This is a genomic window from Shewanella sp. SR43-8 (assembly GCF_014163775.1).
Taxonomy (GTDB): Bacteria; Pseudomonadota; Gammaproteobacteria; order Enterobacterales; family Shewanellaceae; genus Shewanella; species Shewanella vesiculosa.
Genome location: NZ_JACJDX010000003.1, coordinates 173,015 through 230,685, shown reverse-complemented (window position 1 = coordinate 230,685; position 57,671 = coordinate 173,015). Strand labels below are relative to the sequence as shown.

Sequence of the window (57,671 nt, the reverse complement as noted above, 5' to 3'; positions counted from 1 at the left end):
GAACCGCAAGGTTGGCCCCATTGACCTCATTAGCATCAATAATCACATCGAGTCCTAAGCGATTGAGCTCTTTGCTGCCAGCGGAGACAATTAATACTTCTAATTGCACTTGCGGATAAGCATGAATGAAACGAGCGATATATTTATCCATAAGCTTGTCGACAAACGGCAGTAAGCCAATGCGCAACTTGCCTTGCACTTCATCATGACGATGTTTGAACACATAACCAGCATGATTTAATTGATTCACTAAAGGTTCGATTTGAGCAAGGTATTGCTGACCCGCGGTGGTTAAAGTCATTACTCTTGTGGTGCGGGTAAATAAAGGTGCCCCGAGCTGTTTTTCTATTTCCCCAATACGACGACTGACTAATGCTCTGCGAGTATCAAATGATTTTGCAGCTTTAGAAAAACTGCCTAACTTTGCTACCGCAATGAATAACTCTAAATCTTTGATATCCAATATGACAACCTATACAGCGCATGCTGTGGGTAATAAATGCATTTTTAATCGGCTTGAGTATTAACAAGGATAGTAAACAGGTTACTTAAAATAAATGGTCCTAAACAAGCACAATTACCCAGCTTATTTACCACAAGTATAAAAAATCAATCTACTGTTTTTAGTCATCTATTTAGTGCGTTTTAGCAACTATCAGAGCTATTGGCTAATACTAAAATTAATTAACACCTTTATTTGTATAGTAATTTTCGCTTACGACTTTGTCAATTTAGGCCTCATTGTCGCAGTTAAACATCACAACCCGATGATTTTAGTGGCTTTGATATTACTCCGCTGACTAGATTATCTCAGCCAGCGCAGTGAATTGTTGTTATAAAATAGCTGAAGTATTGCACGCCATTAAGCCGCTATTTAAGATATAATGTCCCGCAGATTTCTGGGAGGAAGAATGGACGTATCATCATTATTAGACGGCCTAAACGATAAGCAGCGTGAGGCAGTCGGCGCGCCACTTTCAAATATGTTGGTGTTAGCGGGTGCCGGTAGCGGTAAAACCCGTGTATTAACTCATCGTATTGCGTGGTTAATGCAAGTAGAACAACAAAGTCCATATTCTATTTTGGCAGTGACCTTTACCAATAAAGCCGCGGCAGAAATGCGTGAACGGGTTGAAAAGGTTGTGGGCACAAACATGGGGCGCATGTGGATAGGTACATTCCACGGTTTAGCTCACCGCTTACTTCGCACTCACTATCAAGATGCCAATTTACCGCAAAGCTTTCAGATTATCGATTCAGACGATCAATTGCGTTTATTAAAACGTATTCTTAAAAGCCTTAATTTAGACGAGAAGCAATATCCTCCTCGTCAGGCCCAAGGCTATATTAACGGTAAAAAAGACCAAGGTTTACGCCCTAAGCATATTGATGCGGGTGGTTTTCCGATTGAGCAAAATTTACTGAATATTTATAAGGTTTACCAAGAGTCTTGCGATCGCGCGGGCTTGGTCGACTTTGCTGAAATTTTATTGCGTGCTCACGAGTTATGGCTCAATAAGCCACACTTACTGGCCCATTACCAAGAGCGCTTCCGTCATATTTTAGTCGATGAGTTTCAAGATACTAACGCGATTCAATATGCGTGGATCCGGGTGTTAGCCGGTAATACTGCCAATGTGATGATAGTTGGTGATGACGATCAGTCTATTTACGGCTGGCGTGGTGCGCAAATAGAAAACTTACATCGTTTCTTAAAAGATTTTTCCGGTGCGACTACCATTCGTTTAGAGCAAAATTATCGTTCAACCGCGAATATTTTGAATGCTTCTAACGCGGTTATCTCTAATAACCCTGACCGTCTGGGCAAAGAGTTATGGACCGAAGATAAAGATGGTGAGCCGATTTCAGTTTATTGCGCCTTTAATGAGATGGATGAAGCCAAGTTTATTGTCGGTCGCATTAGCGACTGGCATGACAAAGGCGGTAGTTTGAGCGAATGTGCTATTTTATATCGTTCAAATGCGCAATCACGGGTATTAGAAGAGGCTTTTTTACACAAAGGGTTAGCGTACCGTATTTACGGTGGTTTACGCTTTTTCGAGCGCCAAGAAATTAAAGATGCGATGGGCTATATGCGTCTGATTAATAACCAAAATGATGATGCGGCATTTGAGCGTGTGGTGAATACCCCAGCTCGTGGTATCGGCGATCGTACTTTGGATATTATCCGCTCAACCGCAAGACAGCATGAGCTGACTCTGTGGCAAGCTTGTGTGAGTTTAATTGCAGAAAAGGTCCTTGCTGGACGTGCGGCTAATGCCATCAATGGCTTTATGGAACTGATTATTGCAATGCGTACGGATACGGCAGATATGTTGCTGTACCGCATGGCAGATAGCGTGATTGATCGTTCTGGCTTGCGTACCATGTACGAGGCTGAAAAAGGCGAGAAAGCCCAAGCGCGAATTGAAAACTTAAATGAATTAGTCACAGCCGCGCGCAGTTTCGAAATGCCTGAAGAGCTTGAAGACATGGGCGAGTTAAATGCCTTTTTGTCTCATGCTGCATTAGAAGCTGGCGAAGGTCAGGCTGACGCCTTTACCGATGCCGTTCAGTTGATGACTTTGCATTCTGCTAAAGGACTTGAGTTTCCAATGGTGTTTATGGCGGGCGTTGAAGAAGGATTATTCCCGAGCAAGATGGCATTAGACGAAGGCGATCGTTTAGATGAAGAACGCCGTTTGTGTTATGTCGGAATGACCCGTGCCATGAAAAAACTGTATATCAGTTATGCTGAATCTCGTCGTATTTACGGTCGTGAAGATTATGCCAGCCCATCGCGGTTCATTAATGAGATTCCTGAGAAATTTGTTGAGCAAATTCGCATTCGTGCGCAGGTCACGCCATCAATTAGTCAGCGTTTCCCTGCTCGTGCAGCAGCGGTTACTGTGACTAAAAAACCTCATGGTTTTAATGATACAGGCCATAAAGTGGGTTCTAAAGTGAAGCACTTTAAGTTTGGCGAAGGGGTTGTGACTAGCTTTGAAGGTTCTGGTGAAAAAGGCCGTGTACAAGTTAATTTTGTCGATTTTGGCAGTAAATGGCTGTTAGTGTCATTAGCAAAATTAGAGCGTTGTTAAGGTGTTTCGCTGGCAAAATCAGGGAGAGATGAAACCAATGTTATTGCAAGACAAGCTGCATGCTTATGCGCGACTGATGCGGATTGATAGACCTATTGGCACCTTACTTCTGCTTTGGCCATGTTTAATGGCCTTAGTGTTAGCTGCTCAAGGGTTACCAGATATTAAGGTACTGGTGATTTTTGTGGTTGGCGTAGTCATTATGCGTGCTAATGGCTGCATTATTAATGATTTTGCTGATCGCAATTTAGATGCTCATGTTGAGCGCACCAGTATGCGTCCTTTAGTATCGGGCGAAGTGTCTGTTAAAGAGGCGCTGAGCTTATTTACTGTCTTAGGTTTGGTTGCGTTTAGCTTAGTGTTATTACTCAATCCATTAGTCGTGCAGTTATCTGTGGTCGGGATTGTGCTAACAGTGATGTATCCGTTTATGAAACGGGTGACCAACATGCCACAGATGTTTTTAGGTATTGTGTGGAGTTGGTCTATTCCGATGGCCTATGCCGCTCAACTTGGTGAAGTGCCAGTGGAAGCTTGGTGGTTATTTATGGCGAATTGGTGTTGGACGGTAGCGTACGACACTATGTATGCCATAGTCGATCGTGACGATGACTTAAAAGTCGGCATTAAATCAACCGCCATCTTGTTTGGTCGCTTTGATCGACAGATTATCGGCATATTTCAACTTGCTGCCCTAGGGTGTTTTGTTATGGCTGGGCTGGTGGCCGATCGTGGGGTTATTTATGGCTTGGGCATTATCAGCTTCATTGGGTTTGGTGTGTACCAGCAACGATTAATCTTTGGTCGTGAACGTGCACCATGTTTTAAAGCCTTTTTAAATAATAACTGGGCAGGCATGGTAGTGTTTATTGCACTTGCACTGGATTATATGATTTAAGGTTTGTGGTTTATTATCTTGTGGCAGGGATGCATGAAAACAACTGTTTGGTTAATCGTCGCGATAATGTGTTGTTGGTTATCCCTCGCCAGTGCGTCAACTCACAATGATGCTGTACTGGCTGGCTTACCAAACAACACTGCTGATGTGCATTCTTCTGCTGCGCTAGTTAATATTCCTCGTACCCGTCAATTTGTGCTTGAAGATGGTGATCGCCACTATCAAGTGATGATCAAATTGCCAAAAGATTATCGCCACAATAGCACTCATCGTTACCCTGTCGTCTATATGACGGATTCTATGTATAGCTTGCAAGTGGTGTCTGGTGCGACGCGATTTCCAATGAACACCAATATGATGCAGCAAGCTATTTTGGTCGCTATTGGCTATCAGAGGCCAAGTAAAGGTTCGGCGAGTCGGATCCGCGACTATACCCCAAGTCACGATGCGAGTTGGAAACTACCTACTGGCGAGGCTAAGCGCCATGTTGCCTTTATCAGCCAGGTTGTTATGCCCTTTATTGAAAAAAACTATCGAGTCGACACCCAACAAAACACCTTTGTGGGTAATTCGTTAGGCGGGTTACTCGGCGCATATATTTTATTAGAAAAGCCAAAGCTATTTGCGTATTACGTGTTGGGTAGCCCATCTCTATGGTTCGATAATAAACAATTATTGCAGCAGTTTGCTCAGCGTTTCCAGCAAACGTCAGCAATATCTGCCAAGGTGTTTATTGGCATTGGCGAATTAGAAAAACCACCTTACACCCATGATGGTCATCAGATGGTTACCGATGCGCGCGCTTTTTTTAAACTACTCCAATCTCACCCTTCTGCTCAAGCAGGTACATTACAGCTTAAATTTTTGCTCATCCCTGAAGCAGACCATTCAATGGCTTTTCCAACCACGGCAATACACGGTTTATCTTGGTTGTTTAAACGAAGCATCTAGCTAAGATCCACAGTCGATCCTTTATACCCTGTAATCATTTCCTGTAACCATTTTTGTGGCAATCAATCTGCGTACAATGCCTTTTTGCTGATATGTTAATAACTTGTTTTATTTTTATTTACCCCCATATCAATTTCTACAGCGCAGCATTAATTAAACTGAGATTACCCAAGGATGAGTATTGAATGAGAGCAACAGTTAAGTACCGGTTAGTTTTTTTAGTGTTAATGCTATGCAGTTTTTTCTTAGGCGTTCAGTTAACCCCAGCGTCGTTAACGAGCCATGCTGACAAGTTGACGCTGGGTATTATTTCAGCGCTTTATTTTGTGTTGCTACCACTGTGTTATTGGTATTGCATTATTAAAATGGGCGCCCAGAAACTGTGGAAAATAATTGTTATTTTCAGTTTAAGCAGCTTGGTTGCACGGCTAAGTTTTCCTGCAGAAATTGCCCATTACTTTGAGTTTGTGGCCTGGCTGCGCTACCCAATTATTGCCGTGTTATTAGTGATCCAACTGTACTTAATTGTCAGCGTCGCTCGTGGCTTGATTAAGGTACGAAAGTTAAAGGGCGATCCTCGAGTTGGGGCGGTGGAAACCTATCGAGATGGTGATGATAAAAGCTTAACTATCGCGCTTATTATGGCCAGTGAAGCGACTAACTGGTTTTATTCTATCCCATGGTTTTCACGTCATCATCCACCAGTAATTGCCAATATCAATCTTGTTAGCGCTACACGCTGGCATGTGTGGTTAATGCTTATCGGTTGTGTTGGTGCGTCGAGTCTGAGTTACGTATTACTGGCATCGTGGAGTGAGTGGGTGGCGATTATTGTCTCAAGCATCATTGCCTATACCTTGATGTCTATCGTGGCTAACCATCGACTGTCACGCTATTACTCTTTATATTTTATGCGAGACAACCTAGTTATCAATAACTCCTTGTGGGGATTTATGGTGATAAGCATGACCGATATAGCCAGTGTGACGTATCAAGAATCAATCGAATTAAATAAAGATCAAGCAGAAACGATTATGATTGGCCGCGGGCAATGTAATGTCATTATTACTCTAAACCGTGCGGTTATTTATCATGGTGGTATGGGTCAGTTACCTGAACCCATGAAAACGGTGTATTTGAGTGTGGATAGTCCGCAGCGGTTCATTCAGGCGCTTAACAATAGTAGAGTTACTGTGGCTGAGTAATCTTCAAAAACACATAAAAAATGCGCTGATGAAAGCGCATTTTTTTGTGAGTAAATCAGTACTGGCTAACTAAGCCCACGAGCTAATTTGTCGATTAGTCTCGCACTAATGTGGTTAAGTCAGCCGGGCGGTAATAAACTGACTTTAATACCTTACCTTGACGAACCACTTTACCGGCCATATCAACGTCTTTAGCGCATTTAGCGATAATAAACTCACCTTTAGTACTACCAACAATTTCAACACCTTGTTTGGCATAGTGGGCAATGGTTTCAGCTAATTCTTGCTGGTTGCGGCACACTTTGCTCATGTTGCTTGAATGCACTTCATTCCAACATTTAATAAAGTCTATTTCACGGTTCTTAGCCACGTTAAGCAATAAATCGACAAGATAGCTTATCTCTAAACGATCGCTTACCTGAGTCGCTCCTAAGTGCACTAAACGGCCCATTAACACGTAGACAGAATCAACAATAGCATCAGCTTGTTCAATACGAGAATCCGCTTCGGCAAGCTCGGTCATTTCTTCGATAATCAGTGATGTATGCAAAGTGTCTGCTTTGTGATCAAGACTGGTCTCGTCGTTGACGGGTAAGTCAAATGTGCTGCGAAACTCAAAGATATCGCGGTATAAGTGATCGTAAATCGGTTGAGTTAATTGGCTGAGTTGCATGGGCTTACCTGCGAAAAATAATGTAAGCTAATTTTAAAGAATTGATCAGCAGAATACAAAAAATTGCCTAATGTTTTTTGCAGTAGGCAATCATTTTTTTATACTCTGAAAGTATGGCGGAGTTCTTTGGCTTTATCTGCGTGAGTTTTAATATTTAATGCAGCAACTTCAATCACATTTAAGCTTGCCAAGTTACTGTGGCTTAATTCTGTAATCGTATGGATATTATGGGTTACCTCTGCGGTAACCCGTTTTTGTTGCTCTGCTGCAACAGTATTTTGTTGTGTAAACTGGTTTATCTCATTCACGCTTTGATAGATATCTTCAAATTTTGTCGAGGCAAATCCAATGTCCCTTGCGCATGTATCAGCCTGAAGTTTACTGGCTTGCATTTCGTCGGTCCAATTAATAAGCATAGCATGCATAGATTGCACGCTTTTAGAGATGAGCTCTGTTGAGAGCTGAGTTCTACTTGATAAGGTTCGAACTTCATCTGCTACGACGGCAAATCCACGCCCCTGCTCGCCAGCACGTGCGGCTTCAATGGCAGCATTAAGTGCAAGCAAATTAGTTTGCTCAGCAATGCTTTGAATTTCTTGCATGGCATTAGAGACATTATCTGCTTCTTTATTTAATAAGTGCGCATTCGATGCAGCTGCCGAAACTGAAGTCGCTAATCGCTCAATACTATTACGGTTAGCGTGCATTTCCGTTCTACTTTCAAGACACACTTGCTGTGCCTTGTTTACATGATCTGAGGTTGATATCGCATGTTGGGCTATCTCTGCAACAGAGGAGTTCATCGCTTCAATTGCGCTGGCGATTTCATCAATTTTATTTTTTTGTTGCTCAATACTATGATTAGCTTCTTGAGCAGAATGAACCAGTTCATTGGCGATATGATGTAAGTTGTTACCTTGATCTTGTGAGCGGCCAAGTACCCCTTGCATTTTCGCCTGATTCAGAACCTGTTGAAATTCCAATACTGAAATACTGTCGTTACCACAATAGACTAATCGACTAACTGAATCATATTGTTGTTGATATTGGTTGATCTTATTCGGCAGTGAAAAGAGTTCTTTGGTAAATAATAGTGTATTAACCAGTGCTAAAGAGAAGAGCACTGCTGCCATGGTCCAATTAAAAACTACACCACAGCCAATGATTGCAGCCAAGGTTATTGACGCGCCTAACCAGCGTTTATGTTGGCTAGTCATGACATAACTGGCCGTTTTTCCTTGTTTTATTTGGCTGTAAAGTTTTTGGGCATTAGTAATGTATTCTGGTTTTGCTTTAATGCGTACCGATTGGTATCCAGTAATTTGGCCCTTTTCATACAGGGGAGAGACAAAGGCATCAACCCAATAGTAACTCCCGTCTTTACAGCGATTTTTAACAATTCCACGCCACGATTCACCAGCTTTGAGTTTATCCCATAATTCTTTGAAAGCTTCTGCTGGCATGTCGGGATGTCTGACAATATTGTGATTATGAGTGACGAGTTCTTGCTCACTGAACCCTGAGATTTTAATGAACGTCTCATTGGCGTAAGTAATGATGCCGCGTTTGTCTGTAATTGATACCAGCTCGTCATTAGCATTAAGACTGACTTCTTTATCGATTACGTCCTTGTTTCTCATGGGCATACTTCCATTATTGTCCGACTTTTAACGGGAAAGTCATTGTGCTGCTTTCCTCACAATTATAGTGGTTATCAAGATATAGATCATATTAGTAAATAGCTATTATCATTACCAGAGATTAAATAAATATTTAATTTGGCAATAAAAAAACCGACATCTATGTCGGTTTTAGTATTGAGCTATGGATTCAATTTTGCATAAATGTTGGTATTGAAATTAAGCCTATTTTATAAATGCGAAAGCATCACCATACAAATGGGCTTCTTCAATCCCAAGCTCACGGAACAACTCTCGTGCCGTGCCAACCATATCAAAACGGCCAGCAATGTAGATGTCGTAGCCATTCAAACTGACAAAGTCCTGCTTAATCTGCTCGAGTAAATTGGCTTTTTTACCTTCCCAGTTACCGTCAGCAAGTTCTACTACTGGAATAAACTCTAACCAAGAATGCTCGGCATGCCATTGACGGGCGATGTCTTGATAGTACATGGCTTCTTCGTTACGGCAGCCCCAATACAATTTAGTCTGAATGGTTTCGCCGTTGGCAATCTGTGCTTCAACGATACTTTTGATATATGAAAATCCAGTACCACCCGCAATTAAGATCCGCGGTCTGTGGCTTTCGCTACGTAAAAATGCGTCGCCAGCAGGTGCTTCAATATCAATATGGCTTGCCGTTTGTAGTCGTTCAACGACTTGCATGGGATAACTTTCACTCACAGCAGCACCAATATGCAATTCTATTAAGGCAGCATTTGGGGCAGAAGCAATGGAAAAAGGACGTTTGTCTTTTTCACCCATGACCACAGATAAGTATTGGCCAGCTTTAAAATCAAAGGCTGCTTCGGGTTTAAGGAACACTTGATATACAGCGTCATTAAACGGGGTGACTTTTTCAATCTGACAACGAATGGTTTTCATCTAACGTCCTTTAAACCCTTTTATAATTTTTTATCAATCAGTTAATTATAGCTATTTACGACCTAACCGGATCACTATGGTTACAATGTTGGCACATCTTCTATGCCGAGATCATCCCAAATTTGGTCGATTCTTTGTTTTGTTGTCTCATCCATCACAATGGGAGTACCCCATTCTCTGGTGGTTTCGCCTGGCCATTTATTGGTGGCATCTAAACCCATTTTCGATCCTAAACCGGCAACGGGTGATGCAAAGTCAAGGTAATCGATAGGGGTATTATCCACCATCATGGTATCGCGAGTAGGATCCATCCGTGTGGTAATAGCCCAAATAACATCCTGCCAATTACGGCAATTGACATCCTCATCAACCACAACAATAAATTTGGTGTACATAAATTGGCGAAGGAATGACCATGCTCCCATCATCACACGCTTGGCATGACCCGGATATTGTTTACGGATTGAAATGATTGCCATACGATAAGAGCAGCCTTCAGGCGGCAGATAAAAGTCAATAATTTCAGGGTATTGTTTACGTAGGATAGGAACAAATACTTCATTTAATGCCACGCCTAACATAGCCGGTTCATCTGGTGGACGGCCGGTATAGGTACTATGATATATGGCATCTTTACGGTGAGTAATATGGGTCACGGTAAATACTGGGAATGAGTCTGTTTCGTTATAGTAACCCGTGTGATCGCCGTATGGACCTTCTACTGCGGTTTCATCAGGATCGATATAGCCTTCAAGAATAATTTCGCTGGTGGCTGGTACTTCAAGATCGCAGCTAATGGCTTTACAGACCTCGGTACGTTCGCCGCGCAACAAGCCTGCAAAGGCATATTCACTCATCGAATCTGGCACTGGGGTTACAGCACCCAAAATAGTCACAGGATCGCTACCTAATGCCACTACGACAGGATAACGTTCACCTGGATGAAGCTGTTTAAAGTCTTTAAAGTCTAGGGCTCCGCCACGGTGGTCCAGCCAGCGCATGATCAGTTTATTTTTACTTAATAACTGTTGGCGATAAATACCTAGATTTTGTCTTTTTTGTCGCGGCCCTTTGGTGATGGTTAATCCCCAGGTGACTAATGGTGCCACATCGCCTGGCCAGCAGTGCTGGATTGGCAACGCGGTTAAGTCGACATCATCACCGCTTTTGACTATTTGCTGACAAGGTGGATTGCGCACTGTTTTCGGCGGCATATTTAACGCTTGCCTAAACATTGGTATTTTAGCTATGGCATCTTTAAAGCCACTCGGTGGTTCTGGTTCTTTTAAGAATGCTAATAATTCACCGACTTCACGTAATGCTAAAGGGTCATCTTTTCCCAATGCCAAAGCAACACGTTTAGGCGTACCAAATAAGTTAACCAGTACCGGCATGGTATGGTTGGTCGGATTTTCAAATAACAGCGCGGGGCCACCTGATCGTAAAACTCGATCAGCAATCTCTGTCATCTCTAAATGAGGATCAACAGGATAGCTAATGCGCTTTAACTCTCCATTTGCTTCTAAATGATCGATGAAGCTGCGTAAATCTTTAAAACTCATGTTTACCGCCTGTAAATCAAATCCAAACCACTATGGCGCGCACTATAGCATTTTTCTAATATAGGGTTAAGCCATTTGATAGACCTATATTGTTGATATCGACTTTAGTGATACTTAGCGTAAACTGGATGTTGTGAACCAGATTGTGGAGGTGACTTATGTGGGTGAACAAACCGTGGGTTTTGATGCCGTTATTAGGGATTAGTGCAAGTGTAACCTTAACTGTGATGAGTTTGGTCAGTGCTCAGCCGCTGTTAGCGAACGAGTATTCTCAGCGTGTTTCTCATTCTGTCGGCTCTCAACATAATAACCATCGTCAACATTATAATCATTATCGACATCGTGACCCTTGGCGTTGGGGGATCGGTTGGGATCAAGGCTGGAGAGGTAACCAATATTGGGGACCGAGTATTGGCGTTAGTTGGAGCAATGCTAATAACTTGCGATACAATTCGGTTTGGAGAAATAATGATTATCCTAGTCGCCAATCTGGTTTTTACCCCTATGAAAATCAGTTGAACGCAGTCTACCAGCCACAAGCTATCGAGGTTTTAGAGCCTGTTGCAGTCGCGCCACGGCAACAAACTACAACTAGCATTCAATATGCTCAAGGTTTGAATCATTTACCCGAAAATGCCAAAGTGATTCAGCGTGACAATGGCACTGTTTATGAGTGGCAAGGGGTAGAATATTATTTTGATTGGAATACTCAAACCTATGAAGTAGCCAAAGCGGATACTCGATGATCATCAGTATAGAAACAAAATTCAGTCCTGTGGTCAGCCTTAGCTTGATACATAGCTGTATCAGCCGCACTGATAAGTTCACGACTGTTTAAACCATCATCAGGCAGTACACTAATACCAATACTCGCCCCAACTTGTAAAGTGTGCTCGCCGATCGTTATGGGTTGCTTAATACTGCTCAATAATTGGTTTATTTTGTTTTTGATATCGATAGGTTCGGTGATCATATCGAGCCAAATGATAAACTCATCGCCTCCCAATCTGCCGACAATATCAGTAGTACGCAGATTATTAACCAAACGATTAGCGATGGTCATGATCACTTCGTCACCAATGCTATGACCCAGAGAATCATTAATCTCTTTAAATTTATTAAGATCTATAAACAGTAATGCAGCTTGCTGTTCTCCGCGTAAATCACGTGCTATTGCGGCATCAATTTGCTTAATAAATGCGCGGCGATTATAAATCCCCGTGAGTTCGTCATGTTCGGCTAAAAAAATAAGCTTATCTTGCTGTTCAATTAATTTGCGGGTTTGAATATCAACTTCTTGTTTCAATTTTTCTTTTTTTATCGTGATTTGGGCTAATGATTGTTTCATTTCATTAAAATCATCAGCGAGTGCAGATAATTCATCGGTATCAAAAGAATTAATTTGACTGACGAGATCGCCTGCTGCGAGCGCTTCCATACCGATCTTGAGTGAGGCGAGCCCTTTCTTAAACCTAATTAGTGTCATAATAGACCAAGCTGTTACCATAATCGCTAACAGAAATAAGACCATTCCGACCATTAATAATAATGTTTGTTGTTTTTGACTCGCTTTTTTTATCGAGAATTGATGAAGCCGAAACATTTCTTCGGTCATTTCTTCAATAATCATGCTGTATTTCGCTTTGAATAATCGTTCAGCAGTCAGTGTTGATGCCACATTAACTTGTTTGCTGTGGAAGTCATGTTGAGTATTAATCAGTGATCTTATATTGGTATTTAATCTATTGATGTTGCTAATGATGAGTTTTTGCTGTGTCGCCCACTGAATATCTTCTGAGAGATCTTTGGCCAATTCGGCTTGGCGCAGATTAAGCTCTGAAAGCCCTCGATCATCGCTATACTCTTGGTAAAGCCATAGCTGACTGCGAAGACTATCAATGCTAACTTGCAATTTCATTGAGTAATTGAGTTGCCGGTATATTTGTTGTTGATAATGGTGAGCTTGTATCAGCGATAAGCCGACGATCAATGTCAGTAATGAGCAAAGTGCAGCGGTTAGTTTAAGACGCTTAGATAACATCATAACTTACCATCCTGCCTCTAAGCTCATGAAGGTTTCAAATAATTTTCGATCGAAAATCTGTCTAAAATCGACACTGTTTTCTTTATCGACCAGTTGATTATCAATAGCCCATTGGCTTTGAGTTTGGATGTTAGAAAATAGCGCATTGCTGAGTGATAATCTAAAAGTATAGTCATTCCATGAGTAACGGAGTTGCGATGGATCGATATTCAAAATACGACTAATATTTTGCTGAGCAAGTTCTGGGTTAGTATGGATATAGTCAGTTGCATCACTAATTGATTTAAGTATAGCCAACCTTTCGGTGGTGGATAACGTCGTCTCTTTAAGCTCAATTAAGTTAAAGGATAAGTGATATAGGCCGCGGCTATTAATGACGCTGGTATCTGAGGTTACTTGTTGTGTTAATAAATAACTTAATGGCTCCCAAGCTGAAATAATATCAACCTCATTATTTAATAATGCTGGAATAAGTTCATCTGACCGCAAATATACTCGGGTGATAGGCTGTGCCGTTTTATTGTACATGATCAGTAAACTATCAAAGAAAAACTCACTAGCGCTGTCTTTGACTATGCCTATTCTGGCGTGCTGCAGGTTATTCAGCCGATGATATTTTTGTGGCGTTAAACTGAGTAATTTAAGATCATTATCTGATTCCACAAAGCTAGTTAATACTGAAAAGTTGCTTTGTTTAAAGCTATTAAACATGACGACAGTTTCCGAGGCGGTAGCCATGTCGACTTGCTTATCATTAAGGGCGTTAAAGCATTTTACCCCGCTGTCGTATTTAACTAATTCAACGTTAACACCATTCGCTTCAAAGTAACCAAGTTGTTTGGCAATAAAAACAGGCGACGAAAGTGGCGTGCTAGAAACCGCAATTTTAATGGATGCTTTATATGTAGGTGAAATCTTAGTGGATTGATGTGTTCTCTGTTCGCAACTGATGATGCTGGTTATGATAAAGATAAAAAAACAAATGCTTAACACCTTGGCCATAGGGACACTTCAATAATGAGTTAATGATACTAAGTGTAGTGAATTTATAACTATTTGATTGGGAATGTGACAAAAAAAGCCGTTTTTTTATCGTATCAGTCGATAGTTTTACTTTTTTAGTTTTAACGATAAGTGACAATTAAGAGGTATGTTGTGAACGGGTAAGGGAATATTTTCTTTTTTTAATCTTTATTTTTTAATTCAATAAGTTATTACATCTAAATTCAAGATGAATTTATGGGGCAGACAACTCAGCTAAAATCAGCATATTTAGCCGATTCTATATCAAAGTGCTCATTTTCCGTTCGTAATAGGCTGCGGTATAAATCGCTAATCGAGTACACGTTATTGTAATGATATTAGTTTTTAAGTTAGCGTTTTATATGATTATGAAGTTATTTTAAGCTTGTTTGGCTAAGTCTGGGTCATCCTATATGAAAAGGCCCCATTGCATCCTTTGCTTTGGGGCCTTTGTTTGCATTGTCTGTTATTGTTTTTATGTTTGCTGTTGTAAAACCAACCCTGAGTTGGAGATTATTATTCTTTTGAGCTTGTCAGCCACAGGGTGGAATAAAAATGACGTTATTGGATAATAGAGTCTGGGGACCCAATAACGCCTTAACTGTAATGTTAGCCAATATCCTTAATGGCTAACGGTGAAACAATAAAGCGGCAAGGATGCAAGTATTTTGCGCTTATTATTAGAATGATTGTTGCTGTGATAACAACTTGCTGGGGGACGAGTTGTTATCATGGTCAAACATCCTTGCCAAAACGGTTTTGATCGTTAGCTCTGCTAATGGTTGCAGAAGCGCCGTCAATGGCGAAAGCTAAAAACCTGGATAAAAATGACGTTATTGGATAATAGAGTCTGGGGACCCAATAACGCCTTAACTGTAATGTTAGCCAATGTCCTTAACGGCTAACGGTGAAACAATAAAGCGGCAAGGATGCAAGTATTTTGCGCTTATTATTAGAATGATTGTTGCTGTGTTAACAACTTGCTGGGGGACGAGTTGTTAGCATGGTCAAACATCCTTGCCAAAACGGTTAACTGAATTTCAATTATTGTTTAAGATCGTTCCAACACTTTCTTAAACATGGATCCTTAGCTTGCTATAGCATGTAGTTGCTGATTTAACTGGGCAATCTTTTGTTGCAAATAGGCTATTTCTGATACGATTGCGCCCTTACTTTCTGTCTGGCGAACTTGGTTACTTCTGACCCACTGGTATACGGTTTTTGCCGATACACCATATTGTTTTGCTACGTCAGATAATAATCTTTGATTATTTTTGACTTCATTAATCACTTCTTTTTGTAAGTCCACTGGGTACTGTCTCGTATTTGACATATTCATGAAATAATCTCCTGCCAATTTACTTATGTTTACTAGAGCGAGTTTCCACTTCATCCCACTGGCTACAACCGAGATGTGCTAAGAAAAAAATGTTCTGGCGGCATTGTGAAATGATATTATTTACCATGACATTTATTGACTTAATGCTACGACTTCCGGTTATTTTATTCATTGCTATCTCCTACATCTACCAAGGACTACTTGTAAAATCACACTATCACTTAGTGGGTATGTGTTCTTATATGGAAAGCTTGTGCCAACTTTGATAAATATTTTTATCTTTTATTTATCAGTGTCTTATTTAAAACCTTTAACCTAGGTACTTTTTACCGACAGATTAGTTTGGTGCAATTGCACTAACTTGGTGAATAAGTTCTGCAGATGAATCGCTATCAAACTTATCGCTAGGTCGCAGTTTAGATGACAAATATGGCAGAAAAAGGTGACCTCAATGACAAAATAAAGATGGCGTTATATTGAATTTAATATTTACATGGATGATTTGAACATGATCAGAAGGGGGAGGTGAGTGCTGAGTTAACAGACTGACAATCTGTGGCTAGCGTGACCATTTGAGAGTCCGCCGCCCACAAAAGAGTCCTAAAGTAGACTGTTTTATAGACGGCATATTATTTAACCCAACTCGGGTTAAGAGATAAGAGCAATACTCTAGTGCATTAAATACAGCGTCGCTAAGCCTAAAAATGCAAATAGACCAACCACATCAGTGACTGTGGTTAATACCATTCCTCCAGCAAGAGCTGGGTCGATATTGAGCTTTTTGAGCATGATTGGAATAGTGGCACCAGCAAAGCCGGCAACTGTCATGTTAATTAGCATAGCACTGCCAATTAATCCGCCTAACGCAATGTCGTCTTTCCACAGCCACACAGCAAAAAAGACCAACACAGACCACATAATGCCGTTTAATAATCCAATGCCGAGTTCTTTGCCGATTAACCAACGTGAATTACTTTGGCCAATATGACCAAGTGCAATACCGCGGATCACCAGCGCTAAGGTTTGATTACCGGCAACGCCGCCCATGCTCGGCACAATGGTCATTAAAATTGCGATGGTAGCAAATTGCTCTAAGGTGCCTTCAAACATATTACTGACAGATGATGCTAGTAATGCGGCAAATAGATTGATGGTTAGCCATAGAGAGCGTCTTAGAGTACTTTTAAGCACTGGGCCGAAGGTATCTTCATCATCATCCATGCCTGCCATCCCCATCATGGAATGCTCGGCATCTTCACGGATCACATCGATAACGTCATCAATGGTTATTCGTCCAAGTAATTTTGCTTGGCTGTCTACGACTGGGGCAGATATCCAATCGAGTCGTTCAAATTTTTGCGCAACATCTTTATCAGACATCTCTACCGGAATACTTTCTAGCTCGGTGTCCATAATGCTGCGAACTGTGACGCTCGGATCGCATGTGAGTAAGTCGACTAATCTGACGCCACCTAAAACATGGTCATGGCGATCGACAACATATAATGTATCAGTGGTATCTGGTAAATTACCGCGTTGACGTAAATAGCGTAACACTACTTCGATATTAACATCGGGTCTTAGGGTAACCGTATCTGTGTTCATTATGCTGCCGGCAGTATCATCCGGGTAGCGCAGTGCTTGCTCTACTCTATCTCTGTCCTGGCTTCGCATCGACTTGAGTACTTTCTTATAAACCGCATCGGGCAAGCTGCGAAGAATATAAGCAAGATCATCGGTGTCCATTCCTATCGTGGCCTGGGCGAGTTTCTCTGGTGTCATGCTGCTGATGAGCGAATCTTTCAGTTCTTCACCTAATTCATCCAGGATCTCACCAGCATATTGTTGATCAATTAATTGCCATAAGACTTGTCGATTTTTTGGTGGTGATGATTCGAGAATGAGGGCGACATCGTTGGGTGACATTGCATGTAACATATTGCGAGCATGAACAAACAATCCACTGTCTAACGCTTGAGCGAGTTGATTGAGTCGTTGTTCTGTTATTTCATTATCTAGGTACTCTTTACCCATATATCAACTTCCTATTTGTCATACGAATATGATTCTGTATGTAATGATTTTGGGCAGTTTCAGTTTCTCTGTTTGGCATATTGATGCAAGAATTGTTATCTGCGGGCAAGAAATGAAATGCAGCAATAAAATCGTTGAGTGACTTGCGCCGAACGAAAGTCTGAACTGCTGATGTTGCTTTACACAAAAATTAACGTCCGATTACATCGGTGTTTGGTCAAGCGAGAACCGTGATTGAAATTGGCTACAACGCTAATCTCTCTTAAGAGAATGAATACTTAATCAGCTGGGGATCCGCCGCGCGTTTCAATATAAAGGCTAATATTATCGAGGAACTGATCGTTAACCTTCGAACAGCAATATCGTGGCAGTTTGGTTAGTATGACGACTTCATTTAAAGATGGAAATAAATAAGTGATGATGGCTTAACGATCAGTAATTAGTGAAAGTATCACTAAACAATTTAGCAAGACTCATCAAATTTAGCATTAATCAGATCACATACGGCATTTAATGCCACTTCAGCATCTGGGCCTTGGGCTGTTACTGTGATCATTTTACCTATGCCACTTTCAAGCATTAATAACCCAAGTACACTTGCTGCACTGGCGTTTTTATCGCCTTGAGTTAACGTGATACTGGCATCAAAATCACCCGCTAAAACAGCAAGTTTTGTTGCAGCTCGAGCATGTAACCCTAATTTATTTGAAATGGTTACTTGGCGTTCAAGTTTGATCATTGGCGCGATCCTATGCTCAGTTAGCTGTCAGTATCAGTTAAATTTAATTCTCTGTGGCGAGCATTAACTGTATGTTTACTGCCATGTCTAAACCTTTTTGCTAATTGATCGGCTATATATACCGAGCGATGCTGGCCACCGGTGCAACCAATGGCGATAGTCAGATAGCTGCGGTTATTACGTTCTAAATGCGGCATCCAGGTTTCAAATAAGTTTTCAATTTGCCAGATAAACTTATTCACTAGAGGTTGCCGACCTAAAAACTCTTGTACCGGTTCGTCTAAACCTGTGAGTGGTCGTAGTGCTATTTCCCAATGCGGATTAGGTAAAAAGCGCACATCAAACATAAAATCAGCTTCTGTTGGCATACCGTGTTTAAAGCCAAAAGACTCAAAGTTAATCACTAACTCTTTATCGACACTACCTAACAAGATTTGCCTGACTTGGTCGCTTAATTCGTAAATATTCAGGGCAGAGGTGTCAATATAATGATCAACAATTTTTGCGATAGGCTCAAGTAAACGGCCTTCTAATATGATCGCTTCTTGCAGTGAAATATGATTTTTAGATAACGGGTGTAATCGACGCGTTTCGCTATAGCGTTTGAGTAGCACTTTATCATTAGAATTCAAAAAGAAGCTAACAATTTCAGTGTCATGTTCAAGTAAGGCAAGTTGATCTTGAAGGACTTTACCTTGCTCGGCAATGTTGCGTACATCAACACTAATTGCCACTAGATCGTTATTACCTTTGAGCTGAGCCAGTAATATGCCAATCAGTGGTAAAGGCAAATTATCAACACAATAATACCCTAGATCTTCTAATACTCTTAGAGCAACAGATTTTCCTGAGCCTGAACGTCCCGATACTATGACAAGTTTCATGCAGTAATAACCCGATAAAGTTCTGTTGAGTCGTGAGTTTTACGAAGCTGTTTCAATATTTGCTTATCGCTTAATTTTTGAGCCACGCTTGATAGCGTGCTTAAATGCTGTTGGCACTGATCTGCAGGTACTAACAAAGCAAATAAAATATCCACGGGCTGTTTATCGATTGCATCAAAGGCAATGGCTTCTTCACATTTAATAAATATTGCGATCGGATGTTCTATGGTCGTTAATCTACCATGAGGTATCGCAATGCCATTTCCTATACCTGTGCTACCCATTTTCTCTCTCGCTAATAGGCTTTCAAAAACCTCTTGCGAAGATAGGGGTGGGTACTGGGCAGCGACTAAATTGCTGATGAGTTCCAGTACTTTTTTCTTACTGCCCGGTGTGGCACAGGTAGTGCATTCCGGCTGCAGAATGGTACAAAGTTCCATCGTTAGTGTTTTGTATACTTCTCTTTGTGTTTAATTACCTGACGGTCGAGTTTATCGATCAGGGCGTCTATTGCAGCATACATATCAGTGCTTTCTGACATGGCAAAAATCTCTGCACCATTAAGGTTGATTTTAGCTTCTGCTTTTTGTTGTAATTTTTCTACATTGAGCACAACGTGTACATTATTGATCTGATCGAAGTGTCGTTCAAGCTTTGAAAATTTACCTTGAACGTATTCACGTAAAGATTCGGTAATGTCGATATTTCTACCTGTCATATTGATAAGCATAAAAATCCTCCGTTGCCTTGTAGGTTATAAACTCTTACGTTGGTTTGAGGGCGGAATGAGCATCGCTTCGCGGTATTTTGCAATCGTACGACGCGCAACGTTGATCCCCTGATCTGCCAGCAGTTGGGCCATTTTGCTGTCACTTAATGGCTTTTGCTGGTTTTCTGCTGCAACCAGTTTTTTGATAAAAGCACGAATAGCGGTAGATGAGCATTCTCCGCCATCGTCGGTGCTGACATGGCTAGAGAAAAAGTACTTTAATTCAAATAGCCCACGTGGTGTGTGCATATATTTTTGAGTGGTAACCCGTGAAATAGTTGATTCATGCATTTCTACTGCTTCAGCAATATCATTGAGCACCATAGGTTTCATGGCTTCTTCACCATATTCAAAGAAACCTTGCTGAAATTGCACAATACAATTGGCGACTTTCAATAAGGTCTCATTGCGGCTTTCGATACTCTTGATGAACCATTTAGCTTCTTGTAAATGACCGCGAATAAATTGGCTATCGGCAGAGTTTTTACTGCTTCTAGCCATGGCTGCATATTGTTGATTAACGCCAATTTTAGGCATATTGTCTGGGTTTAACTCTACAACCCAACGGCCATTCTTCTTTAGTACGGTTACATCAGGAATAACATATTCGTCATCAATAGCGGTGACTAACAAGCCCGGGCGAGGGTTAAGTGACTGGATTAAGGTGATTGCGTCACGCAACTCGTTTTCTTTGAGCTTGGTTTTGCGCATCAATAATCTAAAATCGCGCCCAGCAATTAAATCTAAATAGTCTTTAATGAGCAGACGGGCATTGTCTATATGTGGGGTTGTGTCGGCATATTGGGCTAATTGAATGAATAAACATTCGCTTAAATCTCGTGCGGCAACACCTACGGGATCAAAGTGTTGAATACGTTTTAATACCGCTTCAACTTCATCTAGTTCAACACTTTCATCACCCATGGCTTCGAGAATATCTTCAGTGCTTTGGGTTAAATAGCCGCGTTCATCAATGGCATCAATAATCGCGGTAGCAATCGCTCGATCAGTGTCAGAAAATGGCGTGAGATTTTTTTGCCACTCTAAATGTTCATATAAGCCTTCAGTCGTTTCACCTTGGAATGGCATATCATCATCGCGCATGCTAGCGCTGCCTGAACCTGACATTGGAGAGGCGGTGTACACTTCATCCCATGTGGTATCCATAGCTAAATCGTCCATGGTTTCTTTGGTCATGGATTCTGCTGTGTCGACTGTTGAGGTGTCTTTTTCTATATTGACCACGCTGTTGTCACTAAAGTCGGTGTCCGATTGGTCGCGACTTTCTTTTACTGAGTCTTTTGCTTGAGAAAACTCATCTTCTATTTCAAGCAATGGGTTTGAGTCCAATGCTTGTTGGATTTCTTGCTGTAGCTCCAATGACGATAATTGCAGTAAGCGGATCGCTTGCTGCAATTGAGGGGTCATGGTTAAGTGTTGACCCATTTTGAGTTGGAGTGACGCTTTCATTTACCGCTTATCCCTAGATGATTTCCATAAAAATGACAATCTCGAAAACTGTAATCGATTGTCACATACATCAATGACATTTAACGCTATTTAGATATCGTTCAATGAAATGAGTTAGATAGACTAAAAGGCCAGTAAAGTAACTATAGCTTGAATTGTTCACCTAAGTACACAGCCCGAACTTGTTGATTACTCAATATCTCATCAGGTGTGCCTTCGGCAATTAAATTACCCTGGCTGACAATATAAGCGCGCTCACAGACGTCTAAGGTTTCACGTACGTTATGATCGGTAATTAATACCCCTAAGCCGCGGTTTTTAAGCTGTTGAATGATTTTTTTTATGTCGATGACAGAAATAGGGTCAACCCCCGCAAAAGGCTCATCGAGCAAAATAAATTTAGGATTAGCGGCCAGCGCGCGCGCTATCTCTACTCGACGACGTTCCCCACCAGACAACGACATGCCTTGGCTGTCGCGAATATGAGTGATATGGAATTCTTCTAATAAATGCTCTACCTGCTCAATCCGTTGGTCGCTAGTGAGTTCTTTGCGAGTCTGCAATACGGCCATAATATTGTCGTATACGGTCAGTTTGCGAAAAATACTGGCTTCTTGCGGCAAGTAACCAATCCCTTTGCGAGCTCTAAGATGCATTGGGTCGGCGGTTAAGTCGTCATCATCAATTAAGATCCGACCTTTATCGCTTTGCACTAAGCCGACAACCATATAAAACGTGGTTGTTTTACCTGCACCATTGGGGCCTAAAAGACCGACAATTTGGCCTGTTTTAACGGTTAAACTCACATCTTTAACAACCTGACGAGTTTTATAGCTTTTAGCTAAATTTTCAGCCGTTAGGGTTATTTGGGTCATGGTTTGATCTGCTTTTTAACAGGAATTTCAGGGAGATTTTGCTTTGGTGCAGTCTCGTCTTGGAAATTCTCAGGTTGAATAATAGTAATAACGCGATCTTTTCCTGTACCAGTACTTTCAGCAATTAGCTCTTGAGCGTTAATGTTGTACTTAATACGGTTACCGGTTACTTGGCTACCAGATTGATCCAGTTTGGCATTACCTGTCAATGTCAGTGTAGTGGTAGCAAGATCATAGCTTATTTCGTTGGCACTGGCGGTACCAATTTGACCGTCGTCTAACTCTTGTGAAAACGTTGCAGGGTTACCTATAGCGATGAGTTTTTTACTGGTGCTATTTTCGGGAGTAAACGCCCGTAACTCATCAGCATTAATGTTAATAGTGCCTTGGGTAACGGTAACAGGACCATTAAAAACAATTTGATTATTTTTAATGTCAGCAGACTGGCTTACTGAGGCAATTTTCAACTCTTGTTGAAGATCACCTTGTTTCGCTATGGTAGGTAAACTCAGCAGGCAAAATATGCTGCCAAATAACATAACATTGGCGTGAGTGTTGAGGCGATTAATGTGGCTCATATGTTCCTTCTACCTGGCTGAGTAGCGATAATTTTTGCGAATTCAAGTCAGCATGTAGACCTAAACCTTGAATAATAAACCCTTTACCTTTGATGTACACCATCTCTTGTGAGGTGCCTATCATAGTGGTTAAATCCACCGAAACAGCTTGGGTACTGAGTGACTGCAGGGGTTCTTCTATATTAATGGCATCAATAATAACATTATTTTCTAATATGACTTGGCTGGTATTTTTATTCAATTGGCCTCTATCTGCGCTTAATTGCCATTGCGCTTGGCCGTTTTCAGGGTAAATGAGGTAAACAGGTTTAGTAAAGTGAGTAATGTCACTTGAGGCGTAATGCTCCATGTGTTCGGCACTGACTCGACTAGCAATTAAACCGAGTTTATTAAATTCTGTGGTGCGTAGGTTATCCGCTACAAAGTCTGGACGTTCAATACCACGAACTTTCACAGCATCCATTTCACTGCGTTTTATTTGCGCTTGCCAGTAGAGGAAAAAAGCAAGTCCAAAAAAAGCCACAATACCTAGAGTGATTCTATTCATATACTCATACCATGAGCACTGGCAAATTTATCTTGGCTTAAAAGCAGTAAATCAGTGAGTTCTCGTAATGCGCCATGGCCACCATTAAGAGAGGTGGTCATATGGCAATGTTGCTTAACAAATGGGTGCCCGTCACCGACACACACGGCAAGACCAACTGCTTTCATAACCGGGAGATCTACCATATCATCGCCAATATAAGCGACTTCGTCTGCGCTGACATTATACAGTGATAGGAGTTGTTCAAATGGCTCAAACTTGTTATCAATACCTTGATAAATATGTTTAATACCTAATGCGGTCATGCGAGTTTCGACAATCTTTGATTTGCGGCCAGTAATGACGGCAACATGCATTCCGCTTGTTAGGATAGATCGAACACCATAACCATCACGAGTATGAAATGCTTTGAGTTCTTCGCCAGCATTGCTGAGATAAATTCGACCATCTGAAAATACCCCATCGACATCACAGATTAACAGTTTGATTTTTTGAGCGCGTTGCCAAATATGATTGCTGATAGGGCCGTAAAATCCTTGGTGGCTAGTGGTTGATTCTGACATGATTAAATGACTCCCGCTTTAACCATATCGAGCATGTTTAATGCCCCGATCGGTTGATGTTTTTCATTGACTACAATCAGTCCGTTGATACTTTTTTCATCCATAATTTGCAGTGCTTGTGCCGCTAGAATACCGCTAGGGCAGGTGACACAATTCTGGGTCATTACCTGAGCTATCGGAGTGGTGCGAAGGTTGACTTCGGCGTCGATAACTCGGCGCAAATCGCCATCAGTAAAAATACCAACCAGTGTTGTTTCGCTGTCGACAACAGCTGTCATACCAAGGCCTTTTTTGGATATTTCATACAGCGTTTCAGTAATACAAATATCATTATGCACTATGGGTAAATCATCGCCTTTATGCATAACATCATCGACTTTTAATAATAATTTTCGTCCCAGAGATCCACCAGGGTGTGACAAAGCAAAATCATCTCGAGTAAAGCCTTTGGCTTGCAATAAGGCAATGGCTAATGCATCACCCATTGCTAAAGTTGCTGTGGTACTCGAGGTTGGTGCCAACCCTAACGGGCATGCTTCTTCTTGTACTTCAATGCACAAATGGATTTTAGATAAACGCGCCATATTAGAGTCTGGTTTACCTGTTACTGCGATAACCGGTACGCCCATTCGCTGTATTACTGGCATTAATGTCAGTATTTCACTCGATTCACCTGAATTAGAAATGGCAAGCACAATATCGTTTTTAGCCAATGCGCCTAAATCACCATGACTTGCTTCACCTGGATGAACAAAAAATGCCGGTGTACCAGTGCTGGCAAAGGTCGCGGATATTTTATTACCAATATGCCCCGATTTCCCCATGCCCATAACAATCACTTTGCCTTTGCACTGCAAGATGAGCTCACATGCTTGACCAAACTCAACTGAGTCTACATATTGATATAAATTATCTAGGGCAGCCTTTTCAATATCAATGACTTTACGGCCCCACTGACGAAATTGAGTTTGATTTACCATACGGTTCTCTCTTTTAGCTGAATACTTTACCTTCATGCCCCAATCTAGTGAGATTGAAATACAATCACTTGGTACGCAATAAAGGTGATTAATAATAGTGTGCCATGCCAACGAGTCAGTTGTTGCTTAGCGCCACTGGATAATACTAAAACGGCTAATGCTGCACTGGTGCCTAATACCATGTAGAAGTCTCTGCCGCTGGCCGATGTATCGATTTCCCCGGGGGAAATTAACCCTGGCAATGCCAACACAGCAAGAATATTAAATAAGTTCGATCCAACGATATTACCAATGACAAGATCGTGTTCTTTTTTTAACACGCCAGCAATGCAGGCTGCTAATTCTGGTAGGCTTGTCCCTACAGCAATAATGGTTAAACCGATGACAAGATCGGACAAACCATAAAACTTTGCAATACCCACGGCACCATCGACCATCCAACCAGCTGATAGCGGGAGTAATATAATACCGACTGTAAGCCAAATGATAGCATGAAAGGTTGGTACATCTTTAGGGATCTCAGAGTCCATTTCAGTATCTAAGCTGTCGGTGGTTTTATCATGAGTTGCTTGCCAAATAAAATATCCCATTAACCCTAAAAGGGTTACAAGCAGCATGATACCTTCTACTCGTGTTAATACATTATCATGCAAGGTAAAGCCTGCAAATACAGTAGCTGCGAGCATAATAGGTATTTCACGTTTTAAGGTTTGTGATCCTACGCTAATCGCACCCAGTAATGCGGTTAATCCTAAAATTAAGGTAATGTTAGCTATGTTAGAACCTAGGACGTTACCAATCGCGGTGTCACGCATGCCATCCATTGAGGCTGTGGCAGCAACAAACATTTCAGGAGCAGAACTCCCCATCGCAACAATAGTGAGTCCAATTAACATGGGAGGTAAGCCTAAATTACGCGCAAATGCGGCAGCGCCATAAACAAATCTATCCGCACTCCAGACTAAAACTGCAAGGCCGACGACTAACATTAGGATATTAACTAGCATGTGATTCCGATAGTGGTAATTAATTGACGAGCATTTTCGCTGGATTTGTATCAAATTGAAAGCATTGCCCAGTAATTGTACTGACAATCATATGTGCTTATATGGATATAGTTGTCGCTTAATCGACAATTACAGTACAATTTGCGCTTAAACTTAATGCAAGGAAGGCTGTTATCTCCTCAACGCCAATGTCTGATATGAGTAAATCGAATAATAAACCTTTGGTCGAAGTTAACCATTTGGCCTTTAGTCATGGTTCGCGCGTTATCTATGAAGATATTTCTTTGTCGATCCCCAAAGGTAAAGTAACAGCAATCATGGGGCCTAGTGGTATTGGTAAAACGACCCTATTAAAATTAATTGGTGGGCAGCTAATTCCCGATAGCGGGCAAGTATTGTTCGATGGCCATGATATACATCAGCTTAAGCGTAAGGATCTTTTTCAACTGCGAAAGCGCATGAGCATGCTATTTCAAAGTGGTGCATTATTTACCGATCTTAACGTATTCGATAATGTGGCCTTTGCCTTGAGAGAACATTCTGGACTTCCAGAAGATGTTATCCGTTCAATTGTATTGATGAAGCTGCAAGCTGTCGGTCTTCGCGGCGCAGCATATATGATGCCAAACGAGTTATCTGGTGGCATGCAGCGAAGAGCCGCATTAGCTCGGGCGATTGCACTTGAACCTGAAATGGTGATGTATGATGAGCCATTTGCAGGACAAGACCCCATTTCCATGGGTATGTTAGTTAAACTTATTCGTGAGTTGTCGGACTCATTAAAACTCACTTCGGTGGTTGTGTCTCACGATGTTGATGAAGTATTGGGTATAGCAGATTATGTTTATGTGATTGCAGACAAAAAAGTCATTGCTCATGGTACACCAGAGCAATTACGTCAATCTGATAATCCACAACTAGTTCAGTTTATTCAAGGCGCGCCAGATGGCCCCGTGCCATTCCATTATCCTGCAGAGGATTATCAAGAGGAGCTACTTCGTGGGCGCAACTGATTATATTGCCGATATCGGCAAATATGCACTGCAAATAGTGTTGGGCTATGGCCGAGCGGGCATTATGTTATGGCGCGCGATTGTACGTGTGCCTAATTTTAAAAAAGGCATGCCACTTCTGGTTAGACAAGTTTATGTGCTTGGTGTCCGTTCCATGGTGATCATTTTAGTGTCTGGCTTGTTCATTGGCATGGTATTAGCGCTACAGGGATACAATATTCTTGTTGGGTTTGGTACTGAGGAAAGTTTAGGGCCTATGGTGGCACTAAGCTTATTACGTGAACTCGGGCCAGTGGTTGCCGCGTTATTATTTGCTGGCCGAGCAGGTTCTGCTTTAACGGCTGAAATTGGCTTAATGAAATCGACTGAGCAGTTGTCGAGTCTAGAAATGATGGCGATAGATCCGTTAAGACAAATCATTGCACCGCGTTTTTGGGCAGGCGTCATCAGCATGCCATTGCTAGCGTTAATGTTTAGTTTAGTCGGTATTTTTGGTGGCCATTTAGTCGGGGTAGAATGGAAAGGCATTGATAGTGGTGCATTTTGGTCTATTCTTCAAGCATCGGTTGAATGGCGACAAGACATAGTTAATTGTTTGATTAAAAGTACTATTTTTGGTGTGGTGGTGACATGGATTGCCTTGTACAGAGGTTATGAAGTCCAACCTAATCCAGAAGGTATCAGCCGTGCGACAACTTCAACGGTTGTGCAGGCAAGCTTAGCTGTTCTAGCGCTGGACTTTTTGCTTACGGCAATCATGTTTGGAAATTAAGATTTTTTCATTGTTTAGATTAATTTAAGTGGTTTAATAGTATGTTGACACGGAAAATAGAGTTATTGGTAGGCGTGTTTTTATTGTCAGGTTTGTTGGCTTTTTGCATCTTAGTATTCAATGTTGCTAATGTTCAAGTCAAGTCCAATGATCAGACTTATAACTTGGTCGCTGAATTTAATAATATTGGCGGCTTAAAAGTACGTTCGCCAGTAAAAGTGGGTGGTGTGGTGGTTGGTCGTGTAACCAATATTACTCTCGATACCCATAAGTTGGTGCCAATAGTGACATTAACAATGGATAAGCGCTTTGATCAATTTCCGGAAACAAGCAGCTTAGCTATTTTGACTTCAGGACTCCTTGGCGAGCAATTTATTGGTTTAACGCCTGGGTTTATGGACGATGATATTTCGATGCTTGCCGATGGCGATAAAGTACATGACACACGTGGTGCATTGATTTTAGAAGATTTAATTGGTCAGCTTTTATATAGCATGTCATCTAAAGATAAATAGGATCCCAATTATGAAAACATTTTTCAATCATGTTATGGCGCTATGCCTAATAGGCAGTGCGGTTATCAGCCAAGGTGCAATGGCTGCTAATGATGAGGTCAATACCCGTGATCCTTATGAGATGATCAAACAAGTCGCCAATATGACTTTTGATCGCTTTAAAGCAGATAAAGCTTTAATTAATGATGATTTAAGTCATTTAAAAGTTATTGTTCGTGAAGAGCTTATGCCTTACGTCGATTATAAATATGCTGCTTATAAAGTGATGGGGCAGTATTTAAGTGATACGACCGTCGATCAACGTAATCGTTTTGTGGATGCCTTTGAAGGTTATTTAGTGGCAACCTATGCACAAGCATTAACCGAATATACTGATCAAAAAGTGGCTTTTGACCCGCCGAGTGATTTCAGCAATGAAAAAATAGTAGAAGTGAATGTTCAAATCCTTGAGCAAGGTCGTCCACCGATTAAAATTCAATTTAAAGCGCGTCGTTTAAAAGACGATACGTGGAAAGCGTTCGATTTAGTGGCAGAAGGTGTGAGTTTATTGGCTTCTAAACAGTCTGAAATCTCTAATTTAATCCGCCAGCAAGGTATTGAAGCGGTGATTACCATGCTGAATGATAAAACCCAACAGACTATTGATCGCCAACCAGCAAAAGAAGCTGCAGCTGCGTGATTACCTTTAATCAACAAGATCAACGTTGCATCGTCAGCGGTCGCTTAACCCAAGATGAAGTAAAACAATTGTGGCCAAAACGCCATGAATTGTTTACTGCATCAACTCAAGTGGTAGACTTGTCAGCATTAGAATACGTCGACAGTGCGGGTGTTGCACTGTTATTAGCGTTAATCAAACTACATGCGACAAGTAGCCCAGAAACAAGTGTGATACATCAGTTGGTTAATCCAAGTGAACAGCTCAAAAAAATGATTGAGCTTTATGATTTAGATGCTTTTTTCAGCCAAAAATAGAAACGAATAGTAAAGGTAATTGATTCCATGGAATGCAATGTTATAGAACAAATTTTAACCGAGGCGTTGTCGCTCACTGAAGCGCACGTTACCTCTGATGGCAGTCACTACAAAGTCGTCGCCGTAGGTGAGTGTTTTGATGGTATGAGCCGGGTAAAACAACAGCAAGCAATTTACAGTCCTTTAGCTGAGCAGATTGCCAGTGGTGAATTGCATGCGTTAACAATTAAAACTTTTACGCCGACTCAGTGGAAGCGTGAAAAACTTTTCAATATGTAACAACAGAGATTCACAGTGGATAAATTAACTATTAAAGCCAGCAAGCCTTTAGCTGGTGAAGTCGTGATCTCTGGTGCAAAAAATGCGGCACTCCCCATTTTAATGGCTGGCGTATTAGCCGAAACAGATTTTATTGTCTCAAATGTTCCCAACTTACGCGACGTGATCACCAGTTGTGAATTATTACGTTGTTTAGGTGCCGAAGTTGAAGACCTCGGCGGTAGCCGCATTCGTATTTCTACCTCTAACTTAAACGAATATTGCGCACCTTATGACTTAGTCAAAACAATGCGTGCATCGATTCTTATTTTAGGCCCACTGCTTGCCCGTTATGGTACTGCAGATGTTTCTTTACCTGGCGGTTGTGCCATTGGTGCTCGTCCGGTGAACCTGCATTTACATGGCTTAGAGTTAATGGGTGCCAAAATTGAAGTCAAGGAAGGCTACATTAAAGCGCGTGTTGATGGCCGTTTAAAAGGCGCTCATATCTTTATGGATATGGTCAGTGTCGGCGCAACAGAAAACTTGCTGATGGCTGCAGCATTAGCTGATGGCACGACAGTCATTGAAAATGCGGCCCGTGAACCTGAAGTGACTGACTTAGCTCATTGCTTAATTGCCATGGGAGCAAAAATCACTGGTGTTGGTTCTGCCACGTTGACGATTGAAGGTGTGGAACGTCTATCGGGTTGTGAATACCGCGTCATGCCAGATCGTATCGAAACCGGTTCATTCTTGGTTGCCGCAGCCGTTACTCGCGGTAAGATTCGTTGTGTATCAGCCGATCCTAAAACCTTAGAAGCGGTATTATCTAAGCTTGAAGATGCCGGTGCTGAGATCACAACTGGCGAAGATTGGATTGAGCTTGACATGAAAGGCCAACGTCCAAAGTCTGTTAATATTAAAACCGCACCTTATCCTGCGTTTCCAACCGATATGCAAGCGCAATTTTGTGTGTTGAATGCACTTGCTCAAGGCACAGGTCGTGTTACTGAGACTATCTTTGAGAATCGCTTCATGCACGTTCCTGAATTAAGCCGCATGGGCGCAGACATAGAGCAAGAAGGTAATACTTGTATCATCCATGGTACTGAGCGTTTAAACGGTGCCCAAGTGATGGCGACAGATTTACGCGCCTCTGCCAGCTTAGTGATTGCAGGCTTAATGGCTGATGGCTTAACTACAGTCGATCGTATATATCACCTTGACCGTGGTTACGAGCATATTGAAGCCAAGTTTCAAGGTTTAGGTGCTGAAGTTGTTCGCGTGAAGAACTCTTAGGTTTATCTCGCTCAGCAGAAAATACCTCATAAAAAAGCCATTCATTTGAATGGCTTTTTTATAACGTTGATTTAATGAGTAATAGGTATTACTCAGGCGCTGTGGCTTTTTCTGCAATAATGACTGGCAGTATTTGACGCTTACCCTCACGTATAATGGTCATGTTGACTTTAGTTCCTGGAGGGGTCTCTGCAATTCTGTCCATCAACATTTCAACCCCCGGGACATCTTCATCATTATATTGGGTAATGACATCTCTTGGCGTTAAGCGCGCACGAGCCGCTGGTCCGTCAGGATCGATACCCGTCACTAACACACCTTTTAAATCGGGTAGGTTGAGTATCTGTGCCATTACCGGATTAAGTGGTTCACCTGAAATACCTAGAGCACCACGGATAACTCGGCCATGTTTAATCAACTTATCCATAATGCTGTGGGCTAACTTAATGGGGATAGCGAAACTAATCCCATTACCGCCACTATCATTACCCACTTGGAATGCCGCGGTATTGATACCGATTAATTCACCGCCGGTATCGATTAATGCTCCGCCTGAGTTACCAGCATTAATGGCTGCGTCTGTTTGTAAAAAGTCGAGGTAACCTGAACTTAAGCCATTACGTCCTGTTGCACTAATAATACCCTGAGTAATTGTTTGGCCAATATTGTATGGATTACCAATGGCTAGCACCACATCGCCTACTTGGGCTAGTTTATCGAGATTAATCGGTACTATAGGTAAATTATCGCCTTCAATTTTAAGTACTGCTAAATCTGTCTCTTGATCAGAACCAACTACTTCAGCAGTAAATTTACGCCCATCTTGTAGCGCAATAACAATCTCGTCGGCTTTTTTTATCACATGATAATTTGTGAGCACATAGCCTTCTTTACTCATTATCACGCCAGAGCCAAGGCCTTGAAGTGAGCTTGAATTGAGCGGATTACGTTGATCAATGCTAAGGCTATAAATATTGGCCACTGCAGGTGCGGCTCGACGAACGGCTTTAGCGAAAGATAATTCTGAGCCACTATTGCTGACATTTGTGAGGCTATTGTTGAATGAGGAATTTTGCATTAACGCTGTTATGGCTAAAAAAACAGCAGCCATAATTAGACCAAATACCACAGCTTTAGTTATATAGATGCAAGTGTCTTTTAGGTTCATGGCTTGAATAATTGTTAAAAAAAATGGCTGTTATATTAACATAGCTCAAATAAATAAGCACCGACCAAAAGTTGGCCGATGCTTCATTCTTGAACGGGTATCACAGACTATAACCTGATGATTCTTATAGCTGTGATGAGGTAAATTAAGTGTCAACTATGTTAGCGTCAACTGCATTAGCGTAAAACAAGGTAGAGTAAGTTATTGTCACGTAATATCTTCAGTGCCACAGAGTTCTTATTGTCTTTTAGCATTTCTTTTAATGCTTTAAGGCTGGTCACTTTACTGCGATTAAGCCCCACAATTAAGTCTCCTTTGACTAAGCCACTCATTGCTGCTGGTGAACCTTGAGCAATATCAGTGATCTCAATACCTTTTTTACTGTCCTCAAGTGTCGCGCCTTGTAACATAGGATGTACGCTACCGGCTTCAGCCTCAACTTTGTCTGCTTCACCTAGTGTCGCTTTAATCTTCTTCGTATCGCCATCACGAATAATTCCGAATTCAACCTCGGCACCAGCACCCATAGTGGCTACTTTTGCGCGTAATTCCTGGAAGGTTTTAATACTCCGCCCATTGAGGCTGACAATAATATCACCCGCTTTTAATCCTGCTTTATCAGCAGCACTTTTTGGCATCACTTCATTAACGAAACCGCCGTGCTGGGTATCTAAACCAAACGCTTTGGCAAGTTCATTATCAAGATCGCGACCTGATACCCCTAATACGCCGCGTCGTACTTCACCATGCTCAATAATCTGTTCAACAAGGTTGTTAACCATATTGGCTGGGATAGCGAAACCAATACCAACGTTACCGCCATTTGGGGCGACAATCGCAGTATTAATACCGATGAGTTCACCTTTTAAGTTAACTAATGCACCGCCAGAGTTACCACTATTTATCGCGGCATCAGTTTGGATAAAGTTTTCTAGCATTTCAATGCCTAAACCACTGCGGCCGAGTGCGCTGACTATTCCTGACGTTACAGTTTGTCCAAGCCCAAATGGGTTACCGATGGCAACTGCAAAATCACCAACGCGGATGTCGTCAGAATCAGTTTGCTTAATCGCGACTAAGTTTTTCGCTTCAATTTGCAGCAGGGCAATATCAGACTCTTTATCTGCGCCAATGAGTTTAGCCGTGACTTCGCGACCATCATGTAAACCCACTTTAATATCGTCAGCGCCGTTAATAACGTGGTTATTAGTAATGATATAGCCTTTATCAGCATCGATAATGACCCCTGAGCCTAACCCTCTAAAAGGACGTTCTTGAACTTGCTCTTGTGGAGCGTTTGGACCAAAGAAGTAGCGAAATACATCAGGGACGCGTTGTTTTGATACTTGAGTACCAGATACTGCTACTGATACCACCGCAGGTGTAGTGCGTTCTAGCATTGGCGCTAAACTAGGAATAGCTTGGCCGTCAACCGCTTGTGGAATGGCAGCGAGCGATAGTGTTGGTGCTATGGCTAACGATGCCGTTAATAACGCAGCAGAAAGTAAACTTAATTTGGTTTTCATCTATGGATAGCTCCTGTATGCATTCAAGCTTTATGACATTAAAATATGTGGTTTGATGACATAAAATATGTGGCTTGAGGGCATTATTTTAAAGTTAAATATCGTTAATCATTTATATTAGTGCTGTTGCGAGCCCGTTTTGAAATGGTGAGCTAATCAGTTCGTTTGCAATAACAAGTCAGTAAAAAATAAGTCAGTTGACGATAATCAATCAGAGTAGTGCTCATCTGGTTAGTTGCATTTTTATTAACAAAGGTTAATTTGATCCTTTGAAGCCATTACTCGTATTTGTTGTTTAATGTTATTATTCGCAGCAATTATTTGATGTAAGAGAGTCGTAATCGTGTCGCAGTTAACCCCTTGGCAGCATTATCAGCAAGACCTTACCCGAGAAGATTTTTCACATGATGCCGCACAAGAAAAAGCGGTAAAATCATTACAACGCGTTTACGATGAATTAATGGTCGCGGCTAAACCGATATCTGGTATTAATAAATTGTTTGCTGCCGTTGGGGTTAAATCAACACCTGCAGCGGTAAAAGGCTTGTATTTATGGGGCGGCGTTGGTCGTGGTAAAAGCTATTTAATGGATACTTTTTTTGACTCATTGCCTATTGAGCAAAAATTACGAGCTCATTTTCATCGGTTTATGCATCAAATCCATCATGACTTAGGCGAGTTAAAAGGTGTACAAGATCCGCTATTGTCTATAGCCAAGAAGATGGCGTCGCAATATAAAATTATTTGTTTTGATGAGTTTTTTGTCTCAGATATTACCGATGCCATGTTATTGGGGACTCTATTTCAAGCATTGTTCAAAGAAGGGGTTGCACTCGTGGCTACCTCAAACATCATCCCCGATGAATTATATAAAAACGGTCTACAGCGAGCGCGTTTTTTACCTGCGATTGCGTTGATTAATCAACAATGTGAAATTCTCAATGTCGATTCAGGTATTGATTACCGTCTTCGCACCTTAGAGCAGGCTGAGATTTATCATCATCCACTCGATGAACAAGCAGACATCAACTTGTTGCATTACTTTGATCAACTCGCGACCGAATCAGAAAGACTTACTGCACCGATAGAAATTGATGGCCGTGCCATTCGCATTCGTCAACAGTCACAAGGTGTACTGTTAATTAATTTTCGTGATCTCTGCGATGGCCCTCGTTCACAGCGAGATTACATGGAAATGGCATGCCTTTATCATACTGTGCTACTGAGTGGATTAGAGCAAATGGGTTCACAGCAAACTGGTGATGATATTGCCAGACGCTTTTTAGCCATGGTTGATGAGTTTTACGAGCGAAACGTGAAATTGATTATTTCTGCGCAAGTGGAATTAGAGCAGATTTATACCGATGGCCAGTTAACGTTTGAGTTCAGACGTTGTCGCTCAAGACTGATTGAAATGCAATCGAGAGAGTATCTGGCGCTGGAACATTTACCATAGGCTAGCCGTGAGATTTTTAAAAAAAGCAGACGGTTAATTATTCAGCCGAAATAGAGCAGTTTATTTAAAATATTATCAGAAATCAGGTGATCTTTGCTGTGGCTTTGCGTATAATCTGCGACCTGCCCGCGTTAATCCGCCAATTTGGGCGGAAGTTGTAAGCCAATATTCATGTTCGAAGGGGCAAGAATCGGTAATTTTGTGTTGATTGCAACCTGCAGTCGGCATGTGAGACAGAAAATTAACTTTGGGTTTTTGTAATAATGAAGACTTTTACTGCTACACCAGAAACTGTAACTCGTGACTGGTTTGTTGTTGACGCTGAAGGCAAAACTTTAGGCCGTATCGCAACTGAAATCGCAACTCGCTTACGTGGCAAGCATAAGCCAGAATACACTCCACACGTTGACACCGGTGATTACATCATCGTTATCAATGCTGAAAAAGTGACTGTAACTGGTAATAAAGCAGCCGGTAAGATCTACTACTCTCATTCAGGCTTCATTGGTGGCATTAAGCAAATCAGCTTTGAGAAGCTTCAAGCTCATAAGCCTGAAATGATCATCGAGAAAGCAGTTAAGGGTATGTTACCAAAAGGTCCTTTGGGCCGTGCCATGTTCCGTAAACTTAAAGTTTATGCTGGCACAGAACATAACCACGCTGCACAACAACCACAAGTTCTTGATATCTAAACGGGAGGAGTAAGCAAATGTCTGCAACTCAGTACTACGGCACTGGCCGTCGCAAAACATCTACAGCTCGCGTTTTCGCTAAAGCAGGTAGTGGCAATATCGTTGTAAACCAACGTCCTTTGGATGTTTATTTTGGTCGTGAAACTGCTCGTATGGTTGTTCGTCAACCATTAGAATTAGTTGAAATGACTGATAAATTAGACATCTATGTAACAGTTAAGGGCGGTGGTACTACTGGCCAAGCTGGTGCAATTCGTCACGGTATTACCCGTGCACTATTGCAACTAGACGAAGCTTTACGTCCTACTCTACGTACCGCTGGTTTTGTTACCCGTGATGCTCGTAAAGTTGAACGTAAGAAAGTTGGTCTACGTAAAGCACGTCGTAAGCCACAATTCTCTAAGCGTTAATTCGTTTTTTGGATTCAAAAAACCCAGCTTATGCTGGGTTTTTTATTGCCTAAATTTTATCACTTTACACTGCAGCAATTTTATTCATCAGCAGCTATCAAGCGCTCTTTTGTCCTGCGAGTTCAGCTCTTAATACACTGGATATTAACCTAGCCTGGAATAAGTCACTTCTCCTTACCCGTAAAACAAATGGCAAGTTTGATATGACATAGGCCGAAAGTGGTTATTTTACCTTACTTAGTTTCATCTCTTATACCAGCGCTTATTTCCCGTTCAGGTTAACTTTTTTGGCATTAGGTATTAGGCATGAGGTTTACAAGCTTGTGACTTATAAGGTCGAAATGCATTGAATAAAGATGTACTACTAATAGTGCTCACTAGATTGAACGTTTTGATTTAAGACAGCAGGGGACTTGGCGTATTAAGGTAATCTATTTACAAGGCAGATTAAACGCAGTTGCCAATCATGCTTAACGTCTTCTTAGGCTAATCAAGCAGATATTGAATATAATAAGGCTCAATAAAAGAGAGGCTAAAACATGAATATACCGTTATTAATGAGTGCATTTGGGTTAGTTTTAATCCTTGAAGGGCTAGGTCCATTACTTTTTCCTAACAAGTGGCAAAAATATTTATTAGAGCTTTCGACACAAAAGCAAAATGTTCTCAGACGCTTAGGTGGCTGCTTAGTAACAACAGGAGCCGTTTTATTGATCATTTTTCAATAAAATACTTGCCTATAACCCCCTAAAACCTGTTAAAATTCTATTTTATACCACAAGACGTTGCAGCTAATAATGGGCAAAAATGTAGTCGTACTCGGCACTCAATGGGGTGACGAAGGCAAAGGTAAGATTGTCGACCTTTTAACAGAACAGGCAAAATACGTAGTTCGTTACCAAGGCGGCCATAATGCTGGTCACACTTTGGTAATTGATGGTGAAAAAACCGTTCTTCATCTTATTCCGTCTGGGATTTTACGTGATAACGTAAAATGCATTATCGGTAATGGTGTGGTTGTTGCTCCTGATGCGTTGATGAAAGAAATCAACATGCTCAAAGGACGTGGCGTACCTGTAGAAGAGCGTTTATTAATTTCTGAAGCATGTCCGCTTATCCTTCCGTTCCATTGTGCATTGGATATTGCTCGCGAGAAAGCGCGCGGTAATCAAGCCATTGGTACAACTGGACGTGGTATTGGTCCTGCATATGAAGACAAAGTTTCTCGTCGCGGTTTACGCATCGGTGATTTGTTTAATGCAGAACTTTTCGCAACTAAGTTAAAAGAAGTGATGAAATATCATAACTTCATGCTAACTGAGTATTACAAAGTTGAAGCTGTTGATTATCAGCAAACACTTGATGATGCATTAGCGATTGCTGATTATCTGAAAAGTATGTGTACTGATGTCAGTGAAATGCTTGATGCTGCGCGTAAAGCGGGTGAGCCGATTCTATTTGAAGGCGCTCAAGGCACATTATTGGATATCGACCACGGTACTTATCCATTCGTGACGTCATCAAACACAACAGCTGGCGGTGTAGCGACAGGTTCAGGTTTTGGTCCTCGTCATTTAGACTATGTTTTAGGCATCATGAAAGCTTACACGACTCGCGTCGGTGCTGGTCCATTCCCAACAGAATTAGCCAACGAAATTGGCGATTATATTGGTGAGAAAGGCCAAGAGTTTGGTGCAACGACTGGTCGTAAACGTCGTCCAGGTTGGTTGGATGCAGTGGCCATGCGCCGTGCGGTTCAAATCAATAGCGTTAGTGGTTTTTGTTTAACTAAATTAGACGTTTTAGACGGTCTAAAAGAAGTTAAAATCTGTGTTGGCTATCAATATCCTGATGGAACTGTTTCTAAGGTAACTCCTTTGGCTGCAGAAGGTTATGATTTAGTTACGCCAATATACGAAACTATGCCTGGTTGGAGTGAAAACACTTTTGGTGCTACATCAATCGAGCAGTTGCCTACCGCGGCAATGAACTATATCAAACGTCTTGAAGAGTTATTAGAGACGCCTATTGATATTATCTCTACTGGGCCGGACAGAAATGAAACCATGATTTTGGTTAGTCCGTTCAAGTAAACTAAAGAGGCCGCGATAAGCGGCCTTTTTAATGAGCCTAATTAACGCTTGTAACAGTTTCTACTCAAGAAATACGCTATACTGCCGATGGATAAACCATGAAAGTGTCAGCGAGAATCCTTATGTTGCGTATCTGTTTATTGTTATTGAGTGTCGTTTCCATCAATGTATTTGCGGTGACAGAAGCCGTCGATATCTATAGCGATCAACAATTGATTTCGCTCATCCGCTCAAATCAATATTTACAACGCGTCAAAGCAGACGACTGTCAGTTGGTTCAAGATATTGAAGCCCGTGCTGAAGTATTAAAGCAACCCATGTATCAGTTTTTATGGGGTGAAATGCTTAATAACGGTGTGTGTGTCAAGGCTCATCCTTCTCGCGGTATGGCATTGCTGCAAACTTCTGCCGAGCAAGGCAGTGCTGAAGCGATGGTAAAATTGGCAGATTATTATTATCGCGGTAAACTAGTGGTTAAAGATCCCAATCGTGCAGTGCAATATGTGTTGCCTGCGGCAGCTAATGGGGATTTAACCGCAAGAATGACATTAGTTCGTTTGTTTGGTGAAGGCTATGGAAGTCCTGCCGATTATGAACTTGGCTATCATTGGTTATATAACAGTATATTTGATGACGATGCTCAACAGAAAAAAGCTTCGTCTTTATTACAGATGCTCGCTGCAAAAATGCCTGCCAGTATAGTGGCCAGGGCACAGCAGCCACAGCTGTACACACGTTAAAGGCTCCACAATATGGAGCGAATTATTTGGAAATTGAATGATCAACGATCCTCATTTTGAGAGAGAACAAGACAAGTACGACAATCCTATTCCTAGCCGTGAGTATATTTTAGAATACTTGCGTGCCCAAAAGTCTCCTGTTACCCGCGATAAAATAGCTGAAGCATTATCCATTACCGATGAAGTGCCATTAGAAGCACTTCGTCGTCGTTTACGTGCGATGGAACGTGATGGCCAGTTAGTCTTTACTCGCGGGCAAAGCTATGGCTTACCTGAGCGTATGGATTTATTGTCTGGTACCGTTTTAGGCCACCGCGATGGATTTGGCTTCTTTAAGCCTGATGAAGGCGGTGATGACTTATTTATCAGTAATCGCGATATGCTGATGTATTTCCATGGCGATAAAGTGCTAGCACAAAAAGCGGGAACTGATCGTCGTGGTCGTCGTGAAGCTCGAATTGTGCGCTTAGTTCATGAGCGAACCGCTGCCTTAGTTGGCCGTTACCACGTCGACGCCGGTATGGGCTTTGTGATTGCAGATGACAGACGCATCACCCAAGAAATATTAATCGCCAGTGAAGATACCCTTGGCGCCCGCGCCGGTGATGTGGTGGTGGTTGAGTTAACCCGTCGCCCTGGTCGTTTTGTTAAAGCGGCAGCGAAAGTGACCGAAGTCTTGGGTAAGACCATGGCACCGGGTATGGAAATTGAAATTGCCTTACGTAATTATGATTTACCCCACACTTGGTCAGCGATTATTGAGAAAAAACTCAAACGTATTCCTGACGAAGTCACCGAAGAAGATAAATTAGGTCGCGTCGATTTACGCCATTTACCCTTGGTCACTATTGATGGCGAAGATGCCCGTGATTTTGATGATGCGGTATATGCTGAAGCAAAACCAAGTGGCGGCTGGCGTTTATGGGTGGCGATAGCTGATGTGAGCCATTATGTACGTACTGATTCAGCATTAGATACTGAAGCGCGCGCACGTGGTAATTCGGTGTATTTCCCGTCGCAAGTTATTCCTATGCTGCCTGAGAAAATATCTAATGGCTTGTGTTCATTAAAGCCAAAAGTCGACCGTTTATGTATGGTTGCTGAGATGACAATTTCTGCAGCGGGTAAGTTATCGGGCACCAAGTTTTATCCAGCAGTAATGCATTCTCATGCTCGTTTTACCTATACCCAAGTTGCTGACATGCTAGAAGGTGGCCCAATAGCCCCTGAGCATGAAGCGCTATTCCCACATTTATTATGTTTGCAGTCGTTATATCTTACTTTAGATGAGCGTCGTGCTGAACGTGGTGCTATTGCATTTGAAACCTTAGAAACGCAGTTTATCTTTAATGAGCAGCGTAAAATTGACAAGATCGTCCCACGAGGCCGTAACCAAGCGCATAAAATCATTGAAGAATGTATGATTTTAGCTAACGTGGCTTCGGCAAAGTTTGTCAAAAAACACAAAGGTGAGGTGCTGTATCGTGTGCATGAAGCGCCGTCAGAACAAAAACTGGCTAACTTTAAAGAGTTTCTTGCTGAGCGCGGCTTAAGCATGGACGGTGGCTTAGAGCCAACCCCGACAGACTATCAAAATTTGATGTTAAAAATTGCTGACCGTCCTGACTTTGAGTTAATTCAGGTGATGTTATTGCGCTCAATGCGCCAAGCAGTTTACAGCCCAGATAATGAAGGTCATTTTGGTTTAGCATTAGAAGCGTATTCGCATTTCACTTCGCCAATTCGTCGTTACCCTGATTTGATTTTACATCGAGTGATTAAGTATTTACTCGCAAAAGAGCAGGGCGATGTCACTGACAAGTGGACTCAAGATGGCGGTTATCTTTATCAGCTTGAAGAATTAGATCTATTAGGTGAAGAATGTTCAACCACCGAGCGCCGCGCAGATGAAGCCACTCGCGATGTCAGTGATTGGTTAAAATGTGAATACATGCAAGATCACGTCGGTGATACCTTTGATGCCGTCATTGCTTCAGTCACTAGCTTTGGTCTGTTTGTTAGATTAAACGAATTATTTATTGATGGCTTAGTACACATATCAAGCCTTGCCAGCGACTACTACCAATTCGATCCAATGCGTCAACGACTGGTTGGTGAAAACACTCGCCAAGTGTATCAAGTGGGTGATGCTGTTACTGTTAAGGTTGCTGCGGTTAATCTTGATGATCGTCAAATTGACTTGTTGATGGTGGGTGACAATAGTAAAGGCGCAGGCAAATCGGCACGTAAAGGCAGCAAGCCTTCAACGGCTCGTGAACGAGTGAATGTTGAAGGGGCTAAAGCCGCACGTAAAGGTAAGTCGACAGATAAACCTAAGTCAGACAAATCTAAGTCGGATAAGCCTAAGGCCAGTAAACGTCGCTCAAGCAATAAAGCGTCATCGCCTGCGAGCAAGCCAGTGGCGGCAAAGAAGTCCACCGCGGCAGAGCAAAAAGCTGATACCACAAAACCGAATTCTAGCGTTAAGAAAACCCCTGCCAAGCGCAGCAAGAGAAAGTAATTAAATGAAAAAACAAGATACCATTTTTGGCATTCATGCCGTTGAAGCATTATTAAATCATAGCCCTGAACGTGTGATTGAACTTTGGCTGTTACAAGGCCGTGATGACGAACGCTTAACGCCATTGATTAATATCGCATCAACGTTTGGTACTACATTGCAACGTGCTGCACGTAAAGTGTTAGACGACAAAGCGGGTAGCTCACAACACCAAGGTATTGTCGCGCGTGTAAAAGCGGTAAAACCTTTGACAGAAACTGATTTAGACGCATTACTTGATAAAACAGAAGTGCCTTTTTTACTCATTTTAGACGGTGTAACCGACCCACATAATCTTGGTGCTTGCTTACGTAATGCCGATGCCGCTGGGGTACATGCGGTTATTGTACCTAAAGATAATTCAGTTGGATTAACCTCAACCGTCAGCAAAGTGGCTTGTGGCGCAGCAGAAACGGTACCGTTATTCCAAGTGACCAATCTTGCTCGTACCATGCGTCATCTTCAAGACAAAGGTGTTTGGATTGTCGGCACAGCAGGCGAAGCAGATGGTAATGTATATCAAGCGGACCTTAAGGGGCCTCTAGCGATTGCTATGGGTGCTGAAGATAAAGGTTTGCGTCGTTTATCTCGCGAAGGCTGTGATTCATTGGTTTCGATCCCAATGGCTGGCAGTGTGTCGAGCCTTAACGTGTCCGTTGCCACTGGGGTATGCTTATTTGAAGCCGTCAGGCAGCGTTTAGGTTAATTATTGCCTGCAGTAGAACGACATAAAAAAACGGCGATATTTATCGCCGTTTTTTATTATCTCGAGTTCAGCTTGTGTTAGGTTATTGATGGGTGTCAGTCTTTAGCTTTTACAATCAAAGCCAGAATAAACATTAGCGTCTGCCAATTTCGTTATCGACATCCTCGTCATCTAACTCCTCTGGTATCAAGGTTTCTTCGCTCACACTGGCATAAGAGGTATTATATTCAGCTTGCTCATCAGCATCATCAAACTCATCATTGGTTGATTCCGGTTGGACATCGAATGCATCTTCAGCGGGATTGATCATTTGTTCGTTGACCATTTCAATGTCAACACGTGGATCAAATGATGCTGCTAATGGCGAGCTGACTAAGTCGCCCCCGGCCATCATGTAATCTCCAGTACTTGTTTGCTCAGCTTTTTGACGCACATTAATCCACAGTAGCCTTGCCAGTAAGGTGAATGAGCACATCGCCATAAATCCATATAGCATTTGATCACCTAATGCTTGCATTAAGCCAGAAGCGACTAAAGGACCAATACTTGCGCCAATACCAAAGGTGACTAAGATTGTGGCAGATAGCCCAACCCGCTCATGTTGTTCAACGCGCGAATTGGCTAATGCAGTTGCTAATGGATACAAGGTAAACGCTAAAATACCAAATAAGCTGGTTAATATTAACGAAGACACTGCGTGGAATGGGATTATTGTAATGATCAACACTATGACGCCTAATAAAGCGCAGTTAATCCGAATTAATAAGCTACGAGAGATGACATCGGATAATTTACCCATTGGCCATTGGGCTAGCAATCCTGCAAAAATGGTACACGACATATAGAGCGCAACGTGCTCAGGATCAATGCCTTTAGCCGTGGCATAAGAGGGAGCCAAACCATAAAAACAGCCGACTATCATGCTTCCTAAGGCTATGGTTGTCAGAGCTTGGGGGGCTCTTTTCCAATAGAGTCCCATTTGTAATGGGGCTGGTGTTAACGGTTCGGGGTGAATTCTGCGCGTGATCGAAATCGGTACGATACATAAGGCAAAACAGATGGCAATCAACAGCAGTGGCTCTAAGCCTAAATCGGGATATAAACTAATGGCTCCTTGCCCAGCCATTAGCGCTAAATAAGATACGATCATGTAGCTCGCAAAAACAGTACCACGTTGGTTGTTTTCTGCCTGCTCGTTGAGCCAGCTTTCTAACACCATATATTGGCACATCATTCCCATACCCACTGCGAGGCGCAATACTAGCCAAATGGCTAAATTATCGATGAGGGCATGACCCAATGCGGAGGCAGTCACTATGCCCGCACAGGCAACAAAAGCACGAATATGACCGACTTGCGCAATCAGTTTATGGCCAACTTTAGAGCCGCAGACTAGGCCAATATAGTAAGCTGACATCATGCCACCAATCCATATTTGTGGCACCTGCATTGTGGTAAGACTTAGGCCTAAGTATGTGGTCAGTAGACCTGCAGCAAGCACCATCAAAAAGGTGGTGCTATATAATGAGGCAAAACTGCGTAGCGGGCTGTCCATAACTTGGCCTTTATTTTTTCAGTAAGGCCTCGTTTGCCTCATTGATTAATGGTCTTGTTTCGCTTCATTTAAGGTCAATAATTATTGAAACGTATACAACAAGTTGAATGTGGTGATGGTGTCAGTATTTTTACTGTCATCAGGAACCACTTCAGTGTACTTGATGTTCATACCTATTTTAAATGCCCAATCTTGAATAAAGGTGTTTTTATAACTCATATCAAGGGTTAAGGTATTATTAGTCTGACCTGTTTCAGCTGTCACATCAGCATTAAAGCTAGTGTACTCTTGCAGTTTAACTGTGTATTTGGCCGCCGAACGTAAAATAATATCGCGGTTTGCATCAGGATCGGGTTCTGCAACACTGCCTTGTGGTTGGTCGTAACGATAACCCGGACCAGCTTCAAGGCTCAGTTTTGTTCTATTGTTCTTAATTAAATCAAAACCATAACCTGTTGAAATAGTAGATATTCGAGTGTACGAACCAAATTGATCCCAAGTAAATTCACCACGGCCAAATATATAACCGCGCTCTAGCTTGTAGTTAGACTGTAAGTATAATTCGTAACGCTCAGCAGTAGACTCATTACCATCAGCCGCATAATAGGCCTTTAATGTTGCTTCTTGCTTAGTGTTCTTCGAATCATAAGTTAAATAAGTTCGACCGTTGAAGTTTTTAGTTTCGTTGTTACCGCTATTTAATTGCAAGCCTGCTTCTACCTCAGCATTAAAACTGCTGGGTGGTTCCTGATAATCAGGTGGAACTAAGGCCCATGCCGGAGCAGACAATAAAAAGAGGCAGCATGTTGTTACTATGTTTTTCATGGTCATCATTAAAGTGTTTTATTCTTGATGGCGTAAACGCGGTATTTCGGACTGCGGCCATCATACCTGTAATCAAGATTGCTGAAAAGAGTGAGTTAGTGCTTGAGTTTATCGTACACTTTATGTATCATCGCGCGCTCAAATCAGTCACTTTAATTCGTTCCTTGCCTCCACATTGGTCTGACTGAGCCAGAAAAGAGGCTACTTAACCGTAAGGAGCAATAAATGCGTCATTATGAAATCGTATTTATGGTTCACCCAGATCAAAGTGAACAAGTCCCAGGTATGATTGAGCGTTACACCGGTGTTATCACCGCTGCTAATGGTACAATTCACCGTTTAGAAGATTGGGGCCGTCGTCAATTGGCTTACCCGATCCAAGACCTACATAAAGCTCACTATGTTCTTTTGAACGTAGAAGCATCTGCAGAGTCTATCGAAGAACTAGAAACAGCTTTCCGTTTCAACGACGCTGTTCTGCGTAACATGGTAATGCGCACTAAAGTGGCCGTTACTGAAGCTTCTCCTATGGCAAAAGCAAGAGACGAACGTGATTCACGTCGTTCACCTTCTGATGACCGTAATGCAGAAGAAAGCGCTGAAGAAAACGCTGAATAATTTTTTGAATAATCACTTAGTGTTGTCTGGCACGATAACTCGTACAAGACGATTAGATAGCCCAAGCGGGATTGCCCATGTGGTGATAACGGTAGAGCATAAATCACAGCGGCAAGAAGTAGAAATGTTGAGAAACGTCTACTGTTTGATCCAAGTGATATTAAGTGGTCCGCGCTTTAATAGCGTAGCAAATAAATTACAAGCAGGTGTGCAAGTTGATGTTGAAGGGTTTCTTTCACTACAACAAGGGCGAAATGGACAAAACCGTTTAGTCTTGCATGCTGAAAATGTCGAATTGAAAACTTAGGAGACTGTCAAAATGGCACGTTATTTCCGTCGTCGCAAGTTCTGCCGCTTCACCGCTGAAGGTGTTGTGGAGATTGATTATAAAGATATCGTTACTTTAAAGAACTACATCACTGAAAGCGGCAAGATTGTTCCTAGCCGTATCACTGGTACCAGTGCTAGATATCAACGCCAACTAGCTCGCGCTATCAAGCGTGCTCGTTATCTTTCTCTACTGCCATATACTGATTTACATCAGTAATATTGCAGTATTAATTCCTAATAGAATATAGAGGATTTGATAATGAATGTTATTTTGCTAGATAAAGTTGCAAACTTAGGTAGCCTAGGCGACCAAGTTTCTGTTAAAGCTGGTTATGCTCGTAACTTCCTTTTACCTTATGGTAAAGCAGTTGTAGCAAACGCAGCAAACACTGAAGTATTTGAAACTCGTCGTGCTGAATTAGAAGCTAAAGTAGCTGCTGAATTAGCTGCTGCGACAGTTCGTGCTGAAAAATTAACTGCTTTAGAAGCTGTTGTTATTGCTTCTAAAGCAGGTGATGAAGGTAAATTATTCGGCTCAATTGGCAACCGTGATATCGCTGATGCAGTTACTGCAGCTGGCGTAGCACTTGCTAAATCTGAAGTTCGTTTACCTTTAGGTGCTTTACGCACTACTGGTAGCTTCGAAGTTGAAGTTCAAGTACACACTGAAGTTAAAGCAGTTGTTAAGATTTCTATCGTTGCAGAAGCTTAATTACGTTTTAGCTCCATAAAAAACACCGCCTCCGGGCGGTGTTTTTTTATGTGTATCATTTAATACTCATCGCACTTCCAACAACACTTCCATGCACTATCTGGTTATATCGCGGTCGTTTAAATGTGTTATCTAATGAATGTTAACCAAGTAAACATTGCTATAAGGTTCACTTGGTTATGGTTTATTTAAGCTCAATCCACCACAGTCGGTTTCTTTTCTGGTATGTCAGTGACGGCTTTAGTTACTGATCCAGTTGCGAGTTCAGCTTCTGCTTGTACTTCATTAGTTGCTTCGTTGATGACTTCAGCTTCTACTTCACTTGCTGCTGGAGATTTATTGGCGGTTTTATTTACGACCCCAGCAGCGGCTTCAGTTGTCGCTTGGTTAGGTAACTCAGCTTTATCTTCAATCTCTACTGTAGGGACCAATTTAGGTACTGATTCACTCGAGAGTTCAGATTCAATCGCGGCTTCAGTTGTCGCTTGGTTAGGTAACTCAGCTTTATCTTCAATATCTACGGTAGGGACCAATTTAGGTGCTGATTCACTCGAGAGTTCAGATTCAATCGCGGCTTCAGTTGTCGCTTGGTTAGGTAACTCAGCTTTATCTTCAATATCTACGGTAGGGACCAATTTAGGTGCTGATTCACTCGAGAGTTCTGTTGCTGCCTCTGCTTTATCAGTAGTTTCGTTGACGGCTTCAGTTGCTGCTTGAGGTTCATTGGTGGCTTCATTTACGACCCCAGCAGGGGCTTCAGTTGTCGCTTGGTTAGAGAACTCAAGTTGATCTTCAGTATCTAGTGTAGAGATTAATTTAGGTGCAGATTCACTCGCGAGTTCAGATTCAATCGCGACTTCAGTTGTCGCTTGGTTGGATAATTCAACTCTATCTTCAGTATCTACATCTTCAGTAACAGCATCTCCAATATCTTCTGTAGGGACTAATTCAGGCGCTGATTCATCACTGAGATCAGTTGTTGCTTGTGCTTCTGTCGCGGCTTCAATTGCTTGGTCAGAGAACTCAGCTTTATCTTCAGTATCTGCTGTGGTGGTTAATTTAGGTACTGACTCAGTGACTGTGTCATTCTCTAAATTGGTATTCGCTTCGATAGTGGCCTCAGTTGCTGTATCTGCTGGTATCTCGGTTTCTCCTGCAGTATTAGTCACTAAGGTTAATTCTTTTATCAAGTTATCAGCGTGATCGACTTTATCCATCATCCACAAAATATAACGAATATCGACATGCACGGCGCGAGTGATCGTGGGGTTAAAGAACCAGTCTTTAGTGATCGCTTCATAAGTTGAGTCGAAGTTAAGCCCAACTAATTCACCTTTACCATTAAATACCGGTGAGCCAGAGTTGCCGCCAGTGGTGTCGGCGCTGGATAAAAAATTAACCGGTACAGAGTTAAAATCAGCAGGCTTATCTAAACAAGACATAAACTGACAACTGCTTTGCTGTTTATAGACTGAAGTGACGCGATGTTTGCCTAAGTCGTCAGCTTTAATTGCATCTAACAGCTTAGTCGGGGCATTGTAGGGAGCTTCACCGGTGTTTTTAGCTAGAATGCCTGCTAAACGAGTAAATGGCTGCTTGTATAACGCATCTTTAGATTGGTAACCATCAACCATGCCATAAGTTATGCGTAGGGTACGGTTAGCATCAGGATATACAGGCCAGTTATTTGATTTGTAATAGTCAATAATCGCCTTCATGTATTCCGGACGAACAGATGAAAGCTTACCGTAAAGTAATTTTTCGCTCTTTTCCATAGCCATATTGGTATCGTAAATAGCCACAGCTAATCGAATAAATGGGTCTCCGCTAACTTCAAACTCCTCTGCTGTTTTACTCATCCATGCAAGGCGTTTAGCCTGATCAGTGAGCTCAGTGAGTGCATATAAGCCTTCAACCTTTGACTCTAGCTCTTCAAAATCATCTGAAATGCTTAAGGCATTATCAAACACTTCGTTTTTAAGTGGTTGGCTGATATAGGCTTGTAAGTCTTGTAACCACAAGATTTTATCAACCACCGGATCAAAGCTACTATCGATACGTTTAAGTGCCGCTTTAAACATTTTCATATCACGAAGCTGAAACCCAGATTCACGTTGATCATTGGGTTTCTTTCTTTCTTGAGCTAAACGGTAAAGCTTGCTCGCGGCGTGGAGCATTTCGCTAGATTGGGCATTTTTAAAGAAATAAGTAGTTTGCATTTGTTGATGTTGTTCGGCGAGTAACGCTTCAAGGTTATTGATTAACTCTTGGTTAGCGCCAGGATCTTTTTTAAGCCAAGCGAGAAAGTCATTTTCACGTTGCTGCTTAATGCCGACAATATCAGTTGCGCTGAAACCATCTAATAAGCCATTGAGTTTCTTCATCCGGTTAGCCATAGAGGCGATTGTACCGGCATATTTAAGCGCGATATCGTTATCGACATCACCCATTAAAGTGATGGTGTCAATTTGTAATTGGTAGCGTTTTGCGTAAGTTGGGTATATCCAATCACTGGCAAATTGTAGTTCACTGGTTAAATTGTAACGGCTGGTAGAACCTGGAAAACCGGCAACAAAGATACCATCGCCAGCTTTTACTCCATCGGCATTAATTTTTAGATAGCTTTTAGGCCGGTATGGCACGTTGTTTTTATTAAACGTTGCTGGCTTGCCGTCTTTACCCACGTAGGCGCGTAAAAAAGTAAAATCGCCAGAATGACGAGGGTATTCATAGTTGTCGATGTCGCCGCCAAATCCGCCAACACTCTTAGGTGGTGCATACACCAAACGCACGTCTCGAATAATTAACTGTTTTGTCAGATAATATTCTAATCCATGATGAAAGCTGTTAACCGAACATCGATAGTTGTCATCTGCTTCACAGAGTTTAATTAAGGCTTTACTATTAGTTTCTATGCCTTCAAAGCGAGCCATAGGTTCGGTGCTTAAGTTAGCCATTACTTCATCGGTCACATTGGTGACAGCTTGGGTAATGTATAAACGTTCATTTGGCCCTGCGGAAGGTTCCTCTGCTTGGGTGTTTGCTAAAAAGCCATTTGCGAGGTAATTATGTTCTTTTTTACTGTTATATTGTATGCCGCGATAAGCACAATGATGGTTTGTGACAACTAGGCCTTGGGGGGATACAAAACTGGCGGTACAATAGCCCAAACTGACGACTGCATTCATTGGGTACTGCCCTAAGTCGGCCAGTTGTGATGCGGGAATATCAATACCACGTTGCTGAAGTTTGTCTGCAATGGATGGCATTTGATATGGCTGCCATTGGCCTTCATCGGCCAAAGCTAGGCCAGATGTCAGCACCAGTGCTGCAACGAGTATGATACGCATGTTATTTTTCCTTAAATGATTATTTGCGTTTGACGAAGTTGTTATTTGAATTCGTAATGACAGCGAAATAAGCTACACCACGGTGTTATACCATATTTTATAAAGTCGTTGTAAATTGGGAGTGTTAATGTCACAGCAAGGTGCTTTTAAAGCAAGAAACAGGCAGAGAGATGTAGAAGTTAATGCCTTAAAATTGCCTCCTCACTCTATTGAAGCTGAACAATCCGTCTTAGGTGGATTGATGCTAGATGCTGAAGCGTGGGATCGTGTTTCTGAAGCGGTTGTGCCAGAAGATTTTTATTCTCGTTCTCATCGAATGATTTTTACGGCAATGCAACGTTTAATGGAATCTGGCCAACCGCTGGATTTGATTACCGTATCTGAACAACTCGAAATTGAAGACCAATTAGATGATGCTGGCGGCTTTGCTTACTTAGGCGAAATTGCCAAAAATACTCCCAGTGCCGGTAATATTTTATCTTATGCGGATATCGTGCGCGAACGTGCCGTGGTGCGAGACATGATTGCTGTAGCCCATGAAATTGCTGATGCAGGTTACAATCCTGAAGGGCGTGATTCTGGTGCATTATTAGATTTAGCCGAAACCAAAGTCTTTAAAATTGCTGAAATGCGAACCAATGCCAATGAAGGCCCGGAAAACATTAAAAGTATTCTTGAAAAAACCGTCGATAGGATTGAACAGCTTTATAACAATCCTCATAACGGGGTTACCGGCGTTTCAAGTGGTTTTAATGACTTAGATAAAATGACCGCCGGGTTTCAGTCTGGCGACCTAATTATTGTTGCCGCACGTCCTTCGATGGGTAAAACCACCTTCGCGATGAACTTGTGCGAACAAGCCGCCATGAATGAAGATAAGCCAGTGCTTATTTTTAGTCTCGAGATGCCTTCAGAACAGATCATGATGCGTATGCTGGCCTCACTCGGCCGGGTTGATCAAACCAAAATTCGTACCGGTCAATTAGATGATGAAGATTGGGCTCGCGTGTCATCAACCATGGGAATTATGCTTGAGCAAGGTAAAATGTACATCGATGATGGCTCAGGGTTAACCCCGACAGAAGTTCGCAGTCGTGCCAGACGGATTGCGCGTGAGCATGGCGGCTTATCAATGATCATGATCGATTACCTGCAGTTAATGCAGGTGCCAGCGTTAAAAGATAATCGTACTTTAGAAATTTCAGAAATCTCTCGTTCATTAAAAGCTTTAGCCAAAGAGTTAGAAGTGCCGGTGATTGCTTTATCACAGCTTAACCGCTCGCTAGAGCAACGTGCCGATAAGCGCCCAATTAACTCTGACTTGCGTGAATCGGGTGCGATTGAGCAAGATGCCGATTTGATCATGTTTATCTATCGTGACGAAGTGTATAACGACAGCTCAGAAGATAAAGGCACCGCTGAAATCATTATTGGTAAACAGCGTAACGGGCCGATTGGGCGAATTCGACTGGTATTCCAAGGTCAGTTCTCTCGTTTTGATAATTATGCTGGGCCGCAATTCGAAGAAGATTAATCATTGATTAGATTATATTTGTGTTTTTAGTATCGTTATTTATGATACGAGTTTATCTCTGTTAGTGAGGGGTTCTTTATGGCACTAAACCTCCTAACAGGCAGCAAGCCGCGCCATGTTATTTATTGTTAATTAAGGCAATCTATTGAAACCTTTTCCCCGTGCAGAAATCAGTCGTTACGCATTACAAAGTAACCTAGCACAACTGCGTCTTATTGCACCAGATAGCAAAATTATGGCTGTGGTTAAAGCCAATGGTTACGGCCATGGTCTGCTAAACGTTGCAGAAAGTGTTGGCATATTAAATTTTATAGAAAGTGCAGGTAAATATTACGGCGGCGCCGATGGCTTTGGTTTAGCAAGGCTGGAAGAAGCATTGGAGCTCAGAGACGGTGGCGTAAAAGGTAAGCTTCTATTATTAGAAGGTTTTTTCCGGCAGTCTGACTTGCCGTTGTTGGTCACCCATAATATCGACACTGTTGTGCATCATGAATCACAACTGCAAATGCTTGAAACCATTAAGCTCGATAATCCGGTCACCGTATGGATAAAAATCGATACCGGTATGCATCGTATCGGCTTTAGTTTAGAGCAGTTTTCCGGCATATATCAGCGTTTAATGGCTTGCCCACAAGTGGCTAAACCGATCCATTTGATGACCCATTTTGCCTGTGCAGACGAACCTGATAATCAGCTGACTCAAAAGCAGATGGATGCCTTTGAACAACTGACAAGTCACTTAGATGGCGATCGTACTTTAGCCAATTCAGCCGGAACATTATTTTGGCCATTAAGCCAAGCAGATTGGATAAGACCAGGCATCGCACTTTATGGTATATCTCCAGTTGTTGGCGACAAAGGGATTAACCATCAACTGATTCCGGCTATGGAACTGGTGTCTAATTTAATTGCTGTTCGTGAGCATAAAGCCGGTGATAGCGTGGGCTACGGCGCCGTGTGGACCGCGAAACATGATACCCGCTTAGGTGTGGTGGCTATGGGTTACGGTGATGGATATCCGCGTAATGCGCCAGAAGGTACACCGGTGTGGATTAATGGCCGCAGGGTGCCAATTGTTGGCCGAGTATCGATGGATATGCTAACGGTAGATCTGGGCGCAGATGCGCAAGATAAAGTTGGTGACAGCGTGCAGCTTTGGGGTAAAACCCTCGCGGTAGAGGAAGTGGCTGAGCATATTGGCACTATTGCTTATGAGTTAGTGACTAAATTAACCCCACGGGTAGTGGTTGAGTTACTTGACTAGCAACGTAACCATGCTGCGCTTTGCCCAATACGCTGTTGCGTCTTGGGCATTTTAGTTTATGCGGCACCATTTTAGCTGAAATATCATTCGTCTTTACAAGCTTATACATCTTCAAAACAAATTTCGATAAACACATTGCCGTGCTTATGGCTAAAGGGCATCATAATTTTTTTGCCGCGGGCTTTGTGGGAAATAGTATGATTTTTGCCAGAGACGACGGCCGGAGTGGCCATATCAAAATCATACCCTTTTTCACTTAATAAATTTTTAGCTCCACCCGTCACCATATTGGTTATTTCACCGACTAAATCGGTTATGTCCTCGTTAATGGATTCTGGTTTTTCCCCTAGCATATTGTTCATTATTTCAAGAATTAATGACTGTTCGAAGGTAATCGACAGCGAGCCGCGGGTTTTAGGACTTATCATGCCCATTAAGCCTGATACGTCACCTTTTGCAATATCATGATTTTTCAATTGTGGCTTACCAGGCGTTAACTCAATAGTTGCCATGGTTGAGATAACATTGATTAAAGAAACAAGGAATGGGTTAATGAATTCAACGTTCATAGGCTAAGCGATCCTTCTAGATTCAAAAATTGGCGATAGGTCATAGGCAGAGAATAGACAGAACATCACGTTACACGACCCTATCATGATAAACCATCATAGTTACTGATTTTTATAAATGCTTACTATATCAGCAAAATGGAATACAGCTTCAAGCTTAGAACACAAAAATGAAATTGAAAGAGACGTCAGTTGCAAAAACAAATATTAAGTTGAAATTGAGAGATTTACACATTGATAATGTATTTACATTACTGATTTCTTAAGCCTATCTTGTTGATAATTTAATCGTTTTGTATCAGTAATATGGTCAATCTAGGATGAGATAAATCAATAGCTTAAGCGGGTTAACTTATCGCTCGAGCCGTTCAATCAGCTTAATACGGAGAAATAGAGATTGATGAAAGTTGACGCTTTTTTGGTTAATTCCTTTACTGCCAATGGAAGCGGAGGAAACCCTGCAGGCGTAGTATTGCAGGCAGATAATTTGTCTAACGAACAAAAGTTAGCAATAGCACAGGTTGTTGGTTATTCAGAAACTGCTTTTGTATCTCAAGATGACGAAGTCGACTTTGGCTTGTCTTTTTTTACCATAACGGGTGAAGTTGACTTCTGTGGGCACGCTACCTTAGCTGCATTCTCAATAATGTATAAAAAAGGAATCATCACCGCAGGGCGATATGTCCAAAGGACTAAAGTCGGTTTACTTGCTGTGACAATAGCGTCTAATGGTCAAATAGTGATGGAGCAAAAGCTACCTAAATATCTTGGGGTTTTTGGGTCCGAGGCTATATCAGAGTTAATTGGCATTGACGTGAAAACGTTAGCGTCAACTCAATTACCAATCGAGGTTATTTCAACAGGCCTGCCTGATATTATGGTTCCAGTGCCATTTGGGTATCTTGATAAAATCCAGGTAAATGAACATTTACTCAGTGAATTCTGTAAAAAACATGATTTAGTTGGTCTGCATGCTTTTGAATTGTGCGAGGGAAAAAGCGGCCTGACAGCGAGTTGTCGTAACTTTGCGCCTTTGTTTGGCATACCAGAGGAATCAGCTACAGGGAGTGCTAGCGGAGCATTAGCATGCTACCTAAGTAAATACCTTAGTAGTGAACATATGACTGACTTTAGTTTCGAGCAAGGTAGGGCAATGAACTGTGTTTCAATCATTACAGCTTCAGTTGAGTCAAATGAATTAGCGACTCTCAAGGTGATGGTCGGAGGTTTTGCTCAAGAGATTGGACAGCAGCAAATTTTCGTTTAACAAATAAGGATAGCCGCGCGAAGTGGCGTTCTTATCTCAAGTGTGGAACCCGCCCAAATACTTGAGATGTACTCTTTATTAAGTTAATCATAGATAAAGAGTTTGATCTGTTTGGTGTGGTGTTAAACGGCCAGAGGTTATCAGTACGTCCGTTACATAAGCCGTTAGCACTCAAGGCGATGCAAAATATTCACACTACTCTGGACTATTTCAGCACTTTTCCCTGTCATATATGCAGTCGTGATGGCGCCTTCTTTAAGTAAACAGATAGCATTTATGAGATCCGGTGAAGCATTGTTTAGTTTGTTTTGAATAAGCTGGCGTACTTGTTCTTTGTGGTAACAGCAATAGCGAGAAATATCGCTTTCTGGGTTACTAAATTCTGCTGACGTATTGATGAAAAAGCATCCTCTAAAACCACCTAGTTCAGCTTCATTTCCACTAAACCAACTGTGTAACGATTGGAATAGAACATCGATTAACTCATGGTCGCTTGTTGTTTGTCCTAGCTTACGCTCTAGCCAGTTCATGAAGATTTGATGTCTTTGGTTTAACGCAGCCATGATCAAATCGTCTTTGCCGTTAAAGTGATTGTATAGAGTTTTTTTAGCTACTCCTGATACCTTAATGACTTCGTTAATTCCAATTGAGTTAATACCTTGTCGGTAAAAAAGATCTAGCGCTGTGTTTAACAGTAGCTCACGTTTCTTGCTCATCATGATTTCCATAAAACTAGTTGTCCTTATATTGACAAAAGTAGAACGACTTGTCTACAATTGCCGGTAGACAAGTCGTTCTACTTTTTGGGTGTTTATATGAATCGTTATTTGTTAGCTGTAATTGCTGGGATCGGGGCGTCATTTACCATTGGTTTATTGTCATTAATTGAAGCTAACATGGATAATGCTGTATTAATTATGGCTCCATTTGGAGCTACTGCAGTGCTTGTATTTGGTGTGCCAAGTAGTCCATTGGCTCAGCCAAAAAATGTTATTTTTGGACATTTGATAACGGCATTTATCGGAGTGTTTTTCTACCAATACATAGGCGTAACTCCGGTTACAGTCGCAATAGCGACGGGGTTAGGTGTTACCAGTATGTTGGTTTGCAAAACAACCCACCCACCTGCTGGAGCAAATCCAATTCTAATTATGCTTTCAGGGCAAGGATGGTTGTTTTTGGTTACCCCTGTATTAGTCGGTTCTGTTGTCATAGTTTTGATGGGTAAAGGGCTTCAAAAGCTTCAGGATTACCACTTTAAACCAGAATGCTAATAAAGCATTTAAGAATGGTTCCTAACATTTGGCATTATCAGCTAAAGGCTGGGTTTTATGTTTACGGTGTAATAGTTTCGGTGCTGGCGTTGCTCACACCTCATTACCGCGTTGAACTAAGCTGCTGCGCTGAGCTAAATGGAGCTTCAATGGAGTGTATTATCCTCATTGAATCAGCTAAACTAAAAACAGTGTGATGGAACACAGCAATAAAAAAGGGATTTCAATGAAAGACTTAAACACTTGTCAGTATCAATCTATTCAAACCTGCTTTGTAAGCGTGAGACCGCGCTCAAAAAACAAAACTCCTACAGTATAAAGCGTACCAACTAATCTGAACTCGGCAATGGCTAAGTCCAATAAGTGATTTATGCTTTGCAAACAGCGCAGTACACAAATACTAGAACGTTATGTAGCACAAGGATCAAGCAAGTGTCGAAATCTGTAGCGATCACCATAAACGATCAATTTTCACGAGTTGAGTTTCTCAAAGATAGAACGCCAGAAACCACTAATGAACAAGCAAAAAATGCTTTTGCACTGTTATCTGAGTATAGCGATGGTGGAGTATATATCGCTCATTATTCTGGGTTTAGTGAGTGGGAAAAGCATCCAAAAGGTGATGAGTTTGTTCAGGTTTTAGGTGGAGAAACTACATTAATCCTTTTGGATGGTAACGTAGAGCAACGTAACCTTTTATCGACGGGGCAAATGTTGGTTATCCCCAAAGATGTTTGGCACCGTTTTGAATCACCAAAAGGTGTTAAAGTCATGACCATAACACCGCAACCAACTGAGCATAGTATCGAGCAACCAAACGGCATATAACAAATAAAGATAGGTCGCGTGAGACTGAGTTAAGTGCCCGTAGGCGAGAGTTTTTCTATTTGGTTAAGCAAAAGTGCTATCGTGAAAACTGCCGTCTTGAAAAGTAGTAAGAAGATAAACCTTCGTTTTCTCTGCTTTTGTAACCTTAAACTATTGTTTTGGATTAGATTTCATAAATTTCAATTTGGTTTTGTTCAGAAATTATACCGTTGTACAATAAAAATAACTAAATAAGAGGTGTTCTATGGATGGAAAATCATTAATCGTTATTTTAATCATGGTGTCTGCTTCTGCTTCCGCAGAAGTATATAAGTGTGCGGATGGTAAATATCAAGCTGACCCGTGCGACGACCAAAGCGAACCGTTAGATTTAAGTAATGTAGGTAGCGTGGTTGCACCATCAAGAGGTTATCCTGAAAACCTAACTAACGAGACTACAGATGCAAGGCTGCAGGATACTAGTGTTAATCCGCGTGATAAAAAAGCTGAAATCGCTCAATACTTACGTAAACAAAAAATTGAACGTGAAATTAGAAACCTTGAAAAAGAAAGGAAAAAAGCGTTCAAAGATCGTGATGACAAGATCGAGCAATTGCGTACAACAGGTAAGCGAGCTAATAATAATTTAGCAGGGGCAACTTGGCAGCAAAGTTTAGCGCAAGAAATGACCGCTGTGATGCAACAGGGAAGTACAGAAGTCGAATCCATAGACCGTCAAATATCTGCGCTTAGGTCTGAATTAAAACAATTATAAACTAAACAAACTAAACAAACTAAACAATAACCGTTGCTACTAATAGATAGCCTTTTTTGCGAATTAAGCAACGGTACTTACTTGCACCATTAGCTTTGTCACTTTTTTGAATGCTATAAGACGTCATCACTTCTGGTTCTCCATTTCCATTTTCCCAATGCATTATGGTTCCTTGGCGTCTAAAAACGTTTAAAATAAACTCAAAATCTGAGAGCCGTTAATTCTTTAAATACAACGGAAAAGCTAGTCATACTAACGTATATGCTAGATCGCACCTTTATCTTTTCCTAAACCCAAATCCGTAGACACTTGTTTCTCGATGACGGGTTAATGATATAATTAGCCATTATTTAGGGCTGCCTAGTTGTATTTGCTTAATTTATAACTTTCTTACTGGCTCCTTGTGCATAACCGATTAACTAAATGCAGCTAAAAACGTGCATCAATACCGCAAATTATGAGTGTAAAAAATTCAGTGAATACAACGCCAAAGCTAGTCATACCAAAAGATACACTTGATCGCACCTTTTCCATAGCACCGATGCTAGATTGGACTGATCGCCACTATCGCTACTTTGCCCGCTTAATGTCGAGCAAGGCGTTGCTGTATACCGAGATGATCACCACGGGTGCCATATTACAAGGTAAGGGCGACTATTTAGCTTATAACGAGCAAGAGCATCCAGTGGCATTACAGTTGGGTGGCTCTAACGCGGTGGATTTAGCAGCGTGTGCTAAGTTAGCTGCTGAGCGCGGTTATGATGAAGTAAACCTCAATGTAGGCTGTCCATCTGATAGA

Annotated in this window: 58 protein-coding genes and 1 pseudogene (2 of these 59 running past the window's edge); 31 read left to right on the top strand and 28 right to left on the bottom strand. The window is 41.7% G+C overall.

Going from position 1 to position 57,671, the window contains the following annotated elements; translation table 11 throughout:
* Window positions 1-463, bottom strand: the 5' portion of a protein-coding gene (locus H5114_RS05245) for a LysR family transcriptional regulator (protein ID WP_182722377.1). The gene continues 416 nt to the left of window position 1, outside the view; the window shows 463 of its 879 coding nt (coding positions 1-463); the start codon lies at window positions 461-463; its stop codon lies off the left edge, out of view.
* Between the two features lie 448 nt (window positions 464-911).
* On the opposite strand from H5114_RS05245, the gene uvrD reads away from it, so the two are divergent.
* The 4 genes from uvrD to H5114_RS05225 all read left to right on the top strand — a co-directional run bounded on the left by uvrD (window position 912) and on the right by H5114_RS05225 (window position 6,155).
* A complete protein-coding gene (gene uvrD, locus H5114_RS05240; protein ID WP_182722376.1) occupies window positions 912-3,101 on the top strand; it encodes a DNA helicase II in 2,190 nt (729 codons plus the stop codon).
* A gap of 37 nt (window positions 3,102-3,138) precedes the next feature.
* Window positions 3,139-3,999, top strand: a complete 861-nt coding sequence (gene ubiA / locus H5114_RS05235; RefSeq protein ID WP_182722432.1) for a 4-hydroxybenzoate octaprenyltransferase — start codon at window positions 3,139-3,141, stop codon at window positions 3,997-3,999.
* A 33-nt stretch (window positions 4,000-4,032) separates the two neighbouring features.
* A complete protein-coding gene (locus H5114_RS05230) occupies window positions 4,033-4,950 on the top strand; it encodes an alpha/beta hydrolase (protein ID WP_182722375.1) in 918 nt (305 codons plus the stop codon).
* Between the two features lie 185 nt (window positions 4,951-5,135).
* Complete coding sequence (locus H5114_RS05225; RefSeq protein WP_124015091.1) at window positions 5,136-6,155, top strand: hypothetical protein; 1,020 nt, start codon at window positions 5,136-5,138, stop codon at window positions 6,153-6,155.
* A 94-nt stretch (window positions 6,156-6,249) separates the two neighbouring features.
* Here H5114_RS05225 and H5114_RS05220 read toward each other — a convergent pair whose 3' ends face one another.
* From H5114_RS05220 to ubiD, 4 genes are all read right to left on the bottom strand, one after another.
* Window positions 6,250-6,828, bottom strand: coding sequence for a nucleoside triphosphate pyrophosphohydrolase family protein (locus tag H5114_RS05220; RefSeq protein WP_182722374.1), 579 nt, complete (start codon window positions 6,826-6,828; stop codon window positions 6,250-6,252).
* A gap of 98 nt (window positions 6,829-6,926) precedes the next feature.
* A complete protein-coding gene (locus tag H5114_RS05215; protein ID WP_259395236.1) occupies window positions 6,927-8,468 on the bottom strand; it encodes a PAS domain-containing methyl-accepting chemotaxis protein in 1,542 nt (513 codons plus the stop codon).
* A gap of 225 nt (window positions 8,469-8,693) precedes the next feature.
* Window positions 8,694-9,392, bottom strand: a complete 699-nt coding sequence (gene fre, locus H5114_RS05210) for an NAD(P)H-flavin reductase (protein ID WP_124015088.1) — start codon at window positions 9,390-9,392, stop codon at window positions 8,694-8,696.
* An 80-nt stretch (window positions 9,393-9,472) separates the two neighbouring features.
* A complete protein-coding gene (gene ubiD / locus H5114_RS05205) occupies window positions 9,473-10,954 on the bottom strand; it encodes a 4-hydroxy-3-polyprenylbenzoate decarboxylase (RefSeq protein ID WP_182722372.1) in 1,482 nt (493 codons plus the stop codon).
* Window positions 10,955-11,112: 158 nt separating this feature from the next.
* Here ubiD and H5114_RS05200 point away from each other — a divergent pair, with 158 nt between their 5' ends.
* Window positions 11,113-11,700 (top strand): hypothetical protein, encoded by a 588-nt coding sequence (locus H5114_RS05200; protein WP_182722371.1) that lies wholly within the window; start codon window positions 11,113-11,115, stop codon window positions 11,698-11,700.
* On the opposite strand, the gene H5114_RS05195 is transcribed toward H5114_RS05200, so the two are convergent.
* The 15 genes from H5114_RS05195 to H5114_RS05125 all read right to left on the bottom strand — a co-directional run bounded on the left by H5114_RS05195 (window position 11,670) and on the right by H5114_RS05125 (window position 25,806).
* The gene (locus H5114_RS05195; RefSeq protein WP_182722370.1) at window positions 11,670-12,998 is read right to left on the bottom strand and encodes a diguanylate cyclase domain-containing protein; all 1,329 of its coding nucleotides are present in this window, start codon (window positions 12,996-12,998) and stop codon (window positions 11,670-11,672) included. The genes H5114_RS05200 and H5114_RS05195 overlap by 31 nt on opposite strands.
* 3 nt (window positions 12,999-13,001) lie before the next feature.
* Window positions 13,002-14,000 (bottom strand): ABC transporter substrate-binding protein, encoded by a 999-nt coding sequence (locus tag H5114_RS05190; protein ID WP_182722369.1) that lies wholly within the window; start codon window positions 13,998-14,000, stop codon window positions 13,002-13,004.
* 1,108 nt (window positions 14,001-15,108) lie between these two features.
* Window positions 15,109-15,360 carry a transposase gene (locus H5114_RS05185; RefSeq protein WP_124015083.1) on the bottom strand — a complete coding sequence of 84 codons (252 nt, stop codon included), beginning with the start codon at window positions 15,358-15,360 and terminating at the stop codon, window positions 15,109-15,111.
* A 669-nt stretch (window positions 15,361-16,029) separates the two neighbouring features.
* Window positions 16,030-17,394, bottom strand: a complete 1,365-nt coding sequence (mgtE, locus tag H5114_RS05180; RefSeq protein ID WP_182696724.1) for a magnesium transporter — start codon at window positions 17,392-17,394, stop codon at window positions 16,030-16,032.
* Window positions 17,395-17,857: 463 nt separating this feature from the next.
* Window positions 17,858-18,133, bottom strand: coding sequence for an HPr family phosphocarrier protein (locus tag H5114_RS05175; protein ID WP_124015081.1), 276 nt, complete (start codon window positions 18,131-18,133; stop codon window positions 17,858-17,860).
* Between the two features lie 20 nt (window positions 18,134-18,153).
* Window positions 18,154-19,017 (bottom strand): RNase adapter RapZ, encoded by an 864-nt coding sequence (rapZ, locus tag H5114_RS05170; RefSeq protein WP_182722368.1) that lies wholly within the window; start codon window positions 19,015-19,017, stop codon window positions 18,154-18,156.
* Window positions 19,014-19,457 (bottom strand): PTS IIA-like nitrogen regulatory protein PtsN, encoded by a 444-nt coding sequence (gene ptsN / locus H5114_RS05165; RefSeq protein WP_124015079.1) that lies wholly within the window; start codon window positions 19,455-19,457, stop codon window positions 19,014-19,016. Before ptsN ends, rapZ begins: the two co-directional genes overlap by 4 nt.
* A gap of 2 nt (window positions 19,458-19,459) precedes the next feature.
* Window positions 19,460-19,747 (bottom strand): ribosome hibernation promoting factor, encoded by a 288-nt coding sequence (hpf, locus tag H5114_RS05160; protein WP_124015078.1) that lies wholly within the window; start codon window positions 19,745-19,747, stop codon window positions 19,460-19,462.
* A 24-nt stretch (window positions 19,748-19,771) separates the two neighbouring features.
* Window positions 19,772-21,256, bottom strand: coding sequence for an RNA polymerase factor sigma-54 (locus H5114_RS05155; protein WP_124015077.1), 1,485 nt, complete (start codon window positions 21,254-21,256; stop codon window positions 19,772-19,774).
* A gap of 143 nt (window positions 21,257-21,399) precedes the next feature.
* Window positions 21,400-22,131 carry an LPS export ABC transporter ATP-binding protein gene (gene lptB / locus H5114_RS05150; protein WP_182722367.1) on the bottom strand — a complete coding sequence of 244 codons (732 nt, stop codon included), beginning with the start codon at window positions 22,129-22,131 and terminating at the stop codon, window positions 21,400-21,402.
* Entirely contained in the window at window positions 22,128-22,709 is a 582-nt protein-coding gene (lptA, locus tag H5114_RS05145; RefSeq protein WP_182722366.1) for a lipopolysaccharide transport periplasmic protein LptA, read from the bottom strand. Before lptA ends, lptB begins: the two co-directional genes overlap by 4 nt.
* Window positions 22,696-23,256: an LPS export ABC transporter periplasmic protein LptC gene (lptC, locus tag H5114_RS05140; RefSeq protein WP_124015074.1), complete on the bottom strand. Its 561-nt coding sequence runs from the start codon at window positions 23,254-23,256 to the stop codon at window positions 22,696-22,698. The genes lptA and lptC overlap by 14 nt, the downstream gene beginning before the upstream one ends.
* Window positions 23,253-23,819 (bottom strand): 3-deoxy-manno-octulosonate-8-phosphatase KdsC, encoded by a 567-nt coding sequence (gene kdsC, locus H5114_RS05135; protein ID WP_182722365.1) that lies wholly within the window; start codon window positions 23,817-23,819, stop codon window positions 23,253-23,255. Before kdsC ends, lptC begins: the two co-directional genes overlap by 4 nt.
* Before the next feature lie 2 nt (window positions 23,820-23,821).
* Entirely contained in the window at window positions 23,822-24,799 is a 978-nt protein-coding gene (locus H5114_RS05130) for a KpsF/GutQ family sugar-phosphate isomerase (protein WP_124015072.1), read from the bottom strand.
* A gap of 44 nt (window positions 24,800-24,843) precedes the next feature.
* Window positions 24,844-25,806 carry a calcium/sodium antiporter gene (locus tag H5114_RS05125; RefSeq protein WP_124015071.1) on the bottom strand — a complete coding sequence of 321 codons (963 nt, stop codon included), beginning with the start codon at window positions 25,804-25,806 and terminating at the stop codon, window positions 24,844-24,846.
* Window positions 25,807-25,994: 188 nt separating this feature from the next.
* On the opposite strand from H5114_RS05125, the gene H5114_RS05120 reads away from it, so the two are divergent.
* From H5114_RS05120 to murA, 7 genes are read left to right on the top strand one after another with little or no spacing between them, the layout of a single operon-like run.
* Window positions 25,995-26,819, top strand: coding sequence for an ATP-binding cassette domain-containing protein (locus H5114_RS05120; RefSeq protein ID WP_124015070.1), 825 nt, complete (start codon window positions 25,995-25,997; stop codon window positions 26,817-26,819).
* A complete protein-coding gene (mlaE, locus tag H5114_RS05115; RefSeq protein ID WP_124015069.1) occupies window positions 26,806-27,591 on the top strand; it encodes a lipid asymmetry maintenance ABC transporter permease subunit MlaE in 786 nt (261 codons plus the stop codon). The genes H5114_RS05120 and mlaE overlap by 14 nt, the downstream gene beginning before the upstream one ends.
* A gap of 41 nt (window positions 27,592-27,632) precedes the next feature.
* Window positions 27,633-28,106, top strand: a complete 474-nt coding sequence (mlaD, locus tag H5114_RS05110; RefSeq protein ID WP_124015068.1) for an outer membrane lipid asymmetry maintenance protein MlaD — start codon at window positions 27,633-27,635, stop codon at window positions 28,104-28,106.
* Window positions 28,107-28,140: 34 nt separating this feature from the next.
* Window positions 28,141-28,785: a phospholipid-binding protein MlaC gene (locus H5114_RS05105; RefSeq protein WP_124015360.1), complete on the top strand. Its 645-nt coding sequence runs from the start codon at window positions 28,141-28,143 to the stop codon at window positions 28,783-28,785.
* Window positions 28,782-29,081, top strand: a complete 300-nt coding sequence (locus tag H5114_RS05100) for a lipid asymmetry maintenance protein MlaB (RefSeq protein WP_182722364.1) — start codon at window positions 28,782-28,784, stop codon at window positions 29,079-29,081. The genes H5114_RS05105 and H5114_RS05100 overlap by 4 nt, the downstream gene beginning before the upstream one ends.
* Window positions 29,082-29,108: 27 nt before the next feature.
* A complete protein-coding gene (locus H5114_RS05095; protein ID WP_124015066.1) occupies window positions 29,109-29,360 on the top strand; it encodes a BolA family protein in 252 nt (83 codons plus the stop codon).
* Window positions 29,361-29,375: 15 nt separating this feature from the next.
* Entirely contained in the window at window positions 29,376-30,641 is a 1,266-nt protein-coding gene (gene murA, locus H5114_RS05090) for a UDP-N-acetylglucosamine 1-carboxyvinyltransferase (RefSeq protein ID WP_124015065.1), read from the top strand.
* Window positions 30,642-30,729: 88 nt separating this feature from the next.
* On the opposite strand, the gene degS is transcribed toward murA, so the two are convergent.
* Together degS and degQ are read right to left on the bottom strand one after the other, a co-directional pair.
* The gene (gene degS, locus H5114_RS05085; protein ID WP_124015064.1) at window positions 30,730-31,809 is read right to left on the bottom strand and encodes an outer membrane-stress sensor serine endopeptidase DegS; all 1,080 of its coding nucleotides are present in this window, start codon (window positions 31,807-31,809) and stop codon (window positions 30,730-30,732) included.
* A gap of 176 nt (window positions 31,810-31,985) precedes the next feature.
* A complete protein-coding gene (gene degQ, locus H5114_RS05080; protein ID WP_124015063.1) occupies window positions 31,986-33,335 on the bottom strand; it encodes a Do family serine endopeptidase DegQ in 1,350 nt (449 codons plus the stop codon).
* A 343-nt stretch (window positions 33,336-33,678) separates the two neighbouring features.
* On the opposite strand from degQ, the gene zapE reads away from it, so the two are divergent.
* From zapE to rlmB, 8 genes are all read left to right on the top strand, one after another.
* Window positions 33,679-34,791, top strand: a complete 1,113-nt coding sequence (zapE, locus tag H5114_RS05075) for a cell division protein ZapE (protein ID WP_182722363.1) — start codon at window positions 33,679-33,681, stop codon at window positions 34,789-34,791.
* Window positions 34,792-35,054: 263 nt separating this feature from the next.
* Entirely contained in the window at window positions 35,055-35,483 is a 429-nt protein-coding gene (gene rplM / locus H5114_RS05070) for a 50S ribosomal protein L13 (RefSeq protein ID WP_011638797.1), read from the top strand.
* A gap of 17 nt (window positions 35,484-35,500) precedes the next feature.
* Complete coding sequence (gene rpsI / locus H5114_RS05065) at window positions 35,501-35,893, top strand: 30S ribosomal protein S9 (protein ID WP_124015061.1); 393 nt, start codon at window positions 35,501-35,503, stop codon at window positions 35,891-35,893.
* Between the two features lie 539 nt (window positions 35,894-36,432).
* Window positions 36,433-36,621 (top strand): DUF2065 domain-containing protein, encoded by a 189-nt coding sequence (locus H5114_RS05060; protein WP_124015060.1) that lies wholly within the window; start codon window positions 36,433-36,435, stop codon window positions 36,619-36,621.
* A gap of 69 nt (window positions 36,622-36,690) precedes the next feature.
* Complete coding sequence (locus H5114_RS05055; protein ID WP_124015059.1) at window positions 36,691-37,986, top strand: adenylosuccinate synthase; 1,296 nt, start codon at window positions 36,691-36,693, stop codon at window positions 37,984-37,986.
* A 122-nt stretch (window positions 37,987-38,108) separates the two neighbouring features.
* Entirely contained in the window at window positions 38,109-38,726 is a 618-nt protein-coding gene (locus H5114_RS05050; protein ID WP_404948341.1) for a tetratricopeptide repeat protein, read from the top strand.
* Between the two features lie 37 nt (window positions 38,727-38,763).
* Entirely contained in the window at window positions 38,764-41,247 is a 2,484-nt protein-coding gene (rnr, locus tag H5114_RS05045; RefSeq protein WP_182722361.1) for a ribonuclease R, read from the top strand.
* Window positions 41,248-41,251: 4 nt separating this feature from the next.
* The gene (gene rlmB, locus H5114_RS05040; RefSeq protein WP_124015056.1) at window positions 41,252-41,992 is read left to right on the top strand and encodes a 23S rRNA (guanosine(2251)-2'-O)-methyltransferase RlmB; all 741 of its coding nucleotides are present in this window, start codon (window positions 41,252-41,254) and stop codon (window positions 41,990-41,992) included.
* Window positions 41,993-42,125: 133 nt separating this feature from the next.
* Here the strand turns inward: rlmB and H5114_RS05035 are convergent, their stop codons facing one another.
* Together H5114_RS05035 and H5114_RS05030 are read right to left on the bottom strand one after the other, a co-directional pair.
* Window positions 42,126-43,547 (bottom strand): MFS transporter, encoded by a 1,422-nt coding sequence (locus H5114_RS05035; RefSeq protein ID WP_182722360.1) that lies wholly within the window; start codon window positions 43,545-43,547, stop codon window positions 42,126-42,128.
* 81 nt (window positions 43,548-43,628) lie between these two features.
* Window positions 43,629-44,381: a YdiY family protein gene (locus H5114_RS05030; RefSeq protein WP_124015054.1), complete on the bottom strand. Its 753-nt coding sequence runs from the start codon at window positions 44,379-44,381 to the stop codon at window positions 43,629-43,631.
* A 216-nt stretch (window positions 44,382-44,597) separates the two neighbouring features.
* Between H5114_RS05030 and rpsF the strand changes: the two genes are divergently transcribed.
* From rpsF to rplI, 4 genes are read left to right on the top strand one after another with little or no spacing between them, the layout of a single operon-like run.
* Window positions 44,598-44,990 carry a 30S ribosomal protein S6 gene (gene rpsF / locus H5114_RS05025; protein ID WP_124015053.1) on the top strand — a complete coding sequence of 131 codons (393 nt, stop codon included), beginning with the start codon at window positions 44,598-44,600 and terminating at the stop codon, window positions 44,988-44,990.
* Window positions 44,956-45,297: a primosomal replication protein N gene (gene priB / locus H5114_RS05020; protein ID WP_182722359.1), complete on the top strand. Its 342-nt coding sequence runs from the start codon at window positions 44,956-44,958 to the stop codon at window positions 45,295-45,297. Before rpsF ends, priB begins: the two co-directional genes overlap by 35 nt.
* A gap of 12 nt (window positions 45,298-45,309) precedes the next feature.
* Entirely contained in the window at window positions 45,310-45,537 is a 228-nt protein-coding gene (gene rpsR, locus H5114_RS05015; RefSeq protein WP_101085203.1) for a 30S ribosomal protein S18, read from the top strand.
* Window positions 45,538-45,579: 42 nt separating this feature from the next.
* Window positions 45,580-46,032, top strand: a complete 453-nt coding sequence (gene rplI / locus H5114_RS05010; RefSeq protein ID WP_182722358.1) for a 50S ribosomal protein L9 — start codon at window positions 45,580-45,582, stop codon at window positions 46,030-46,032.
* A gap of 1,160 nt (window positions 46,033-47,192) precedes the next feature.
* On the opposite strand, the pseudogene H5114_RS05005 reads toward rplI, so the two are convergent.
* Window positions 47,193-49,382, bottom strand: a pseudogene (locus H5114_RS05005) (S46 family peptidase); the annotation flags it as partial.
* Between the two features lie 127 nt (window positions 49,383-49,509).
* On the opposite strand from H5114_RS05005, the gene dnaB reads away from it, so the two are divergent.
* Together dnaB and alr are read left to right on the top strand one after the other, a co-directional pair.
* Window positions 49,510-50,916 (top strand): replicative DNA helicase, encoded by a 1,407-nt coding sequence (gene dnaB / locus H5114_RS05000; protein ID WP_124015049.1) that lies wholly within the window; start codon window positions 49,510-49,512, stop codon window positions 50,914-50,916.
* Between the two features lie 145 nt (window positions 50,917-51,061).
* A complete protein-coding gene (alr, locus tag H5114_RS04995; protein WP_182722357.1) occupies window positions 51,062-52,180 on the top strand; it encodes an alanine racemase in 1,119 nt (372 codons plus the stop codon).
* 101 nt (window positions 52,181-52,281) lie between these two features.
* On the opposite strand, the gene H5114_RS04990 is transcribed toward alr, so the two are convergent.
* Window positions 52,282-52,749 carry a chemotaxis protein CheX gene (locus H5114_RS04990; protein ID WP_124015047.1) on the bottom strand — a complete coding sequence of 156 codons (468 nt, stop codon included), beginning with the start codon at window positions 52,747-52,749 and terminating at the stop codon, window positions 52,282-52,284.
* Between the two features lie 400 nt (window positions 52,750-53,149).
* Between H5114_RS04990 and H5114_RS04985 the strand changes: the two genes are divergently transcribed.
* Entirely contained in the window at window positions 53,150-54,016 is an 867-nt protein-coding gene (locus tag H5114_RS04985) for a PhzF family phenazine biosynthesis protein (protein ID WP_182722356.1), read from the top strand.
* A gap of 164 nt (window positions 54,017-54,180) precedes the next feature.
* Here the strand turns inward: H5114_RS04985 and H5114_RS04980 are convergent, their stop codons facing one another.
* Complete coding sequence (locus tag H5114_RS04980; RefSeq protein ID WP_259395235.1) at window positions 54,181-54,744, bottom strand: TetR/AcrR family transcriptional regulator; 564 nt, start codon at window positions 54,742-54,744, stop codon at window positions 54,181-54,183.
* An 87-nt stretch (window positions 54,745-54,831) separates the two neighbouring features.
* Here H5114_RS04980 and H5114_RS04975 point away from each other — a divergent pair, with 87 nt between their 5' ends.
* The 3 genes from H5114_RS04975 (at window position 54,832) to H5114_RS04965 (ending at window position 56,872) form a co-directional block, all read left to right on the top strand.
* Window positions 54,832-55,290, top strand: coding sequence for an HPP family protein (locus H5114_RS04975; protein ID WP_124015045.1), 459 nt, complete (start codon window positions 54,832-54,834; stop codon window positions 55,288-55,290).
* Between the two features lie 432 nt (window positions 55,291-55,722).
* Window positions 55,723-56,118, top strand: coding sequence for a cupin domain-containing protein (locus H5114_RS04970; protein ID WP_182696713.1), 396 nt, complete (start codon window positions 55,723-55,725; stop codon window positions 56,116-56,118).
* Window positions 56,119-56,362: 244 nt separating this feature from the next.
* Entirely contained in the window at window positions 56,363-56,872 is a 510-nt protein-coding gene (locus tag H5114_RS04965; RefSeq protein ID WP_182696712.1) for a hypothetical protein, read from the top strand.
* Window positions 56,873-56,891: 19 nt separating this feature from the next.
* On the opposite strand, the gene H5114_RS04960 is transcribed toward H5114_RS04965, so the two are convergent.
* Entirely contained in the window at window positions 56,892-57,035 is a 144-nt protein-coding gene (locus H5114_RS04960; RefSeq protein ID WP_182722355.1) for a hypothetical protein, read from the bottom strand.
* Window positions 57,036-57,329: 294 nt separating this feature from the next.
* On the opposite strand from H5114_RS04960, the gene dusA reads away from it, so the two are divergent.
* On the top strand, window positions 57,330-57,671 hold the beginning of the coding sequence (gene dusA, locus H5114_RS04955) for a tRNA dihydrouridine(20/20a) synthase DusA (protein WP_182722354.1). 702 nt of this gene lie beyond the right edge of the window; the window shows 342 of its 1,044 coding nt (coding positions 1-342); it begins with the start codon at window positions 57,330-57,332; the stop codon falls past the right edge of the window.

Bases quoted from the DNA above. Each gene is read 5' to 3' on its own strand.
- rpsR (WP_101085203.1), top strand. From the start codon at position 45,310: ATGGCACGTTATTTCCGTCGTCGCAAGTTCTGCCGCTTCACCGCTGAA.
- H5114_RS05155 (WP_124015077.1), bottom strand. From the start codon at position 21,256: ATGAAAGCGTCACTCCAACTCAAAATGGGTCAACACTTAACCATGACC.
- mlaD (WP_124015068.1), top strand. From the start codon at position 27,633: ATGTTGACACGGAAAATAGAGTTATTGGTAGGCGTGTTTTTATTGTCA.
- ptsN (WP_124015079.1), bottom strand. From the start codon at position 19,457: ATGGAACTTTGTACCATTCTGCAGCCGGAATGCACTACCTGTGCCACA.
- H5114_RS04975 (WP_124015045.1), top strand. From the start codon at position 54,832: ATGAATCGTTATTTGTTAGCTGTAATTGCTGGGATCGGGGCGTCATTT.
- ubiA (WP_182722432.1), top strand. From the start codon at position 3,139: ATGTTATTGCAAGACAAGCTGCATGCTTATGCGCGACTGATGCGGATT.
- H5114_RS04985 (WP_182722356.1), top strand. From the start codon at position 53,150: ATGAAAGTTGACGCTTTTTTGGTTAATTCCTTTACTGCCAATGGAAGC.
- rpsI (WP_124015061.1), top strand. From the start codon at position 35,501: ATGTCTGCAACTCAGTACTACGGCACTGGCCGTCGCAAAACATCTACA.
- H5114_RS05030 (WP_124015054.1), bottom strand. From the start codon at position 44,381: ATGATGACCATGAAAAACATAGTAACAACATGCTGCCTCTTTTTATTG.
- degQ (WP_124015063.1), bottom strand. From the start codon at position 33,335: ATGAAAACCAAATTAAGTTTACTTTCTGCTGCGTTATTAACGGCATCG.
- degS (WP_124015064.1), bottom strand. From the start codon at position 31,809: ATGAACCTAAAAGACACTTGCATCTATATAACTAAAGCTGTGGTATTT.
- H5114_RS05035 (WP_182722360.1), bottom strand. From the start codon at position 43,547: ATGGACAGCCCGCTACGCAGTTTTGCCTCATTATATAGCACCACCTTT.
- H5114_RS05120 (WP_124015070.1), top strand. From the start codon at position 25,995: ATGTCTGATATGAGTAAATCGAATAATAAACCTTTGGTCGAAGTTAAC.
- H5114_RS05130 (WP_124015072.1), bottom strand. From the start codon at position 24,799: ATGGTAAATCAAACTCAATTTCGTCAGTGGGGCCGTAAAGTCATTGAT.
- H5114_RS04990 (WP_124015047.1), bottom strand. From the start codon at position 52,749: ATGAACGTTGAATTCATTAACCCATTCCTTGTTTCTTTAATCAATGTT.
- H5114_RS05105 (WP_124015360.1), top strand. From the start codon at position 28,141: ATGGCGCTATGCCTAATAGGCAGTGCGGTTATCAGCCAAGGTGCAATG.
- rplI (WP_182722358.1), top strand. From the start codon at position 45,580: ATGAATGTTATTTTGCTAGATAAAGTTGCAAACTTAGGTAGCCTAGGC.
- H5114_RS05190 (WP_182722369.1), bottom strand. From the start codon at position 14,000: ATGGCCAAGGTGTTAAGCATTTGTTTTTTTATCTTTATCATAACCAGC.
- H5114_RS04980 (WP_259395235.1), bottom strand. From the start codon at position 54,744: ATGGAAATCATGATGAGCAAGAAACGTGAGCTACTGTTAAACACAGCG.
- hpf (WP_124015078.1), bottom strand. From the start codon at position 19,747: ATGCTTATCAATATGACAGGTAGAAATATCGACATTACCGAATCTTTA.
- H5114_RS05215 (WP_259395236.1), bottom strand. From the start codon at position 8,468: ATGAGAAACAAGGACGTAATCGATAAAGAAGTCAGTCTTAATGCTAAT.
- H5114_RS04960 (WP_182722355.1), bottom strand. From the start codon at position 57,035: ATGCATTGGGAAAATGGAAATGGAGAACCAGAAGTGATGACGTCTTAT.
- H5114_RS05095 (WP_124015066.1), top strand. From the start codon at position 29,109: ATGGAATGCAATGTTATAGAACAAATTTTAACCGAGGCGTTGTCGCTC.
- H5114_RS05230 (WP_182722375.1), top strand. From the start codon at position 4,033: ATGAAAACAACTGTTTGGTTAATCGTCGCGATAATGTGTTGTTGGTTA.
- H5114_RS05175 (WP_124015081.1), bottom strand. From the start codon at position 18,133: ATGATCAAACTTGAACGCCAAGTAACCATTTCAAATAAATTAGGGTTA.
- H5114_RS05060 (WP_124015060.1), top strand. From the start codon at position 36,433: ATGAATATACCGTTATTAATGAGTGCATTTGGGTTAGTTTTAATCCTT.
- priB (WP_182722359.1), top strand. From the start codon at position 44,956: ATGCAGAAGAAAGCGCTGAAGAAAACGCTGAATAATTTTTTGAATAAT.
- uvrD (WP_182722376.1), top strand. From the start codon at position 912: ATGGACGTATCATCATTATTAGACGGCCTAAACGATAAGCAGCGTGAG.
- mgtE (WP_182696724.1), bottom strand. From the start codon at position 17,394: ATGGGTAAAGAGTACCTAGATAATGAAATAACAGAACAACGACTCAAT.
- rlmB (WP_124015056.1), top strand. From the start codon at position 41,252: ATGAAAAAACAAGATACCATTTTTGGCATTCATGCCGTTGAAGCATTA.
- rpsF (WP_124015053.1), top strand. From the start codon at position 44,598: ATGCGTCATTATGAAATCGTATTTATGGTTCACCCAGATCAAAGTGAA.
- H5114_RS05225 (WP_124015091.1), top strand. From the start codon at position 5,136: ATGAGAGCAACAGTTAAGTACCGGTTAGTTTTTTTAGTGTTAATGCTA.
- H5114_RS05200 (WP_182722371.1), top strand. From the start codon at position 11,113: ATGTGGGTGAACAAACCGTGGGTTTTGATGCCGTTATTAGGGATTAGT.
- H5114_RS05055 (WP_124015059.1), top strand. From the start codon at position 36,691: ATGGGCAAAAATGTAGTCGTACTCGGCACTCAATGGGGTGACGAAGGC.
- rapZ (WP_182722368.1), bottom strand. From the start codon at position 19,017: ATGAAACTTGTCATAGTATCGGGACGTTCAGGCTCAGGAAAATCTGTT.
- H5114_RS05125 (WP_124015071.1), bottom strand. From the start codon at position 25,806: ATGCTAGTTAATATCCTAATGTTAGTCGTCGGCCTTGCAGTTTTAGTC.
- ubiD (WP_182722372.1), bottom strand. From the start codon at position 10,954: ATGAGTTTTAAAGATTTACGCAGCTTCATCGATCATTTAGAAGCAAAT.
- kdsC (WP_182722365.1), bottom strand. From the start codon at position 23,819: ATGTCAGAATCAACCACTAGCCACCAAGGATTTTACGGCCCTATCAGC.
- rnr (WP_182722361.1), top strand. From the start codon at position 38,764: ATGATCAACGATCCTCATTTTGAGAGAGAACAAGACAAGTACGACAAT.
- H5114_RS05220 (WP_182722374.1), bottom strand. From the start codon at position 6,828: ATGCAACTCAGCCAATTAACTCAACCGATTTACGATCACTTATACCGC.
- H5114_RS05185 (WP_124015083.1), bottom strand. From the start codon at position 15,360: ATGAATATGTCAAATACGAGACAGTACCCAGTGGACTTACAAAAAGAA.
- lptA (WP_182722366.1), bottom strand. From the start codon at position 22,709: ATGAGCCACATTAATCGCCTCAACACTCACGCCAATGTTATGTTATTT.
- H5114_RS04965 (WP_182696712.1), top strand. From the start codon at position 56,363: ATGGATGGAAAATCATTAATCGTTATTTTAATCATGGTGTCTGCTTCT.
- lptC (WP_124015074.1), bottom strand. From the start codon at position 23,256: ATGAATAGAATCACTCTAGGTATTGTGGCTTTTTTTGGACTTGCTTTT.
- rplM (WP_011638797.1), top strand. From the start codon at position 35,055: ATGAAGACTTTTACTGCTACACCAGAAACTGTAACTCGTGACTGGTTT.
- dnaB (WP_124015049.1), top strand. From the start codon at position 49,510: ATGTCACAGCAAGGTGCTTTTAAAGCAAGAAACAGGCAGAGAGATGTA.
- fre (WP_124015088.1), bottom strand. From the start codon at position 9,392: ATGAAAACCATTCGTTGTCAGATTGAAAAAGTCACCCCGTTTAATGAC.
- H5114_RS05050 (WP_404948341.1), top strand. From the start codon at position 38,109: ATGTTGCGTATCTGTTTATTGTTATTGAGTGTCGTTTCCATCAATGTA.
- H5114_RS05195 (WP_182722370.1), bottom strand. From the start codon at position 12,998: ATGATGTTATCTAAGCGTCTTAAACTAACCGCTGCACTTTGCTCATTA.
- lptB (WP_182722367.1), bottom strand. From the start codon at position 22,131: ATGACCCAAATAACCCTAACGGCTGAAAATTTAGCTAAAAGCTATAAA.